The following is a 43,273-nucleotide window of genomic DNA, read 5'->3' as shown; positions in this document are numbered from 1 at the left end:
GGTAATGCTGCCAACTTACTGATTTAGTGTATGATGGTGATTTTAAGGTGCTTGCGTGGCTTCCATTTCCATCAGATGTCCTTCCTGCTCCGCTACTGAAGGCGTGGTGCGTAACGGCAAAAGCACTGCCGGACATCAGCGCTATCTCTGCTCTCATTGCCGTAAAACATGGCAACTACAGTTCACTTACACCGCCTCTCAGCCCGGTACGCACCAGAAAATCATTGATATGGCCATGAATGGCGTCGGATGTCGCGCCAGTGCACGCATTATGGGCGTTGGCCTCAACACGGTTTTACGTCACTTAAAAAACTCAGGCCGCAGTCGGTAACCTCGCGCATACAACCGGGCAGTGATGTGATTGTCTGCGCTGAAATGGACGAACAGTGGGGCTACGTCGGTGCTAAATCACGTCAGCGCTGGCTGTTTTACGCGTATGACAGGATACGGAGGACGGTTGTGGCGCACGTCTTCGGTGAACGCACTCTGGCCACACTGGAGCGTCTTCTGAGCCTGCTGTCGGCCTTTGAGGTCGTGGTATGGATGACGGATGGCTGGCCGCTGTATGAATCACGCCTGAAGGGAAAGCTGCACGTTATCAGCAAGCGATATACGCAGCGCATTGAGCGACATAACCTGAATCTGAGACAACATCTGGCAAGGCTGGGACGGAAGTCACTGTCGTTCTCAAAATCGGTGGAGCTGCATGACAAGGTCATCGGGCATTATCTGAACATAAAACACTATCAGTAAGTTGGAGTCATTACCCGTCAATTTAAAGAAATATCTGAACAATAAATTGTTATGCATAGCTCATTATTCATATACGAGAATGAAATTAATTCTTGCGGCTGTATTTTGAATACTAATTGATTTTATTTTTTAGCGGTCTGAGGTGATTGCAGGATTATTCATTCAGTATCGTGTTGATAATCCTGTATTGCATTTATTTCCTGTATGCCTTTAGAGTTGCTCATATTGTAACTGCTTGTTTTTGTGGTTCTTTTTATTTGATGCTGTTAATGCATTTTTAATGTTATTATTAATGTCCGATTCCGGACGGAAAACAAAGTTTAATTGAACCTTTCCGTAAAGGCATCGCATAATCCTCCTCGCAAAACAAAATTGTTTTCTATGCATTAATAATTGATGGATCAACACTATTACGTCCCTGAGGAGGGATGACAAATGCACTCCTGGAAAAAGAAACTTGTAGTCTCACAATTAGCATTGGCTTGCACTCTGGCAATCACTTCTCAGGCGAATGCTTCAACGGATATCTCCGGCACAACGTATAATACGTTTGTGCATTATGATAATTCCTCTTACGCTGACGGCGTCTATTTTGAAGGTTATGTCGGCTGGAATAACTACGCTACGGACAGCGTATACAACGGAGATATTTACCCGGTAATCAAGAATGCAACCGTTAATGGCGTCATTTCAACGTATTACCTGGATGATGGTCTGAGCACCAACACCAATGACAACAGCCTGACGATCAAAAACAGTACCGTTCACGGTATGATCACCTCGGAATGCATGACCACCGATTGTGTGGGCCGTGACACCACGGGGTATGTTTACGACCGCCTGACGCTTACCGTTGATAACTCGACCATCGACGATAACTACGAACACTATACCTACAACGGCACCTATACCGACGGCACAGCGGATACCCATGTTGTCGACGTGTATAATATGGGCACCGCGATTACCCTGGATCAGGAAGTTGATCTGACTATCGCCAATAATTCTCACGTGGCGGGTATTACGCTGACTCAGGGATACGAGTGGCAAGATGTTGACGACAATACGGTCAGCACTGGCGTTAACAGCGGCGAAATTTTCAACAACACAATTACCGTTACCGATTCTACTGTGACCTCAGGGTCTCTCTCCGACGAAGGCACGTCAGGTTGGTTTGGCAACAATAACAATGCCAGCGATTACAGTGGCGAATACAGTGCGGATGACGTCGCCTTAGCCGTGGTTGCCACGCCGGCAGCCGATAATGCAATGCAAACCACTGCGTATCTGAGCAATTCCTCGCTGATGGGGGATGTGGTCTTCTCCAGCAACTTTGACGAGAACTTCTTCCCGAACGGTGCGGACAGCTATCGCGATACTGACGACCACGTGGACACTAACGGCTGGGATGGCACCGATCGCCTGGACCTGACGCTGGACAACGGCACTAAGTGGGTTGGCGCGGCGATGTCTGTTCATCAGACGGATACCGATGGCGACGGTATTTACGACAGCGTTGCTGCAGGTACTGACGCAACCTCTACGCTGATTGATATCGCCGCTAACAGCCTGTGGCCGTGGTCAACCTATGGCGTGGATAACAGCGACACTGCCTACGGTGAAGATGGTCACGTCATTGGCAACAACGTATATCAAAGCGGTTTATTCAACGTCACGCTGAATAATGGTTCTCAGTGGGATACGACGAAGTCCTCTCTGATCGATACCCTGAACATCAACAGCGGTTCTGTCGTGAATGTTGCAGATTCTTCACTGGTTTCTGACACTATCGCACTGACCGGCGGCGCGGCGCTGAATATCAATGAAGATGGTCATGTTGCGACCGATGCGCTGACCATCGACAACAGTACCGTGACCATTGCTGATGATGTCTCTGCGGGCTGGGGCACTAATGATGCGGCACTGTATGCCAACTCGATCACGGTGACCAACGACGGCGTCCTGGACGTGGGCAATAGCACCGCGTATGCACTGCAAGCGGATACCCTGAACCTGACCAGTTATACCGACGCCAACGGCAACGTACACGCCGGTGTCTTTGATGTTCACAGCAACAGTTTCGTGCTGGACGCCGATCTGACTAACGATCGTACCTGGGACAACAGCCAGTCTAACTACGGCTACGGCGTTATCGCCATGAACTCTGATGGTCACCTGACCATTAACGGTAACGGCGATGCGTATAGCGCGGACCTGGCTGAAGTTGATAATGCGGGTGATGGCGTTGCGGCTGCAACCGGCAACTACAAAGTGCGTATCGACAACGCGACGGGCGAAGGCGCTGTTGCGGATTATCAGGGCAAAGAGCTGATCTACGTAAACGATAAGAACAGCACTGCCACCTTCTCCGCCGCTAACAAAGCCGATCTGGGTGCCTACACCTATCAGGCGCAGCAGGAAGGCAATACCGTTGTTCTGCAGCAGATGGAGCTGACAGACTATGCGAACATGGCGCTGAGCATCCCGTCTGCTAACAACAATATCTGGAATCTGGAGCAGGACACCGTAGGGACTCGTCTGACCAACGCGCGTCACGGTCTGGCCGACAACGGCGGCGCATGGGTGAGCTACTTCGGCGGCAGCTTCAGCGGCGACAACGGCACCATTAACTACGATCAGGATGTTAACGGCATCATGGTCGGTGTTGATACCAAAATTGATGGTAACAACGCGAAATGGATCGTCGGTGCCGCAGCAGGCTTCGGCAAAGGCGACATGAGCGACCATACCGGTCAGGTGGATCAGGACAGCCAGTCCGCGTACATCTACTCTTCCGCGCGTTTTGCAAACAACATCTTTGTTGATGGCAACATGAGCTACTCGCACTTCAACAACGATCTGTCCGCCAACATGAGCAATGGACAGTATGTTGATGGCAGCGCGTCTACGGATGCCTGGGGCTTCGGTCTGAAACTGGGTTATGACTGGAAACTGGGCGATGCGGGTTACCTGACGCCGTACGGCAGCGTGTCTGGCCTGTTCCAGTCTGGCGACGACTACCAGCTGAGCAACAATCTGCAGGTTGACGGTCAGTCTTACGACAGCATGCGTTATGAACTGGGTGTTGACGCAGGTTATACCTTCGCTTACAGCGAAGATCAGGCGCTGACGCCATACTTCAAACTGGCCTACGTCTATGACGATGCCAATAACGATGCTGACGTAAACGGTGACTCCATCGATAACGGCACTGAAGGTTCCGCCGTTCGCGTGGGTCTGGGTACACAGTTCAGCTTCACCAAAAACTTCAGCGCATACACCGATGCTAACTACCTCGGTGGCGGCGATGTCGACCAGGACTGGTCTGCTAACGTCGGCGTTAAATACACCTGGTAATCGTTCCCGAGTGGAACAGATGTAAGCGTATTTAAATTGGTAAACAATGCCCGTCAAGGATTTGACGGGCATTAATGCAAGGAACGCTAATATGTTGCCTGTCAGTAAACCATTAACCGAATTCGCTCGACTCGACGCATGTTTATCAAAATATGGAACGCGTTTTGAGTTTTCCCGTAATGAGAAACAGACTCTTTATTCCAGTGATGTGAATCGTGATAACACCGTAGTTATCCTTGATGGCATCATTTCATTAAGACGGCAGGAACACATTTTGGTCGGCATAGGGCAGGCGCCTTTTATCATGGGCCTTGCTAACGGCGTGATGGAAAACAACGTGCCGTATGAGCTGATCTCTGATGGAACTTGTTCCGGTTATTTTCTGCCTTCATCGCAAACCGTGACTCTTATCGAAGAGTGCCAGCTGTGGCGTGATGCATTTTGCTGGCTGGCGTGGCTGAACCGCATTCTTGAACTGCGCGATCTGCAACTGATCGGCAATAACTCCTATGAACAAATTCGTTCGACCCTGTTTTCAATGAATGAATGGGAGGAAGGATTACGCGCACGGGTTGGCGTCATGAATTATATACACCAGCGCACGCGTATATCCCGCTCGGTGGTAGCGGAAGTGTTGGCGGCATTACGTAAGGGCGGCTATATCGAAATGAATAAAGGCAAACTGGTGGGAATTAACCGTCTGCCTTCAGAATACTGATCAGGATGCCGGAACCACTAACGGTTTATTTTCGCTCAGTTCGACGACCAGATCGTTAATACCGTCACTCATATTTTTGAAACGCGTCAGCGGTGAGCGCGTCACGACCACAAACGCCCCGACGTTTTGCTGAGGAATCATCGCCATATAGGTAATGAATCCACCACCGCCGCCGGTTTTTTGAATAATGCCCGGACGGCCCTCTTTCGGCGCCATATATACCCAGCCTAAGCCAAGCGCATCTGCTTTACCCGGCACATCCATGCCCGTCACGCGGGTGAGTTGCGCACGCTGATAGATCAGCGTCTGCATCCTGTCGGCCTGACGACTGCGATGGTAAAAGTCAGAGGACAGATACTGCTGCATCCAGCGCATGATATCGCCCGGCGTTGAATAGACGCCGCCGCTGCCAATCGCTGCAAGGGTGTTATTGCACGGACTGGCGCCTTTTTCCGCCACCATCAGACGCTTGCACTGGTCGGGGGACGGCGTATAGGTCGTGTCTTTCATGCCCAAAGGCCGGGTGATCTTTTCTTCAAAGAGTTGGGTGTAAGGCTTACCGGCGGCGGTAGCCAACGCATCCGCCAGCAGGTCGTACGCCAGATTGGAATATGACGCCTGCGAACCCGGCGCGGCTTTAAGCGTGGCGTTAGAAAGATAGTGCCAGCGCTGCTCACGCGTCGGCCAGACAAAAACCGGGCGTTTCGCCGCGCCGCCAGGCTGTTCGCGAGGCAGGGCGCTGGTATGCGTCGCCAGGTTCACCAGGGTAATCGGTTTGCCCTGATACGACGGAACATATGCGCCTGGAGGAGCGTATTTACTCAGCGGATCGTCCAGCCTGACTGTGCCCTGGTCGAGCAGCTTCACCAGCATTTCACTGGTCATTAGCTTGGTTATCGAGGCAATACGGATAACCGAGTCCAGCTGTGGGCGCACATTATTACCTGGGCGGGTTTCGCCGAAGCTGCGAAAGACCCGCTGGTTGCCGTCGATCACAACCAGCGCCATCCCCGTTGCGCCGCTGCCATAAAAAATATGATTGGCGTAACGTTCAACGATATCAGATGCGAAAACCGGTTCAGCGATAGGCTGCGCCGCCTGGACTGAGGTCAATGACGCCGCACACAGCGCGGCAGAAAAAAGCAGACTACGTTTCAACGGTGGTGTCCATGCATGAATAAAAGGAAGAAGACAGTTCGTATTTATACTACGGCGCGTTCTTTTTCAAAGCGCTAATTAAAGCAAGGATAGTTATAAAAACGTAACGACGAGTAAATCCACGTTTTTTGCGGCGAAAGAAAGTTCGCTTTTGTGATCCTGAGCGTATAGTAGCCGTCGTTTTTGTGCGGGAGGCTGTAATCCGTCGAAACAATATTTCAGCAATGGCAGACGAACTAAGCGCCGCCATTCTGGTCACAATGGCGGTTTCGCTGGTGTGACGTTTTTACTTTCTTCAGCACAGCCGTTGTCATAACGATAAGAAGTTAGCAGGAGAGCATTATGTTCAAGTCATTTTTCCCGAAGCCGGGACCCTTTTTTCTCTCGGCGTTTATTTGGGCAGTCGCTGCCGTCATTTTCTGGCAGGCGGGTGGGGGAGACTGGGTTGCGCATTTCACCGGCGCAACGGACGACGTGCCCATTAGCGCCGCGCGTTTCTGGTCTTTGAACTACCTGATCTTTTATGCTTATTACGTGCTTTGCGTGGGGGTATTTGCCCTGTTCTGGTTTATCTACAGCCCGCACCGCTGGCAGTACTGGTCGATTCTCGGCACCTCGCTGATTGTCTTTGTGACCTGGTTTCTGGTTGAAGTTGGGGTGGCCGTCAATGCCTGGTATGCGCCCTTTTACGATCTGATTCAGAAAGCGCTTAGCGCTCCTCATACTGTCACAATGGCGCAATTCTACAATGAGTTAGGTATCTTTCTGGGGATCGCGCTGATTGCTGTGGTGATAAGCGTGTTGAACAATTTTTTCGTCAGCCACTATGTGTTCCGTTGGCGTACGGCGATGAACGAATACTACATGGCGCAGTGGCAGCATTTGCGTCATATCGAAGGCGCCGCCCAGCGTGTGCAGGAAGATACCATGCGTTTTGCCTCCACGCTGGAAAGCATGGGCGTGAGCTTTATTAAGGCGATTATGACCTTAATCGCTTTTCTGCCGGTGCTGATTGCGCTTTCTCCACACGTACCAGAACTGCCGATCGTCGGCCATGTGCCTTACGGTCTGGTGATTGCCGCGATTATCTGGTCGCTGATGGGCACCGGTTTGCTGGCGGTGGTTGGGATCAAGCTGCCGGGGCTGGAGTTCAAAAATCAGCGCGTCGAAGCGGCTTATCGTAAAGAGCTGGTGTATGGCGAAGACGACGCCAACCGCGCCACGCCGCCAACGGTTCGTGAATTGTTCAACGCGGTGCGCCAGAACTATTTCCGTCTCTATTTCCACTACATGTATTTTAATATCGCCCGCATTTTGTACCTGCAGGTGGATAACGTTTTCGGCTTGTTCCTGCTGTTTCCGTCGATCGTTGCCGGTACGATTACGCTCGGCCTGATGACGCAAATCACCAATGTGTTTAGCCAGGTACGTGGGGCTTTTCAGTATCTGATAAACTCATGGACCACGCTGGTGGAGCTGATGTCTATCTACAAACGTCTGCGTAGCTTTGAGCGCGAACTGGACGACAACGATATTCAGGCTGTCACCCACACTCTTGGTTAATATAAGGAAGCATTATGTCGGCGGCGTCTCGTTTTTCCCCTTTGTCATTACTGACCGGGCTGGTCCTTGTTGGATGCAGTACCCAGACGGCGCAGCCGCTAAAAAAAGGGGAGAAAGCCGTCGACGTCGCGAGCGTGGTGCGCCAGAAAATGCCAGCCAGCGTCAAAGACCGCGATAGCTGGGCCAAAGACCTGGCGAAAACCTTTGAGAGCCAGAAGATCGCCCCGACGGAGGAAAACGTCTGTTCGGTGCTGGCGGTCGCACAGCAGGAGTCTAACTATACAGCCGATCCCACCGTGCCGGGGCTGAGCAAAATCGCCTGGCAGGAGATTGACCGCCGCGCCGGGCGCATGCATATTCCGCTTTTTCTGGTGCATACCGCGCTTAAAATCAACTCCCCGAATGGCAAGAGCTACAGCGATCGCCTTGATACGGTAAAAACCGAAAAACAACTTAGCGCGATTTTTGATGATTTCATCAATATGGTGCCGATGGGGCAGACGCTGTTTGGCTCGCTGAATCCGGTTCATACGGGCGGTCCGATGCAGGTCAGCATCGCTTTCGCCGAGCAGCACGCCAACGGTTACCCGTGGACGATGGAGGGTACGGTGCGTCAGGAAGTCTTCACCCGTCGCGGCGGACTGTGGTTTGGGACCTACCATCTGCTCAATTATCCGGCGAACTACAGCGCGCCAATTTTCCGCTTTGCCGACTTTAATGCCGGATGGTATGCCAGCCGCAATGCCGCTTTCCAGAATGCCGTCAGCAAAGCCAGCGGCGTAAAACTGGCGCTGGACGGCGATTTGATCGCGTATGGCAGCAAGGCGGCGGGCAAAACCGAGCTGGCGGTGCGTAAGCTGGCGAACAAACTGGATCTCAGTGAAAGCGCTATCCGTCGGCAGCTGGAAAAAGGCGACAGCCTGGCGTTCGAAGAGACGGATCTGTACAAAGGGGTCTACGCTCTCGCCGAGAAGAAAACGGGTAAAGCATTACCGCGAGAGATGCTGCCGGGTATTCAACTGGAAAGTCCCAAGATTAGCCGTAATCTGACGACGGCGTGGTTCGCAAAACGGGTAGACGATCGACGGGCGAGATGTATGAAGCTGTAGCGGGTCGGGTGAGGGAATCCCACCCGACAGGAAAGATCAGTGATGGCGATGCCGCCAGTGCAGGAAGGCGGCAATCACGCCGAAAATCAGACTGCCGACCAGAAACGGCACCAGGCCAAATATTGTACCGACGCCCAGCCCGATTTCGACGCGCGGACGTCCCGTCTCCTGAACCTGCATCAGATGCTCATACACACCCGGCGCGTGAACCAACAGGTTCAGGATCTGCGCGCCAGCCCAGAAACAAAACAGCACAAACACCGCATACGCGATGTTGCCAGGGGTAGAGGAGGTTTCTCGATGTTTCCCATTAAACAGGGATTTTGAGAGAGTGAAATCAGCCATAAATGACCTCCGCGGGAATTTCTGCTTTCTGCCTGACATCTGCCAGGAACGTAGTGTGAGTCTGACAGGTCATCGCGTTTGTCAATATCAGAATGATGGTAAATTAAGCCTGGGATGAGTCCTGGAATGCAGATTTTTGCCGCTTGTCACAAATACATTACCTTAATTTAAATTTTGCAACATTTAAGAAATTCCGCATACGGCACAGACGGGTTTCCAGTACTATGCCACTATGCTTTTTTTCGTGCGGGAGACGCTATGAATTTGCCTGTAAAAATCCGCCGCGACTGGCATTACTATGCCTTCGCCATCGGGCTTATTTTTATTCTTAACGGTGTCGTCGGGTTGCTGGGATTTGAAGCTAAAGGCTGGCAAACCTATGCCGTGGGCGCAGTCACCTGGGTGATGAGCTTCTGGCTGGCGGGGCTGATTATTCGTCGTCGTGTGGAAGATGACGACGCTGCGTCAGTCAAATAATGCGCATTTGAGCGCCCGGTAAGCCTGACGCTACCGGGCAATCAAAAGCGCAGATTACATGGTCGTTTTCAGGGCGTTATCCGCCGCGTGACGCTCCAGCGCCAGCTCGATTAACCGGGTGATCAGGTCGGTGTAGCCTAACCCACTGGCCTGCCACAGTTTCGGATACATACTGATATTGGTGAATCCCGGCAGGGTGTTGATCTCATTGATCACCACCTCGTTATCCGCCGTTAAAAAGACATCCACCCGCGCCATACCGGCGCAGCCCAGCGTCTGGTAAGCCTGGATCGCGATATCACGGATCTTGTCGTTAACCTCAGGCGCGATCGCCGCAGGCACCACAACCTTCGCGCCGTTGTCGTCAATGTATTTGGTGTCGTAGGCATAGAAATCGCTGTTCAGCACGATCTCGCCGCAGGTGCTCGCTTGCGGATGATCGTTGCCGAGGACCGCGCATTCGATCTCGCGACCCTTGATCCCCTGTTCCACCACCACTTTGTGATCGAATCCGAACGCCAGTTCAATCGCCTGCGCATACTGCGCTTCACTGGTGACTTTACTGACGCCCACGGATGAGCCCTGGTTGGCAGGCTTCACGAAAAGCGGCAGACCAAGACGCGCTTCTACGTCGGCAAAGCTGATAGCGTGACGGTTGGCACGGGTGAGGGTGATAAAGGGCGCGATATTCAGCCCGGCATCACGCAGCAGACGCTTGGTGACGTCTTTATCCATACATGCCGCGGAGCCCAGCACGTCGGAACCGACAAACGGCAAATTCGCCACCCGCAGCATGCCCTGCAATGAGCCGTCTTCGCCCAGCGTGCCGTGAACGATCGGGAAAATTACGTCAACTGTCGGCAACGGCTGCGCGGTTTGCGCGTCAATCAGCTGCTGCTCATGTTTACCCGGCACCTGCGCGAGGCTGGTGGTGGAAGGGCGCAGCGCAATGCGCGCCGGATTGTCGGCGTTGAGCAGGTAATTTTCGGCATCGCTGACGTGCCACTGCCCTTGTTTATCAATGCCTAAAAGCACAACGTCAAAGCGGGTCTTGTCGATGGCATCGACAATATTTTTTGCCGATTGCAATGACACTTCATGTTCCGCTGATTTCCCACCAAATACGATTCCTACCCGCAATTTTGCCATCTTAAAACCCATTCCATCGAACGCAAAGCGTATACATTACCACGACAAAACGAGGGATTCGCGGGCTTCTGCCATAATGTTAAGCAGAAACGCAAAGGAGGGGGCGTGAAAGGTAAAGGCTGGCTGTTTATTATTCTCTTGGGCGTGGCGGGGGGCGTGGGGTACCGGTATCTGCCGTCATATTACAATCCCTTTACGCCGCTCGGGCTGACCGATCCGCCCAACTGGCTGACCAAATTCAAGCTTCAGCGGCTGACGAAAGATCAATGTCAGACATTGCTGCAACAGGCGAACCAGCGAAAGCTGATCTCCTCGCAGCCGGTGGCCGACAGTGCGGGCGACTGTCCGTTAACCGACGTGGTGCGCGTCAGGGATTTCGGCGCGGTCAAACTGAGCAGCAGCTTTCTCGCTTCCTGCCCGCTGGCGCTCAGCGCAGCGCTGTTTGTTGAACAGCAGGCGCGGCCGTTAACCGAGCAGTTTATGGCCAGCAGGCTGACGCGTATCGATCACCTGGGCAGCTTCGCCTGCCGCAATATCTACCATCGTCCCGACGCGCGCCGTAGCGAACACGCCAGCGCGCAGGCGCTGGATATCAGCGGCTTTCGCCTTGCCGACGGGCGAAACATAAGCGTGCTGCGCGGCTGGAAGCAGGATGAAAGCGCCCCCTGGCTGCGCGCGATGCTCAGCGCGAGCTGTCAGTACTTTGGTAACGGGTTAGGTCCGGAGTATAACGCCGCGCACGCTAACCATTTTCACCTCGGCATGCACGGATACGGCCTTTGTCGTTAAGCATAACGCGCTATATGTGGGGGGGCATTTATGTGATTTGTTTCACAAATCTGATGAACGGGAAGATAAAATAGCAAACTCAGACCCATCGCATCTCTTGAACCATTCCGCGGCTGCATTATTGCTAAACTGTGCTGCGTTTTCAGTACGTTATCACAACGAGTATTTATGGAATCCTGGAAAGTTAACCTCATTTCCGTCTGGTTCGGCTGCTTTTTCACCGGTCTGGCAATCAGTCAAATCCTGCCGTTCTTGCCGTTGTATATTTCACAGTTAGGGGTTTCCTCCCACGAAGCGCTCTCGATGTGGTCTGGTCTGACTTTCAGTATCACCTTTCTTATCTCCGCCATTGTCTCGCCCCTCTGGGGCAGTCTCGCCGATCGCAAGGGCCGTAAGCTGATGCTGCTGCGCGCCTCCTTAGGCATGGCGATAGCGATTCTGCTACAGGCATTTGCCACAAACGTCTGGCAGCTGTTTTTGCTGCGCGGCATTATGGGGCTCACCTCCGGCTATATTCCTAATGCGATGGCGCTGGTCGCGTCGCAGGTTCCGCGCGAACGAAGCGGATGGGCGCTCAGTACGCTGGCGACCGCGCAAATTAGCGGCGTGATTGGCGGCCCGCTGATGGGCGGCTTTATTGCCGACCATGTCGGGCTACGAGCCGTCTTTTTTATTACCGCAATGCTGTTGATGGTGAGCTTTCTGGTGACCTTCTTTTTAATCAAAGAAGGCGTGCGTCCGACACTGAAAAAGAGTGAACGTCTGAGCGGCAGGGCGGTTTTTGCTTCGCTCCCGTACCCGGCGTTAGTTATTAGCCTGTTTTTCACCACGCTGGTCATTCAACTGTGCAATGGCTCCATTAGTCCGATTCTGGCGTTGTTTATTAAGTCGATGGCGCCGGACAGCAATAACATCGCTTTTCTGAGCGGATTCATTGCCTCGGTGCCGGGTATTTCCGCACTCATCTCTGCGCCGCGACTGGGAAAGCTGGGCGATCGGATCGGCACGGAGCGCATTTTAATGGCGACGCTTATCTGTGCGGTGGTGTTGTTTTTCGCTATGTCATGGGTCACTACGCCTTTTCAGCTTGGCGTACTGCGTTTTCTGCTCGGGTTTGCCGATGGCGCGATGCTGCCTGCGGTGCAAACGCTGCTGGTGAAATACTCCAGTGAGCAAATTACCGGACGTATTTTTGGTTATAATCAGTCGTTTATGTATCTTGGCAACGTTGCGGGGCCGTTAATGGGCGCGACGGTCTCGGCAATGGCCGGTTTCCGCTGGGTATTTATTGCCACCGCGGTCATTGTGCTAATCAACATTGTTCAGTTATTGCTGACGTTACGCCAGCGGGAAAAAGGTCGTACAACGGGTTGAATTAATAAAAGAAAGTGACTTAAGTTAAATCCATGCATTTTTATCATAACTTTAGATTATGGCTGGAGGTGATTATTTATTTGCTTTCTTTAATTTCAGTCTTCCTCACTGCTGGCGAGAAACGTTTCGCTATCGTTAATTTGTGATTATTTACGCAAAGTCATTTCTTTCTTTTAAAAATAATACCCTTCACCTCTAGGCAGCATGAGTTCACAATGATAACGTCAGGCTTCTTTAGTTAAGGGAATACAGTCATGAAAAATCTCATTGCTGAGTTGTTGCTTAAGCTTGCCCAGAAAGAAGAAGAATCGAAGGAACTGGTTGCTCAGGTAGAGGCGTTAGAGATTATCGTCACGGCGATGCTGCGTAATATGGCGAAAAAAGAGCAGGATATCCTGATTCAACAGGTGGAAGGGGCTCTTGACGGGGTAAAGCCGGATGCCAGCATTTCTGATGACGATAAAGAACTGCTGCGCCAGTATGTCCAAAAACTCCTGAAACACCCTCGTTACTAACGTTATTCTTCGTGACAGACGCGTTGGCGGAAATTGACTAGGGCGCTTTTGTCCTGTCCGGCAACGCGAATGTGTTTTGGCTATAAGCCAGAACACGTTGTCATAAACCTGTCACGACATAACGTTATAGTCGCTTTGTTTTTATTATTTTACCCTGAAGACATCCGTTAAAAGTGTGTTGTAGCGTTGGCGCATATAACTCAATGTGTTTTCTACGCTCAGCGGGATTCATTCATTTGTCGCTTTCCTGCAAGGTCTGTTATTTAGGGTAAGTGAGTATTTTACATGGAGAATATAAAATGAAGCGAAGCGGTAAAACCCTTGCGTTGTTACCGCTGATGTTCATTCCAGCCGGACGCGTTGAAATTCCCGTCATGACGCTATGGCGTCATGACGAAATAACTGCTGTCGGGTGGCTTTTTTGAGGTTAGCGACCAGACTTAATGACATCAGTACGAAATCAGGTTCGCGGATCGTCGCCATCCGGCATGGCAAGGCATTTCGCGAAACGCTCGACTGTGTCCTGGTTCAAAAAAGGATGGTGCTATGAAAATAACATTACTGGTAACGCTATTATTTGGTCTGGTCTTTTTAACGACAGTCGGTGCTGCCGAGAAAACACTCACCCCACAACAACAGCGTATGACCACTTGTAATCAGCAGGCGACAGCGCAGGCGCTAAAAGGGGATGCCCGCAAGACGTACATGAGTAATTGCCTTAAAAACAGTCAATCCGATCCTAATGAGAAAAGCCTGACGCCGCAGCAGCAGAAAATGCGTGAGTGCAATTCTCAGGCGACACAGCAGTCGCTGAAAGGTGACGATCGCAGTAAGTTTATGAGCGCCTGCCTGAAGAAAGCGGCCTAAGCGCGTAGTGCTAACGGGTGAGCCGATGACATCGCTCACCCGAAATCTCATACTTTCCCCGCCACGCTCGTCTCTATAATTTGGGAAATTATTTCTAAATGTTCCCAAAAAATAATGAATGACGATAATTTTTACAAAAATCACATCGCGCCGGATGAGGGCGGTTACATCTCTTTGCAGCACGATCTTCAGCGCTCCGGACTGCGATTCGCCCGGCGCGTCAGGCTGCCGCGCGCGGTGGCGCTGGGCGGAATGTTCTTCCCCCTTGCGGCAACCCTGGTCAGCCAGCCGGTAGCAGGGGGCTGGTGGTTAGCGCTGGTTGGCTGGGCGTTCGTCTGGCCGCATCTGGCCTGGCAGATTGCCAGCAGGGCAAGCGATCCGCTGCATCGCGAGTTCAGCAATTTCAAAATAGATGCGATCTTCGCTGGCGTGTGGATTGGGCTGACTGGCGTTAACGCGCTGCCTTCCTGCGCGCTATTGATGATGATGGGGATGAATCTGATGGGCGCGGGCGGTTCGCGGTTGTTTTTCGCCGGAACGGTGCTGATGACATTAGCCACCTTGCTGACACTGCAACTGACCGGCGGTGTGGTGTCGTTTTCCAGCACGCCGCTTGAAGGGGGACTAACGCTGCCTATTATCATCCTCTATCCGCTTTTATTTGCCTGGGTAAGTTACCAGACCGCGACAACGCTGGCGGAGCATAAGCGACGACTAAAGATCATGAGCACCCATGACGGGATGACAGGGGTCTTTAACCGGCGCCACTGGGAGATGCTACTGCGCGCGGAGTTTGAACGCTGTCGCCGGCAGCATTGCGACTGCACGCTCCTGATCATTGATATCGACCATTTCAAGGGAATTAATGACACCTGGGGACACGACGTCGGCGATGAGGCCATTCAGGCGCTGACCCGACAGCTACGGATGACCCTGCGTAGCAGCGACCTGATAGGCCGCTTTGGCGGCGATGAGTTTGCGGTCATTATGCATGGGACGCCAGCCGGCAATGCCATTGCGGCGATGTCGCGGGTTCACGAAGGACTTCGCGCATTACGTCTGCCCTGCGCTCCGCAGGTGATGGTGCATATCAGCGTTGGCGTTGCTCCGCTGACACCGCAGTTTAGCCATTATCGCGAATGGCTGAAGTCCGCCGATCTGGCGCTCTATAAAGCAAAGCACGCCGGACGTAACCGCACCGAAGTGGCGGCGTAACGTCCGGTTGCCTGCTCAGGACTTGCTGAGCTTCTCTGATTTTTCCATACACTTCGCCATCGCTTCGATCACCGCAGCCCGGAACCCGCGCTCTTCGAGGACGCGTACCGCTTCGATGGTGGTACCGCCCGGCGAGCAGACCATATCTTTCAACGCCCCCGGATGCTCACCGGTTTCCAGTACCATCTTTGCGGAACCCATCACCGCCTGGGCGGCAAATTTATAGGCCTGGGCGCGCGGCATTCCACCCAGCACGGCGGCATCGGCCATCGCTTCGATAAACATAAAGACATAGGCAGGCGCGGAGCCGCTGACCCCGACAACCGGATGAATCATCGACTCAGCAATGACCTCCGCCTCGCCAAAGCAGCGGAAAATGTTCAGTACGTCAGCAGTATCTTCAGGCGTCACCAGCGCATTTGGCGTAATGGAGGTCATCCCGGCATTGACCAGCGACGGCGTGTTTGGCATCGCACGAACAATTTTACGGTCATGTCCCAGCGCGCGAGCCAACTGGTCCAGCGTAACGCCCGCGGCAATCGACACCACCAGCGATTCTTTATTCAGGCTGGAGGTGATATCGCTCAGCACTTTGATCATGATGCCGGGCTTCACGGCGCCAAAAACAATATCAGCGATCTGCGCCACTTCCTGGGCGGATTGCGCAGCGTTAATGCCGTACTGGTCGCGCAGCGCGGCGACTTTTTCAGGGGAAGGCGTGTAAACCCAAATCTGGCCGGGGAGCACCTGACCGCTGGCAATCAGGCCGCCGAGGATCGCTTTACCCATATTACCGCAGCCGATAAAACCGATTTTCTTATCCATCTCGTCACTCCCTATGCGTGATAATTGTTGTTTTGACTGATAAAGCCTAGCTTAACGCGTTATGAAAGAGCCATGAAGGGCAAACAGCACTTTGCCGCAGGGCAAAAGCACGCGACAATAGAAAATTGCCTCTTAACGGGAAACAGTATGACGATTTGGGTTGATGCGGATGCGTGTCCGAACGTAATTAAAGAGATCCTTTTTCGCGCCGCCGGGCGAATGCAACAGACGTTGATCCTGGTGGCGAACCAGACTCTGCGCGTTCCACCATCGCCGTTTATCCGCACGCTGCGCGTGCCCGCCGGTTTTGATGTGGCGGATAACGAAATCGTGCGCCAGTGCGCAGCAGGCGATCTGGTGATCACCGCGGATATTCCGCTGGCATCGGAAGTGCTGGCGAAAGGCGCCGCAGCGCTCAACCCGCGCGGGGAGCGTTACACCGAGTCGACGATCCGCGAGCGTCTGACCATGCGCGACTTTATGGATACCCTCCGCGCCAGCGGCATCCAGACCGGCGGGCCGGACAGCCTCTCGCCGCGTGACCGCCAGCACTTCGCGGCTGAGCTGGAGAAGTGGTGGCGGGAAGCTCAGCGCTGAAAAGGATGATGTAATTTATTTTTTACAGTTTTCTCAGCACTGTTTCTTGTTATAGTAGGGATATATTGTTATTTTTAGTTCGAGGTGGAAATTAATGTTTACACTTTGGGCTGTCTACGCATTGGGTGGTATGATTATTACTTTCACGACATTTTATTCCGCAACGTCGCGGCTTTTTGGGGAATTCCCGGTATGACGCAACCGCTTTATCTTGTGGGTCCGCGTGGATGTGGAAAGACAACGGTTGGCATGGCGCTGGCGTCGGCAATTAACTGCCGCTTTGTCGATACCGACCAATGGCTACAGTCGCAGATGCAAATGACAGTGGCGGAGATCGTTGAACGGGAAGGCTGGCCTGGGTTTCGCGCCCGGGAAACCGCCGCGCTGGAAGCGGTCACTGCCCCTGCGACGGTCGTGGCTACGGGCGGCGGCATTATTCTGACGGAATACAATCGTCACTTCATGCGCGAAAACGGCATTGTCGTTTATTTAAGCGCGCCGGTGTCCACGCTGGTGGGACGCCTGGAAGCGTCGCCTGAAGAAGAACTGCGCCCGGCGCTAACCGGCAAACCGCTCAGTGAAGAGGTGCGAGAGGTGCTTGCCCAGCGCGACATATTATATCGCCAGGCGGCCCATTTCATCATTGATGCGTCAAACGCGCCCGACCAGGTGATTTCTGAAATTCGGGGCGCGCTGGCGCAGGTTACGCAGCGTAAACAAGGCGGCGTCTATACTTAAGGTTCATTCTGACAAAAAGGAAGAGCCATGCCGACCAGACCTCCTTATCCACGGGAAGCGTATATTGTCACCATTGAGAAAGGCGCACCGGGTCAGACCGTGACCTGGTATCAGTTGCGTGCCGATCACCCGAAACCCGACTCGTTAATCAGCGAGCATCCGACGGCGCAAGAAGCGATGGATGCGAAAAAGCGTTACGAAGATCCTGAAAAAAGCTGACGCCACAAGCGACTCGGAATGGATTCTGAGTTATCCCTAAACCGAAGCTGCATCACATATTTCGCAGATGACATTTTGTTTCAAAAAACGAACATTAAACGATAACAATATTTTACTGGAATCATCTGGAATCTTTACATAATACTTTGCCCATCTCCTGCTACGCTTTTTTGCATTTGAATTTGCATCAGGCAAATGTCGGCAGTGGCGTAGAGCATTTGTTCGCAAATAAACGACGAAATATAAAAAGGTGGCAAAAATGAGCGCGTCGTTGGCAATTCTCACTATCGGCGTTGTACCCACGAGCGAAATCCTGCCGCTCCTGACGGAGTACATCGACGAACAGCACATTACCCATCACAGCCTGCTTGGAAAAATGAACCGTGAAGATGTGCTCACGGATTATAAAATTGACGCAGGAGAAGCACCGCTCTTAACCCTGCTTAGCGATAATCAACCGGCCCATGTCTCTAAACAAAAAGTCGAACGCGACCTGCAAAGCGTTATTGAGGTGCTGGATAACCAGGGTTACGACATTATTCTTTTGATGAGCACCGCGAGCATCAGAAGTATGACCGCCCGTAACAGTATTCTGCTGGAGCCGCGACGTATTATCCCGCCGCTGGTGGCCTCTATCGTTGACGGACATCAGGTGGGCGTTATCGTGCCGGTCGAGGAGCTTATGTCTGCCCAGGCGGAAAAGTGGCAGGTGCTGGCGTCGCCGCCGGTTTATTCACTGGCGAATCCGGTGCATGGCAGCGTCCAGCAGTTGATCGACGCCGGCAAAGCGCTGCTTGAGCAGGGCGCGGATGTGATTATGCTGGACTGCCTGGGATTTCATCAGCGTCACCGCGATGTGCTGCAAAAGTCGTTGGATGTGCCGGTCTTGCTCTCTAATGTATTGATTGCACGGCTGGCTTCTGAATTGCTGGTTTAATTTTGCGTGACAGGCGAAAGGTCAGGACCCTATATTGGGAGTGAATTTAATCACCAGACAGGGTCAGTTTATGCTTCAAAGTAACGAATACTTTTCCGGCAAAGTGAAATCGATCGGCTTTACCAGCAGCAGCACTGGCCGCGCCAGCGTTGGCGTGATGCTGGAAGGGGAATACACGTTTGGTACCGCAGAGCCGGAAGAAATGACGGTAGTGAGCGGCGCGTTGAATGTCCTGTTGCCGGGCGCAACCGAATGGAAAGTGTATGCCGCCGGCGAGGTATTTAACGTCCCTGGCCACAGTGAGTTCCATTTGCAGGTGGCGGAGCCGACCTCCTACCTTTGCCGCTATCTGTAAACGAGAAAGGCCGGATAGCGACACAAAAGCGTCTTGTCCGGCCTTTCCTTGCGCAGCAACCGCGCTTTAGCGCTGGGCTTCTCCACCCAGGCCTTCCACCAGATTCTGGATCAACGCCGCCAGCTCTCCGGTCATCAGGATAAAGTCAGCGTCGAAACGCTGGGCGAAATCTTCCCGATCGATATCTTCGTTTTGATCGCGCAGTTCGTCGCTGAATTTCAGACGCTTAATCGAACCGTCATCGCAAACCATAAACTGAATGCGCTGCTGCCAGTCGAGGGCCAGCTTAGTTACCACTTTACCGGCTTCAATGTGCACCGCGATTTCGTCGCTCACCAGATCCTGTTTTTTCGCCCGGATCACGCCGCCATTTTCCAGCATCGCTTTCAGTTCGGCTTCGTCCAGCAACTGGAAGCCCTGAGCCACGGTGCCGGAACGCACCCATTCAGTGAGCGTCAATTCGATCGGATTTTCCAGCGCCAGCGGAACCACCGGCAGCGAACCGAGGCATTTACGCAGCAGCGCCAGCGTATCTTCCGCTTTTTTGGCGCTGGCGCAGTCCACCATGATCAGCCCGTTAACCGTGTCGATCCACATCATTGTCTGGCTGAAGCGACTGAAGGCGCGCGGCAACAGAGAATGCAGCACTTCATCCTTCAGCGAATCTTTTTCCGTTTTTTTCAGCTTACGCGCTTGCTCGGCTTCCAGTTTGGCGATCTTCGCTTCCAGCGCCTGTTTGATGACCGGCGAAGGCAGGATCTTCTCTTCTTTACGCGCGCAAATCAGGATCTGGCCGTTGTGGGCATGCGTCAGTGCATCGCTGTGCGATCCCATTGGCGGCACCCAGCCCATTTTGGCCATATCCTGGCTACCGCAAGGGGTAAACGTCATTGAGGCTAGCTGTTTTTCCATCTCTTCAGCGCGCAACGAAATATCGCGGCTAAGACGGTAAACCATTAAATTTTTGAACCACAGCATGATAATTTCCACGGCCTTGTCGTTAAATCCAGCGCGTATAGTAGCGAATTGTCGGCGGCCTTGCATTGCTTAAGCGAAAGCCCGACTCTACGCTATTGATATTGCCGAAAAAAATAAGGAGTGGCCTGTGCGTATAGGTATTGACCTTGGCGGTACCAAAACGGAAGTGATTGCGCTCGGCGAGGCGGGGGAGCAATTGTTCCGCCATCGACTGCCGACGCCGCGTGAGGATTATCAGCAAACTATTGAGACTATTGCGACGTTGGTCGCCATGGCCGAACGCGCTACCGGGCAGACGGGAACGGTCGGAATAGGCATTCCCGGTTCCCTGTCGCCCTACACCGGGGTGGTGAAAAACGCCAATTCGACCTGGCTTAACGGACAGCCATTCGACCACGATCTGTGCGCGCGTTTGCAGCGTGAGGTGCGCCTGGCGAATGACGCAAACTGTCTGGCGGTTTCTGAAGCGGTCGACGGCGCGGCTGCCGGAGCGCAAACGGTGTTTGCGGTGATTATTGGTACCGGCTGCGGCGCAGGCGTTGCGCTGAACGGACGGGCGAACATCGGAGGGAACGGTACGGCGGGCGAGTGGGGGCATAATCCATTGCCGTGGATGGATGAAGATGAGCTTCGCTATCGCGAGGAGGTGCCCTGCTATTGTGGCAAACAGGGGTGTATTGAAACGTTTATCTCCGGCACCGGCTTCGCGACCGATTACCACCGCCTGAGCGGGCATCCGCTGCAGGGTAGCGACATCATGCAGCGTGTGGCGGCGCAGGATCCGGTGGCCGAGCTGGCGTTAAGCCGCTATGAGCTGCGGCTGGCGAAATCGCTTGCCCATGTAGTGAACATACTCGATCCGGATGCGATCGTGCTGGGCGGCGGGATGAGCAATGTCGATCGTTTGTATAAAACCGTTCCGACGCTTATCAAACAGTTTGTCTTTGGCGGTGAGTGTGAAACGCCAATCCGTAAAGCGCTACACGGCGACTCCAGCGGCGTGCGCGGCGCCGCGTGGCTGTGGCCGCAAGGGTAATATTCCTGCGGGCAGGACGTGTAGGCCGGACGCGCGTCAGCGCCCTCCGGCCACCGGTAACACCGGGTGCTGTCGGCGCTTAACGCGTCCATACGTCAACAATGACGCCATTGCTGTAAACGACAGCAGGGCGGCGGGCAGCGCCACATAGTGATAGGCAAAACCCAGCGTCAGCATCATTCCGCCGCAGTATGCGCCAATAGCGCTCCCGAGATTAAAGGCGATTTGCCCCCCTGCCGCGCCCAGCAGTTCGCCGCCTTTGGCATTTTCCAGCAGCAGGATCTGCAGCGGCGCGGAAAGGGCAAACAGTCCGGCGCAGCAGATAAACGCAAACGTCAGCGACGCGACTTTTATCCCGCCCACGTAAAAGAGCAGCAGCAGACACAGGACGATGACAAAGTCGGTTGTCGCCGCGATCCGAAGCGGAGAAAAGCGACCCGATAACCGTCCGCTAAGCAGGTTGCCCAGTACCATCCCCAGCCCGACCAGCATCATGATGAAAGTCATGACCGTCTCGCTGAAGCCGGAAACGTAAATCATGTACGGTTTGATATAGCTGAACCAGGCGAAAACCCCGGCATTGCCGAACAGGGTGGCGGAAAATATCAGCCATGGCGCGGGGCTTTTCAGGAAATGAAACTGTTCACGCAGCTTTCCTTTCGCTTCATCATGCAGATCAGGCACCCAGAAACCGATCGAGACCATCACCGCAACGTTAAACACGGCGATCAGCAAAAAGGTATAGCGCCAGCTGAATTCATGGCTGAGAAACGTCCCGAGCGGGATGCCAACCAGATTTGCGACGGTCATTCCGGCCACCATCCCCGCCACGGCGGCGGTGACTTTTCCCGGCCGGACGAGTTTAGACAGAATTATCGCGCCCACGCCAAAGAAAGCGCCGTGCGGAAAGCCGGAGACCAGCCTGCCGACCGCCAGCATGGCGTAAGAAGAGGAGAGGGTAAATATCGCGTTGCCGATGACGCACAGGGTCACCAGAAACAGCAGAATATGCTTGAGCGAAAAGCGACTGGAAAAAAGGGCGATAATGGGGGCGCCCAGCACCACGCCAAACGCGTAGTACGAGATCATATGTCCGGCGGCGGGAATCGAAATGCCAACGTCGCGGGCTAATTCCGTTAATACCCCCATGATGCCGAATTCGGCCATGCCCAGCCCAAACGTCCCGAGCGCTAAAGAAAAAATAACCTTGTTCATACCACCTGCCATTATTGTGCGCGGGTTAAGCGCAGCGGCTGCGCATTGCCGCAGCCAATCGCGTCATAGCTTGCGGTTAAGTCGGGCGGAATGCCATTCCTTATTCGTCTCTGAGTATTGACGATCGTGCTAACGCATCGGTCTTTGCCGGATGGCGGCGTGACTGTTGAGCAGGCCGGATAAGCGAAACGCCACCCGGCATGCCATTCACTTCCTCACCGCAAACAGGGGGTCAAGTTTGCTATAACCGAGCCCGTTGATTTTCTTCACCTTAATTTGCACCGGGATCCGCTCTTTCATCGCCTCCACATGGCTAATCACGCCGATGGTCTTGCCGCTGGCGTTCAGCGCATCCAGCGCATCCAGCGCGGTGTCCAGCGTTTCGCTATCAAGGGTGCCGAAACCTTCATCGAGAAACAGCGAATCAATACGCGTTTTGTGGCTCACTAGATCCGAAAGCGCCAGTGCCAGCGCGAGGCTGACGAGGAAACTCTCGCCGCCGGAAAGGGTGCGGGTATCCCGCACGGCGTCCGCCTGCCAGGTATCCACCACCTCCAGCTCCAGAGCGTCGCTGGCTTTTCGCGAAAGCAAATAGCGACCATGCAAACGCGTGAGCTGGTTATTCGCCAGCCAGACCAGATTATCCAGCGTCAGGCCCTGAGCGAATTTACGGAACTTATCACCCTCTTTTGAGCCAATAAGCGCGTTCAGATAGCCCCAGTCCTCAACCTGCTGGCTGGCGCTGGCGATCGCCTGCATCAGGCTTTGCTGTTGTTGTCGATTGTCGGCGTCCTGCTTCAGCTGCTGGCGAATCTCTCCCTGCCGGGTGGCGTTTTCGCGTAGCTGGCCGTTGAGCTGCGCGGCATCCGCCTGGATCTGCGCAATCGATAAGGTGGGATCCAGACCGGCAGGCGGCTGTTGCTGATGCGTCGCCAGTGCCTGCGTGGACTGTGCCGCTAACGTGCGGGCCTGCTGCAACTGGTTTTCCAGCGACTGCCTGAGTTGCTCAAGGCGCGCAAGGGTCTCCTCATCCAGCAACGCGGCGAGAAACGCCGCCTGGTCGGCAAACATGCTGCTTTCCAGCGCCGCCGTAAACTGCGTTTGGGCTTCGCTGGCGCGCTGATTCTCGTTCACCGCCTGTTGCTCTAATGTTTGCAACTGGCTTTGCAGCGACAGACAGTCGTCGTGCACCTGACGCCAGTGGTCCAGCGAAACCGGCGCAGGATCTTCTGAATCCGCCTCGGCTGGGGGCAGGGTCTCGAGTAGTGGGGTCAACTGCGCGATACGCGCCTGCAGTTCGTTAAGCTCGGTCTGCTTTTGTTGCCACGTCTGCGCCTCCGCGGCGCGTGCGTGTAGCCACGCCTCTTCGTGCCCCTCTTCCGGCAGGGAGAGTGCGTAGCGACTGAGTTGCGCGGTCAGCGTCGCCTGACGCTGGTTAATCTGCTGACTAAACTGCGTGATCTGCTGTTGATGCGCGACGAGTTGCGCGTCCAGATCATGGCGTTGGCTGAGCTGGTAAAGCTGTTTTTCATGATCGTCCTGCGCCGTTAGCCAGGGTTGAATATCATCCTGTGGCTGCAGCGTGATGTTGAGATCGCGAATTAATGCCTGCCATTCAACAGTGAGCGCTTGCTCATCTTTCGCCAGCGCCTGCGCTTCGTTCTCGTCGCGCTGCACCTGTTGCTTCAGGGCGTCGCACTGCCCGCGCAGCGTGGCGCCTTGTTCCGCCAGCGCGTTGACCTCTTTTTCCAGCGCGTCACGTCGCGCCTGATTGACGCTGAGTTCGAGTGCCTGATAGGCCGCTACCGCCGGATGCGTGGTCGAGCCGCAAAGCGGACAGGGCTGTCCGGACTGCAACAGCGCGCGCTGGCTTTCGAGATCTTTAATTCGCGCTTCCTGTTCACAGAGGGTTTTGACGTCGAGGTAATGCTGGTTTTTCTCTTTATACTGCTGGCGCCTGGCGTCCAGTTGCGCGGTTTGCTCCGCCAGCGTGCGCGTATTCTGCGCAATCAGCGTTTTAAGCTGCTCCAGACGCTTAATGTTGGGGGCGAGCTGACCATGCAGCGCCAGCAGGCGCTGGCGAGTCGGGCGCTGTCGCGCATGCTGGGCCAGCGCTGCGGTAACCTCATCTGGCGTGAGGGCGAGGGTCAGCGTCGGCAATGCTTCCCGCTTGCGGGTATCTGACGCCAGCTGTTGCCGCCATTTCTCCCGCTGGACGGCGTCGCTGGCCTGCTGGGCAAACAGCGCCCGCCAGCCGCCCAGTTCGTTGCTCCACATGCGGAAGCGATCGTGTTCGCTAAGCCAAGCCGTCAGCGTTTGCTGAGCGTTTACCAGCGTCGCGGACTGCTGTTGCGCATAGCGGCGAATACGGCTGCGCAGCGTAAGCGTACTTTGTAAGCGAGCATTTACTTCTTGAATCTGCTGGCGGGTGCGGGAAAGGATAGCGGATTGTTCCTGAATACGTTCCCAGTGTGGGCGTAACGCTCTGGCCGGCTGCGCCAGGTTCAGCGGCGCAAGCTGCGGCTGGGCCTGCTGTAATGCCGCTTGCGCTGTTTCCAGCGCCTGCTGCCGACGCTGTGTTTCCGCGTGCAGTTCGTGCTGCCGCGTCAGCCAGTTCAGGTGCTGTTGCAGGGTTGACTGCCGCGCGGCAAGCTGTTGTTCTTCGTCAGTGAGCGCCTGCAAACGTTCATTCAGCGCCTGTCGCGCCTCAGGCGCTAACAGCGCGACGCCGCTGGCCTGCGCCTGAAGTTTCTCCAGATCGGCCCGCGCGGTTTTGTGTTGATCAAACACCTTCGCCGAAATTTGCCCGTAGATTTCCGTCCCGGTCAGCTCCTCCAGCAGTTCTGCGCGCTCCTTCGGTTTAGCATTGAGGAAGGCGGCGAATTGTCCCTGAGAGAGCAGCATTGAGCGGGTAAAGCGTCCGTAGTCCAGACCGGTCAGGTCGGCGGTCATCTCAAGCTTATCTTTCACCTTATCGGCAAGAATTTTCCCGTCGGCGCAGCGCGCCAGCTCCACGCGCGGCGCTTGTAAATTGCCGTCAGGCTGGTTGCGGGCGCGGTTCTGGCTCCAGAATGCGCGGTAGGCTTCGCCTTTTACCTCAAATTCCACTTCCGCCAGACATTCAGCGGTGTCGCGGGTCATCAGATCGTTTTGCGACTGTGAAACAGTATTCAGCCGCGGCGTCTCGTGGTAGAGCGCCAGACAGACGGCGTCCAGCAGCGTCGTTTTTCCGGCGCCCGTGGGGCCGGTGATGGCGAACAGACCGTTACTGGCGAAGGGTTCAGCAGTAAAATCTACCTTCCATTCCCCTTTCAGCGAGTTGAGATTTTTCAGGCGCAGACTGAGAATCTTCATGCGTCATCCTCCCCGGACAGCGTCTGTAAGGTGGTGTGAAACAGCGAGATCAGACGCTGGCGCTGAGGATCGTCGAGTGCCTCCAGGGCCAGACGGCGGGTAAACACCTCGTCAACGCTCAGCTCGCTCAGCGTCTCCCGTCGTTCGTTGCTTAGCATACGTTCGCGCTGTTCGCGACTGCGACGCACCAGCAGCACTTCCACGGGCAACGTTTCGGTCAGCGCCTGAATCTTGCGCTGCATATCATGCAGGTATTCGTCGGTGGTGATCTCAATATCCAGCCAGACCGGCGGCGTTTGCGGCGCGTCACGCCACTGTTCAAGCTGCTCAGTGATAGCGGCGAAATCGCCTTTCAGTACCGCCAGCGGCTGTGTGACCGGCACAGTGAGGTTGTCGACGCTCGCCAGTTTGCCGTTTTCAAAGCTCACCAGATGGACGCATTTATGTTTACCGCACTCGTCAAAGCTCAGGGCGATGGGGGAGCCGCAGTAACGGATGTGCCCGGTGCCGCCAATCTGCTGCGCACGGTGGATATGACCCAGCGCGATATAATCGGCGGGAGGGAAATTTTGCGCGGGAAACGCATCAAGGGTGCCAATATAAATGTCACGCACCGCGTCACTTTTACTCGCGCCGACGGTAGTCAGGTGACCGGTGGCGATAATCGGCAGCGTGTGTTCGCCGCGCAGGGCGCAGGCGGCCTGATACTGTTGCTGATAGTAGTCGGTGATGGCGCTCAGCAGGTGCTGCTGTTTTTCCAGACCACTCAATCCGGCCTGACTGGTAACGATGTCGCGCGGGCGTAAAAAGGGAATTGGGCACAGTACCGCGCCGGGCGTTCCGTCGCGGCGATGCAGAAGCTGTGGACCGTGTCCGGCGCTGGCGACAACGGTGGTATTCAGAAAGGCGAGAATTTCGCGGGACTCGTTGAGCGTGGCGACGGAGTCATGGTTGCCCGCCAGCACCACCAGATGACAGCCAGTTTGCTGTAAATTGACGACAAAACGGTTGTACAGTTCGCGGGCGTAGCTCGGCGGCGAGCCGGTATCAAAAATGTCACCTGCGACAATAATGGCATCCACCTGCTGCTCGGCCGCCGTTGCCAGCAGCCAGTCGAGAAAGGCCTGGTGCTCAGCGGCGCGGCTTTTGCTGTAAAAGTTCTGTCCCAGATGCCAGTCAGAGGTGTGTAAGATGCGCATAACGGTTCCATGGCAAAAAAGCGTGGCGGGGATTATACCTTTTCACGGACGGTAATATCTCCTGTATGGCTTGTAATAAATCAACAACCTGTCATCAGCCTGCGCTATCTTTTTCATAAATCTGTCATAAAAGTGACGCATAATGACGCCGCATTGATGACTAGCAATTTATCTAAAACAGGGCAAATCATGGCGAGACGTATTCTGGTCGTAGAAGATGAAGCTCCAATTCGCGAAATGGTCTGCTTCGTGCTCGAGCAAAATGGCTTTCAGCCTGTCGAAGCCGAAGATTATGACAGTGCGGTGAACCAACTTAACGAACCCTGGCCGGATCTGATCCTCCTTGACTGGATGTTGCCTGGCGGTTCTGGTCTCCAGTTTATTAAACACCTCAAACGCGAAGCGATGACCCGGGATATTCCGGTGATGATGCTCACCGCCAGAGGCGAAGAAGAAGACCGCGTGCGCGGCCTGGAAACCGGCGCAGACGACTACATAACCAAGCCGTTTTCCCCGAAAGAACTGGTGGCGCGTATCAAAGCCGTTATGCGCCGCATTTCGCCTATGGCAGTGGAAGAGGTGATCGAGATGCAGGGGCTGAGCCTGGACCCGACCTCCCACCGCGTCATGACCGGCGAAAACCCTCTCGATATGGGGCCGACGGAATTCAAGTTACTGCACTTCTTTATGACTCACCCGGAACGCGTTTACAGCCGTGAACAGTTGTTGAACCACGTCTGGGGCACTAACGTTTACGTTGAGGATCGCACGGTCGATGTGCATATTCGACGTCTGCGCAAGGCGCTGGAAACCAGCGGTCATGACCGGATGGTTCAGACGGTACGTGGGACAGGGTATCGTTTTTCAACCCGCTTCTGAAGGGTAAAACAAGCGCCAGGCGCAGGCCTGGCTCAGAACGGAGTATGACGCGTGCTGGAAAGACTGTCATGGAAAAGGCTGGTGCTGGAACTGATACTTTGCTGTATCCCGGCCTTTATCCTCAGCGCTATTTTTGGTTACCTGCCGTGGTTTTTGTTGGCGTCGGTAACGGGACTGCTCATCTGGCATTTCTGGAATTTGTTACGCCTGTCATGGTGGCTGTGGGTTGACCGCAGCATGACGCCGCCGCCGGGCAGCGGAAGCTGGGAGCCGCTGCTGTACGGGCTGCATCAGATGCAGCTGCGTAACAAAAAACGTCGGCGTGAACTGGGAAACCTGATCAAACGCTTTCGCAGCGGGGCGGAGTCGCTACCGGATGCGGTGGTATTAACCACCGAAGAGGGCGGGATTTTTTGGTGTAATGGCCTGGCGCAACAGGTGCTGGGGCTACGCTGGCCCGACGATAACGGGCAGAATATCCTTAACTTGCTGCGTTATCCTGAGTTCACTCACTATCTTAAAACGCGTGATTTCACCCGGCCGCTGAATCTGGTGCTCAATACCGGACGGCATCTGGAGATTCGCGTGATGCCTTATACCGACAAGCAGTTGCTGATGGTCGCCCGGGACGTGACCCAGATGCATCAGCTTGAAGGGGCGCGACGCAACTTCTTTGCCAACGTCAGCCACGAGCTACGCACGCCGCTCACTGTGCTGCAGGGGTATCTGGAAATGATGCACGAACAGCCGCTGGAAGGGGCCACGCGCGAGAAAGCGTTGCTGACGATGCGCGAACAGACTTTCCGGATGGAAGGACTGGTGAAACAATTGCTGACGCTGTCGAAGATTGAAGCCTCGCCGACGCTGTTGCTCAATGAGCAGGTCGATGTGCCGATGATGCTGCGCATGGTGGAACGCGAAGCGCAAACGCTGAGCCAGAATAAGCACACCTTCAGCTTTGAGGTCGATAATCAGCTTAAGGTGCTGGGGAATGAAGAACAGTTGCGTAGCGCGATTTCTAACCTGGTGTATAACGCGGTAAACCATACGCCGGAAGGAACCCACATCACTGTGCGTTGGCACGCTGTGCCGCACGGTGCGGCGTTCAGCGTGGAGGATAATGGTCCGGGGATCGCGCCGGAACACTTGCCGCGTCTGACCGAGCGTTTTTACCGCGTCGACAAGGCCCGTTCGCGGCAAACCGGCGGCAGTGGGCTCGGGCTGGCCATCGTTAAACATGCGGTGAATCATCATGAAAGTCGCTTATCGATTGACAGTGAACTGGGCAAAGGCACGCGCTTTAGTTTTGTGCTGCCGGAACGTTTAATTGCCAAAAAATCGGCTTAATGCCCGATCGTAAGGCTATCTTTCCATAAGCCAGCGAATGCTGGCTTATTTTGTTTGCGGTTAAGAACAGTCCACTAAATTTCGCAACGTCTGGTCGTTTTTTGTTCGCATGATAAGCCATGACTTTTTCTTAAGAATGGTGTTTTATGCTAACTCTGAATTCGATATCGCGATAATGTTCCGGTTTTTAGATCCCTCCTTGCTTTAAAACGTTATAAGCGTTTAAATTGCGCCCCAGATGCTGGCGGTCTGACTGCATTCAGGCGGTAATTCGAAAAACTATTCTTCGCCGCGCCAGCCCAGGAGCATATCCCGCTGGAATTGCTTAAAAAATCCGCTGTATCTTCCCGTAGGGAAAGGTAAAAAATTTTAATTTAATCAACACCACATCCACAGGCCGTAAGCTTTATGACCCATCAGTTAAAATCGCGCGATATTATCGCCCTTGGCTTTATGACTTTTGCGCTGTTCGTCGGCGCAGGAAACATTATCTTTCCACCAATGGTTGGTCTGCAGGCGGGCGAGCACGTCTGGACTGCGGCTTTCGGCTTTCTGATTACTGCCGTGGGTCTGCCGGTGTTGACCGTGATCGCGCTGGCGAAAGTGGGTGGCGGCGTGGACAGCCTGAGCACCCCAATCGGTAAAGTGGCGGGCGTCCTGCTGGCAACCGTCTGTTACCTGGCGGTTGGACCACTGTTTGCGACCCCGCGCACCGCGACCGTGTCGTTTGAAGTGGGCATCGCGCCGCTGACCGGCGATTCGGCGATGCCGCTGTTTATCTATAGCGTGGTCTATTTCGCCCTCGTTATTCTGGTGTCGCTCTATCCTGGCAAACTGCTGGATACGGTAGGGAATTTCCTGGCGCCGCTGAAAATTATCGCGCTGATCGTCCTGTCCGTTGCGGCAATCATCTGGCCGGCTGGCCCTATCAGCACTGCCATGGACGCTTATGAAAACGCGGCGTTCTCTAACGGTTTTGTGAACGGCTATCTGACCATGGATACGCTGGGCGCGATGGTATTTGGTATCGTGATTGTGAACGCGGCGCGCTCGCGCGGCGTGACCGAAGCGCGTCTGCTGACCCGCTATACCGTTTGGGCTGGCCTGATGGCGGGCATTGGTCTGACGCTGTTGTATCTGGCGCTGTTCCGTCTGGGGTCAGACAGCGCGACGCTGGTCGATCAGTCCGTTAACGGCGCGGCGATCCTGCATGCATACGTTCAGCATACCTTCGGCGGCGCGGGGAGCTTGCTGCTGGCGGCCCTCATCTTCATCGCCTGTCTGGTCACCGCGGTTGGCCTGACCTGCGCCTGCGCGGAGTTCTTCGCGCAGTACGTCCCGCTTTCGTATCGCACGCTGGTGTTTATCCTCGGCGGCTTCTCGATGGTGGTCTCCAACCTGGGGCTGAGCCACCTGATTCAGATCTCCATTCCGGTGCTGACGGCGATCTATCCACCGTGTATCGCACTGGTTGTATTAAGTTTTACCCGCTCATGGTGGCATAATTCGTCCCGCGTTATCGCACCGGCGATGTTTATCAGCCTGCTTTTTGGTATCCTTGACGGGATTAAAGCATCGGCAATCGGCGACGTGTTACCGGCCTGGTCCCAGCGTTTACCGCTGGCGGAACAGGGACTGGCGTGGTTAATGCCCACCGTCGTGATAGTGGTCCTGGCAATTATCTGGGATCGCGCAGCGGGTCGGCAGGTGACCTCCAGCGCCCACTAAGATTGCTGACAGTATGTTTTGACCACGGGGTTATCTTGCTTAACCCCGTGGTTTTTTATTGTGTAGATGGGTCAGGAATTGATGGAAAGTAATAACAAGCTAAAGCGTGGGCTAAGCACCCGGCACATTCGCTTTATGGCACTGGGTTCAGCAATTGGCACCGGGCTATTCTACGGCTCGGCGGACGCCATCAAAATGGCGGGGCCAAGCGTACTGTTGGCGTACATTATTGGCGGGGTTGCCGCGTATATCATTATGCGCGCATTGGGCGAAATGTCCGTTCACAACCCCGCAGCCAGTTCTTTTTCGCGCTATGCGCAAGAAAACCTCGGCCCGCTGGCGGGCTACATCACCGGCTGGACCTACTGTTTTGAAATACTGATCGTCGCCATCGCCGACGTGACCGCGTTCGGTATCTATATGGGCGTCTGGTTCCCGGCGGTGCCGCATTGGATCTGGGTGCTTAGCGTGGTGCTGCTGATTTGCGCCATCAACCTGATGAGCGTGAAGGTTTTCGGCGAACTGGAGTTCTGGTTCTCCTTCTTTAAAGTCGCCACCATTATCATCATGATTGCCGCCGGTTTCGGCATTATCATCTGGGGGATTGGCAACGGCGGTCAGCCGACCGGTATTCATAACCTGTGGAGCAATGGCGGCTTTTTCAGCAACGGCTGGCTGGGCATGGTGATGTCTCTCCAGATGGTGATGTTCGCCTACGGCGGGATTGAGATCATCGGTATCACCGCCGGGGAGGCGAAAGACCCGGAGAAATCGATCCCGCGCGCGATTAACTCAGTGCCGATGCGTATTCTGGTGTTCTACGTGGGAACGCTGTTTGTCATTATGTCGATTTACCCGTGGAACCAGGTGGGAACCAATGGTAGCCCGTTTGTACTGACCTTCCAGCATTTGGGAATAACGTTTGCCGCCAGCATTCTGAACTTCGTGGTGCTTACCGCTTCGCTGTCGGCGATTAACTCTGACGTCTTTGGCGTGGGTCGTATGCTGCACGGCATGGCGGAGCAGGGCAGCGCGCCGAAGGTGTTTGCCAGGACTTCGCGCCGCGGTATTCCGTGGGTGACCGTGATGGTGATGACCGTTGCGCTGCTGTTTGCGGTTTATCTGAACTATATCATGCCGGAAAACGTCTTCCTGGTTATCGCTTCGCTGGCGACCTTCGCCACGGTGTGGGTGTGGATTATGATCCTGCTGTCGCAGATTGCCTTCCGTCACCGTCTGCCGCCCGACGAGGTCAACGCGCTGAAATTTAAAGTGCCAGGCGGTGTGGCGACCACTACCGCCGGGCTGATCTTTCTCGTCTTTATCATTGGGCTGATTGGCTATCACCCGGATACCCGCATCTCGCTGTACGTTGGTTTTGCGTGGATTGTCCTGCTGCTGATTGGCTGGATGTTCAAACGCCGCCGCGATCGTCTGATGGCGCAGTAACGGTGTGTGTCCGGTCTGCGAATGCTCGCAGGCCGGATAAGACGCGTCAGCGTCGCCACCCGGCAATGCCGCCAAAATATCCTCCCCCACACTCCTCCCCCAATAAACCTGCAGATGATGAGTTATCCTGTAAATTGCTGTGGCAAGGTGAGCGCATTTTCATCAAAGGGGATACGTGATGTTGAACGCCTGGCACCTTCCGGTTGCCCCATTTGTTAAGCAAAACAAAGCGCAACTGAGCATTACGCTTTGGCTGGCGGGGGAAAACCTGCCTCAACGCGTGACGCTGCGCGCGGAAAATGACAACGAAGAAACGTCGCTGGCAATGCACAAACTGCGCAGCCAGCCACATCCCGGCGTCACCGCATGGCGCGCGGTCATCGACCTGAGTCGCGGCCAGCCGCGTCGCCGCTACAGCTTTAAGCTGCTCTGGCACGATCGCCAGCGCTGGTTTACGCCACAGGGATTCAGCCGCTTCCCGCCGGCCCGCCTTGAGCAGTTTGCCATTGACGTGCCGGATAACGGCCCGCAGTGGGTGGCCGATCAAATTTTTTATCAGATCTTCCCCGATCGTTTTGCGCGTAGCCAGCCGCGCGAGGCGCAGCAGGATAACGTCTATTTCCATCATGCGGCGGGTCAGGACATTGTTTTGCGCGACTGGGACGATCCCCTGACCGCGCAGGCCGGGGGATCGACCTTTTATGGCGGCGATCTGGATGGGATCAGCGAGAAGCTGCCGTATCTGAAAAAGCTCGGCGTGACCGCGCTGTATCTGAATCCGGTCTTCACCGCGCCAAGCGTGCATAAATATGACACGGAAGATTATCGTCACGTGGATCCGCAGTTTGGCGGCGATCCGGCGCTGATGCGTTTGCGGCAGAAGACGCAGCAGCAGGGGATACGGCTGGTGCTGGACGGCGTGTTTAACCACAGCGGTGATTCCCATGCATGGTTTGACCGGCATAACCGGGGGACGGGCGGCGCGTGCCATAATCCGGCGTCTCCCTGGCGCGACTGGTACAGCTTTTCAGAGGATGGCGTCGCGCTGGACTGGCTGGGCTACCCCAGTTTGCCAAAACTGGACTACCGATCGGAAAGTCTGGTTAATGAAATTTACCGCGGTGAAGACAGCATTGTGCGCCACTGGCTGAAAGCGCCCTGGAATATGGACGGCTGGCGGCTCGATGTGGTGCATATGCTTGGCGAAGACGGCGGAGCGCGGCATAACCTCCGGCACGTCGCGGGCATTACGCAGGCGGCGAAAGAGACGCAGCCGGAAGCCTATATTGTCGGCGAGCACTTTGGCGACGCGCGGCAGTGGCTGCAGGCGGACGTCGAAGACGCGGCGATGAACTACCGCGGTTTTACTTTCCCGCTGTGGGGGTTTCTCGCGAACACGGATATTTCTTACGATCCGCAACAGATTGACGCGCAGACCTGTATGGCGTGGATGGAGAATTACCGCGCGGGGCTCTCGCACCAGCAGCAGTTGCGGATGTTCAACCAGCTCGACAGCCACGATACGGCGCGGTTTAAATCGCTGCTTGGAAAAGACGTCGCGCGTTTGCCGCTGGCGGTTGTCTGGCTGTTTAGCTGGCCGGGCGTCCCCTGCATTTACTACGGCGATGAGGTGGGACTGGATGGCAACAACGACCCGTTCTGCCGCAAACCCTTCCCCTGGCAGGCGGAGAAGCAGGATGCCGCGCTGCTGGCGCTGTACCAGCGTCTGGCGAAGCTGCGCCAGCGCAGCCAGGCGCTGCGCTATGGCGGCTGTCAGGTGATATATGCGCAAGACAATGTGGTGGTGTTTTTACGCGTTTATAACCAACAGCGCGTGCTGGTCGCGATCAATCGCGGTGAAGCCTGCGAGGTGGTTTTACCGGCGTCGCCGCTGCTAAATGTTAACGCCTGGCAGATCAAAGAAGGTAAGGCCGATTTGCAGGACTGCGTACTGTCATTACCGGCGATATCCGCTGCCATTTGGTTAGGTCATTAATCCTTATTAAAGGCAGGTATTAAAACCTGCCTTTTTATCTTGTTCGGTTAAATTAAACAGAGCGGACAAATTTCTTTAATATCCTCACAATCAATTCTCGCTATACTCAATTTGCTTTATCAATCCGGGCCCGAACGTATATAGCACACACAGAAGTTTACCCATAACTTATTGATTGTAAGGTGTATTTATGTCTATCCGTGAATTGATTGATCCGTCTAATTCCGCCCTGATTTTTATTGATCATCAGCCGCAGATGTCATTCGGTGTAGCTAATATAGACAGACAGCTTTTAAAGAATAATACGGTTGCGTTGGCGAAAGCAGGCAAAATATTTAATGTGCCGGTTATCTATACTTCAGTAGAAACGAAAAGTTTCAGCGGCTATATCTGGCCGGAATTGCTCGCTGTTCATCCGGATGTCAAACCCATCGAACGCACGTCCATGAATTCCTGGGAAGATGCGGCGTTTGTCAAAGCCGTTGAGGCTACCGGGCGTAAAAAACTGATTATTTCGGCGCTGTGGACTGAAGTGTGCCTGACCTTCCCGGCGCTGATGGCGCTGGAAGCCGGTTACGAAGTTTATGTGGTTACCGACACTTCCGGCGGGACGTCGGTTGATGCGCACGAACGCGCTATCGATCGTATGGTGCAGGCCGGGGCGGTGCCGGTGACATGGCAGCAGGTTCTGCTTGAGTACCAGCGCGACTGGTCGCGCAAAGAGACCTATGACGCGGTTATGGATCTGGTGCGTGAACACAGCGGCGCCTACGGTATGGGGGTGGATTACGCTTACACCCTGGTACATGGCGTGCCTGAACGTAAAGCCTGATTCCCATGGCGGGGCAACCCGCCATTGACCTTCGGTAAGGAATTTGTCATGGCGCAGAATAAATCTGTGACGTTGGTGATTACCCACACTCTCCGGCCTGAACAGGCGGCGCGGTATGAATTATGGCTTGGAAAAATTATGCCGGTCGCGGCGGAGTTCCCCGGTCATTTGGGGGCAAACGTCATTCGCCCCACCGATGGGCAAAATCACTGGAATATCATCATCCGCTTCGACACGCTCGAGCATCTCTACAACTGGACGCAGTCGGACACCCGACGGATTCTGGTCGACGAAATCGCTCCGCTGCTGGCGGATGGCGATAAAACGGAAATTCATACGGAAGCCGCGTTCTGGTTCACCCCACCCGCGCCGCATGTCCGGCAGCCACGCCGCTGGAAGCAATTTCTTATCACCCTGCTGGTCATTTTTCCCAGCACCAATCTGGTGCCCTGGCTGACCGGGATGATCCTGCCCACCCTGAAGGGATCGTTAGCGTTGCATCTGATCAACGATGCGTGCGTGGTTGCGCTGGTTGTCTGGTTCTGGATGCCCATCGTCACCCGTCTGTTTGCCGGCTGGCTGAAAAAAGCCTGACCGACTCATCAGGAGAATATTATGTCTCACACTGCCTCATTAATTTTGACTCACGGAAAAATACACACCCTCGATAGCCAATGCCCGCATGCGGAAGCGGTTGCCATTAAAGACGGTAAAATCCTCGCCACGGGAAGCCACGACCAGATGATGGGTCTGGCCGCTGACGGTACGCAGGTTGTCGACCTGAAAGGCCATACCGTAATCCCCGGTCTTAACGACTCGCACCTGCACCTGATTCGCGGAGGGCTGAACTACAATCTTGAGCTACGCTGGGAAGGCGTGCCGTCACTGGCGGACGCGCTGCGTATGCTGAAGGCGCAGGCAGACCGAACGCCGTCGCCGCAGTGGGTTCGCGTGGTGGGCGGCTGGAGTGAATTCCAGTTTGCCGAACGCCGAATGCCGACGCTGGAGGAGCTTAACGAGGCTGCGCCGGATACGCCGGTGTTTGTGCTTCATTTGTACGACCGCGCGCTGCTCAACCGTGCGGCGCTGAACGCGGTCGGTTACACCAAAGCAACGCCAGACCCGGTAGGCGGCGAAATTGTTCGCGACGGTAACGGTAATCCAACCGGAATGCTGATCGCCAAACCAAACGCCATGATCCTCTATTCGACGCTGGCGAAGGGACCGAAGCTGCCGCTGGACATGCAGGTCAACTCGACCCGCCAGTTTATGCGCGAGCTGAATCGCCTTGGGCTGACCAGCGCCATCGACGCGGGCGGCGGCTTCCAGAATTACCCGGAAGATTATCAGATTATTGAGCAGTTACATGCAAACGATCAGATGACCGTGCGCATTGCCTACAACCTGTTTACTCAGCGTCCGCAGCAGGAGCTTGAAGATTTTGAGCGCTGGACCGATATGCTCAAACCGGGGCAGGGGACCGACTTTTATCGCGCGAACGGGGCGGGAGAAATGCTGGTCTTTTCGGCGGCGGATTTTGAGGATTTCCTTCAGCCGCGCCCGGACCTGCCGGAAGGCATGGAGGATGAACTGGAGCGCGTGGTGCGCCATCTGGTCGAACACCGCTGGCCGTTCCGCCTGCACGCCACTTACGACGAATCGATAGGCCGGATGCTGGATGTGTTTGAGAAGGTGAATCGCGATATCCCGTTTAACGGTCTGCACTGGTTCTTCGACCATGCCGAGACCATCAGCGAACGCAACATCGACCGCGTGAAGGCGCTCGGCGGCGGGATAGCGGTACAGCACCGCATGGCGTTTCAGGGCGAATATTTTATTGACCGCTACGGCAAAGAGGCGGTGAAGCATACGCCGCCGGTCGCGAAAATGTTGGCGGCCGACGTTCCGGTCGGGCTGGGGACGGATGCGACCCGCGTTGCCAGTTATAACCCGTGGACAGCGCTTTACTGGCTGGTGTCCGGGCGTACGGTGGGCGGGACGGCGATGTATGACGAGAACAACCGTTTGCCGCGCGACGTGGCGCTTGAGCTGTGGACGGCGGGTAGCGCGTGGTTCTCCAGCGAACAGGGCAAAAAAGGCCGCATTGTGAAAGATCAACTGGCGGATTTGGTGGTGCTGTCGAAAGACTACTTCAGCGTTGCGGAGGAGGAGATCAAAGGCATTGAGTCAGTGATGACGGTTGTGGATGGTAAAGTGGTCTATGCCGCCGGGCCTTTCACGCCGCTGGCGCCGCCTGCTATCCCGGTAGTGCCGGACTGGTCGCCGGTGGTGAATGTGCCTGGACATTACCGCGCCGCGCCGCCAGCGTCGGCGAAGGTGGGAGCGGTAGTGCAAATGCATCAGTGCTGCGGCAGTTGCGGCGTTCACGGTCATCAGCACGACATTGCCCGAAAATCCGGAATTGCGGTTTCCGACGATCGCGCATTCTGGGGAGCGCTGGGCTGTTCCTGCTTCGCTTTTTAACCTGACGGGCGGGGGCGCTGGCGCCTGCCCGATACGGTAAAGTCCCGTTGTTGCCGGATGAGATGCTGACGCGCCATCCGGCATTTTCATCTTCAGAGATAGCGCAAATGCAACAATTTGTGTCAATCTTAGACGATCCCGTACAGTGAAGGTGACAACATGGACGACCTTTTAATCCTTGGCTGCATCATCGTGTTTTTCGCGCTGGTGGTGGTGCCGATCCTGGCGATTGTCGCGTTTAACCGAAGCGCGACCACCCGCGATGAGCTTGCCAGACTGCGCCGCCGGGTGGAAGAACTCGAGCAGCGCGCTGTCGCAGCGCCGACGGTTGCGCAGACAACGCCGACGCCAGCGCAGCCGGTTGAAACGGTCATCCCGACCGAATCTGTGCCCGACGTTGCGTCTGAACCGGCGAGCCCGTGGCGAGCGCAGCGTCCTCAGCGCGCGGCAAACAACGATGTTGTCCCGCCGCGCGACCCGGCCCCTGCAGTGGCAAAGCCGCCTTCCGCCTTTGGCGGCATGATAACTTCGCTGGCGCGCTGGTTTATGCAGGGCAACCCGCTGGCGAAACTCGGTATTCTGCTGCTGTTTCTTGGGCTGTCTTTTCTGCTGCGCTATACGGTTGAGCACGCCCTGTTCCCGCTTGAACTGCGCCTGGTGGCGGCTGCGCTGTTTGCCATTGTCCTGCTCGCCGTCGGCTGGCGGCTGCGGCATAGACAGCCCGTCTATGCGTTGATTTTGCAGGGGGGCGCAACGGGCGCACTCTATCTCACGGTCTTTGGCGCCTTTCGTCTCTGGCAGATGCTGCCGATGACGCTGGCCTTTGCGCTGCTGGTGGTGATCTGTGCGGCGAGCGTCGGGCTGGCGATATTACAAAAGGCGCTCAGCCTGGCGATGCTGGCGAGTCTCGGCGGCTATCTCGCTCCGCTGCTGCTGTCTACCGGCAGCGGCAACTATGTCGCGCTGTTCTCCTTCTATTTACTGCTTTCAGTTGGCATTCTCGCGATCAGCATCTGGCAGCACTGGCGCGAACTTAACCTGCTCGGCCTGCTCTTTACCTTTGGCGTCGGCGGACTGTGGGGGCTGAGCGACTATCAGCCAGCGTATTACCTTCACTGCCAACTTTTCCTGGCGGCGAATATCCTGATTTTTGGCGTGCTGAGCGTGGCGCTGTCGCTGCGGGCGCAGGAGAAAGGCCGACAGATTGTCGACGGCGTGCTGCTGTTTGCGCCGCCGTTAATAGGTTTTGGGATGCAGTACGCGATGACCCGTCACTGGGAGTACGGTCCGGCGTTCAGCGCGCTGGGCTATGGCGGAGTCTACTTATGTCTCGCCTGGCTGGCGCTGCGTCGCTATCCGTCGCTGGGACGTCCTCTGGTGCTGGCGGCGCTGGCGTTGGGCGGCGCATTTGCGACGCTGGCTATCCCGTTGGCGCTGTCGGCGCGCTGGACGGCGATGGCCTGGGCGCTGGAAGGCCTGGGTATTTTATGGCTGGGTGTTCAACAGCAGCAACGTCGTATGAGCTACAGCGGCACAGCGCTGCTGGTGCTGGCGCTCGGCAGCGCGTTGTGGGCGTTGACGGATGCAAGCGATGCGCTGAGCCTGATGCTGATTTTCGCGGTGCTCAGCCTGTGCTGGCTGGCAGCAGCGTGGTTATGGCGGCAGATCGCGATACGGGGAAGCTGGGGACTGCTGGCGGGCGGGGTGCTGTTCTGGCTTATCGCGCTGGCCGGCGCTTCGCAATTGATCTTCAACAAAGATGCCTGGGTGGTGTCCGGCGTGCTGGCGCTGATGGCGGTGTCGGTCTGGGGCTGGCGGAGCGTCGGAAAACGCCTGGCGTGGCACGCGCTGGAGGCCAGTAAGTGGCTGTTGTGGCCGGTGATGTTGATGGCGCTTTTGCTGCAAATTTCCCGCCAGTCACTGTTTGCCGCGGGCTGGCAGAATCTGGCATGGTGTCTGGCGCTGCCTGCCGCGCTGATGTTGCTGCGCCGCGACGAGCGCGCGTTACCGCCGCGAATCTCCCGGGGGCTGCATCTTTCACTCCTGTGGATGTTTTTACTGGCGCTGGCCGCCGAATTGTTCTGGTTTGCCCGCGATTTGCCGTGGGGCATGGCGGCCTGGGGAAGCGGCGTGATGATGGCGACAGGCGGGCTGCTGATTATTTTCATCGGCGCGGCGGCGCGCCGTCAGTTCTGGCCGTTTAAGGTCTGGCCGGCGCTATATGCTGTGCAGGCGATGGTGCCGGTAGCGGTTGCGCTGGCAGGCTTGCTGGCGCTGGCAAACTTACAGGATGGCGTAGTGTACCGCCAGGCATACCTGCCGCTGGTTAACCCGCTGGAGGAAGGCGCCGCCTTCGCGTTGCTGGGGCTGGTCGCGTTGTACCGCGCTGCGCGGCGCTATTTTCCTGCGACACTCTCTTTATGCCAGCCCTGGCCCGTGGTCGCGCTGATGGCGCTTGCATTCTGGTGGCTGAACGGTGTCCTGCTTCGTGCGCTCGCCTGGTATGGCGAAGTGGCCTGGGAGCTTGAATCACTATGGCATTCGCGGCTTATTCAGACCTGTTTCGCCCTGTTCTGGATGCTCAGCGCGTTGGTGATGATGCTGCATGCGACCCGTCAGGCCTCGCGGCGGGAATGGCTCTGCGGCGCGGTGCTGCTGGGGCTGGTGATTGTTAAACTGATGCTGGTGGACAGCGCTGGCGGGGGCGGTCTGGCGCGCGCGGTAGCCTTTATCGGCGTGGCGATTCTGGTGCTGATCGTTGGCTATTTCTCACCGTTACCGCCCAAAGCAGGAGAAGAAAAATGAAATGGATTAACGCCGTGGTCTGTACCATGCTGCTAACGCTGGCTGGCCCGGTATTGGGTAACGAGACGCCAGTGGCATCGCCGCAGGACTACGCTTTTGGCGTGACGCTTGGCACATCCACCCCTTCGCAGTGGTACCGAATCGCGCTGCCTCAGGACGTCTATCAGCAAAGCGCCTCACCGGAACTGCAGGATGTGCGCGTATTTAACCAAAGGGGAGAAGCGGTGCCGTTTAGCCTGGTAAAGGCGGCGCGCCAGCAGGCGGCGACTGAGCCGACGGCGCTGCGGCTGTTCCCGCTGGACTCTTCGCCGGTAACGTCACGCCAGACAACGGAAGACGACACCGATAAAATCCTGCTGCGTTCCAAAAGCGGCGTAGAGATCGTGCTGGAAGGGGAGAAAGCGAAACCCGTCGGTCAGCACTATTTGCTGACGTTGCCGGAAAAGGCGAGCGAAGCGGTTTCGCTGTCCCAACTTCAGCTCGCCTGGGATACACCGCAGACGCCGTGGCAGGGGAAAGCATCGGTCTATTACAGCGTCAATCTCAAGCGTTGGCATTCGCTGCGCGAGGAGATGCCATTGATGGATATCGCCAGCGGCAACGATCGTCTGAAACTCGACAGGATTGACGTCGATATCACGTTATCCCCGCATGCCATTCGTTATCTGCTGCTTGTGCTGGAAGCGCCCCGCGCCACCGTCGCGCTAACGGGGGTTAAGGCTGTCAGCGCCCCCGCGCACGTCGTGGCGGAGCAAATGGCGATGCAGGGCGAGGGACGGCGGTTGTCGGCAACGGAGGCGCAATGGCAGTGGACGCGTCCTCAGCCGCTCAGTTCGCTGGATATCACTCTGAACAGCGATGGCGTTCTTCCCGTCGAGATTGCCTGGCGCAGTACGGCGAAGAGTGACTGGCAGGTGCTGAAAAAAGAGGTGCTCTATCAGCTGGAGGGGAGGGCATCGGCGCCCGTCCCGCTGCCCGGAACCTTGGTGGAGGCGATAAAAATCACCACGCTTAACGCGCGCTTACCGGAAACGCTGCCGCAGGTGACAGGCTACCGCGATCGTTATGATCTGGTGTTCAACGCGCAAGGGAAAGCCCCCTATCTGCTGGCCTGGGGGAATGGCGCAGCGGAACCGGCAAGCGTTGGCGTGGATATGCTTATTCCGGCCGATTTGCGAACAACCTATGATGTGGCGACGCTACCCTCGGCCTCCGTCAACGAAGCGGTCAAACTGGGCGGGGAATCACGGTTAACTGCGACCCCAGCGACGGAACGTGAAAGCCAGGCAAAACAGTTGCTGGTCTGGGGCGTGCTGATTGTCGGCGTCGCGCTGTTGGCGCTGCTGGCCTTTCGTCTCTGGCGTGAAGTAAAAAAAGACGGCGCGACGTAACGCAATAAAAAAGGCTCGCTATGCGAGCCTTTTTACGTGATTCGTGCCGGTTACAGGCTGGAAACGTTTTCGGTCAGGTATTTCGCCACGCCGTCCGGAGACGCGTTCATACCTTCTTTACCTTTTTCCCACTGTGCCGGGCAGACTTCGCCGTGTTCTTCGTGGAACTGCAGCGCGTCAACCATACGCAGCATTTCGTCGATGTTACGGCCCAGCGGCAGGTCGTTAACCACCTGGTGGCGAACAATGCCGTTTGCGTCGATCAGGAAGGAACCCCGCAGCGCAACGCCCGCTTCCGGGTGCTCGATGCCGTAGGCTTTCTGAATTTCACGCTTAACGTCAGCAACCATTGCGTATTTCACCGCACCGATGCCGCCTTTGTCGACAGGGGTGTTACGCCATGCGTTGTGGACGAATTCGGAGTCAAAGGAAACGCCAACCACTTCAACGCCGCGCTTCTGGAATTCTTCATAACGTTTGTCGAACGCGATCAGTTCGGACGGGCAAACGAAGGTGAAATCCATTGGCCAGAAGAACAGAACGGTCGCTTTACCGTTGGTGTGCTGTTTGAAATTGAAGTTTTCAACGATTTCACCGCTACCGAGTACCGCAGCTGCTGTAAAATCCGGAGCCGGACGAGTCACCAGTACCATATTATTCTCCTGCAAAGTTAAGGGTTTTTGGAACGCAACGCGGGCCAGTATAGAGAGTGTTCGCGAATAAGACAAAGAGGTGGCGACAATCGTTCAGCAAGCTTTTGCCTATCATTGATCATGCTGTCAGAGCTGCTTATTTCTCGCCTGCGCCATCATGCGCGGGTAGAACTGCCAGAAACGTGTTTCCAGTGCGTCGTAATGTTCGTCCAGGTCGTACCAGGAGTCGCGCAGCGCATCCAGACGCGGGCGACGGCTGGCCATGCCGTTGAGTACGTTCTGAATGAAATTCATCTCGCGATAACGCTCCAGCCAGCGTTCCGACCACAGGTAATTATTGAGATTAACGAAACGCGGCGGCGAGTCTGGCAGAATGATCGACACCTGCTGATGGGCATAGCGCACAAACTCCGGCAACGGCATCTCCGGCGAAAGCCGTTCCCAGTGGCGCGACAAAAAGTGATCCCACATCACGTCAAGGGTAATCGGCGCAACACGGCGCGTTTCGGGACGGAACCAGGCTTTGGCTTCCGTTACTTCCGGCAGGTTATCGGTAAGCACGTCGATACGGCGGTGCATAAAAATCCCGTCGACAACCTCTGACGAGTAGATATCGGCAGGGTTGCCGCGCACGAAATCGGCCAGCAAATTGCCGGAAAGGGAGCTGTCCGCGAGGTGCGCGAGATGCAGGTGAGCGAGAAAATTCATGCGTTTTATTTGTCCGGTGGCGGCTAGTTGTTGCAGCAAAAGGGTGTGAGCACTAGACTATGCCGCCTGTTTTTAAGTCACGAGTATACGTCATGCGCGTCGCCGATTTCTCCTTTGAACTACCTGAATCCCTGATTGCTCACTATCCCATGCCTGAGC

At 55.5% G+C, this 43,273-nt stretch carries 38 protein-coding genes (1 of these 38 running past the window's edge); 28 read left to right on the top strand and 10 right to left on the bottom strand.

What is annotated here, in order from left to right; genetic code table 11:
* Positions 1–55 precede the first annotated feature (55 nt).
* The 3 genes from OGY07_RS20105 to iprA all read left to right on the top strand — a co-directional run bounded on the left by OGY07_RS20105 (position 56) and on the right by iprA (position 4,828).
* A protein-coding gene (locus tag OGY07_RS20105) for an IS1 family transposase (RefSeq protein WP_094106546.1) occupies positions 56–753 on the top strand; the annotation gives its coding sequence in 2 pieces (ribosomal slippage) (positions 56–305 and positions 305–753; 699 coding nt in all).
* Between the two features lie 435 nt (positions 754–1,188).
* Positions 1,189–4,110 carry an autotransporter adhesin EhaB gene (gene ehaB, locus OGY07_RS20100; protein WP_042286069.1) on the top strand — a complete coding sequence of 974 codons (2,922 nt, stop codon included), beginning with the start codon at positions 1,189–1,191 and terminating at the stop codon, positions 4,108–4,110.
* Between the two features lie 91 nt (positions 4,111–4,201).
* A complete protein-coding gene (iprA, locus tag OGY07_RS20095) occupies positions 4,202–4,828 on the top strand; it encodes a hydrogen peroxide resistance inhibitor IprA (RefSeq protein WP_060569088.1) in 627 nt (208 codons plus the stop codon).
* On the opposite strand, the gene ampH is transcribed toward iprA, so the two are convergent.
* The gene (gene ampH / locus OGY07_RS20090; RefSeq protein WP_042286067.1) at positions 4,829–5,986 is read right to left on the bottom strand and encodes a D-alanyl-D-alanine-carboxypeptidase/endopeptidase AmpH; all 1,158 of its coding nucleotides are present in this window, start codon (positions 5,984–5,986) and stop codon (positions 4,829–4,831) included.
* Positions 5,987–6,328: 342 nt separating this feature from the next.
* On the opposite strand from ampH, the gene sbmA reads away from it, so the two are divergent.
* Together sbmA and OGY07_RS20080 are read left to right on the top strand one after the other, a co-directional pair.
* A complete protein-coding gene (sbmA, locus tag OGY07_RS20085; RefSeq protein WP_042286065.1) occupies positions 6,329–7,549 on the top strand; it encodes a peptide antibiotic transporter SbmA in 1,221 nt (406 codons plus the stop codon).
* 14 nt (positions 7,550–7,563) lie between these two features.
* Positions 7,564–8,658 (top strand): DUF1615 domain-containing protein, encoded by a 1,095-nt coding sequence (locus tag OGY07_RS20080; RefSeq protein ID WP_286602716.1) that lies wholly within the window; start codon positions 7,564–7,566, stop codon positions 8,656–8,658.
* Positions 8,659–8,694: 36 nt separating this feature from the next.
* On the opposite strand, the gene OGY07_RS20075 is transcribed toward OGY07_RS20080, so the two are convergent.
* Positions 8,695–9,003: a YaiY family protein gene (locus tag OGY07_RS20075; RefSeq protein ID WP_012904778.1), complete on the bottom strand. Its 309-nt coding sequence runs from the start codon at positions 9,001–9,003 to the stop codon at positions 8,695–8,697.
* Between the two features lie 258 nt (positions 9,004–9,261).
* Between OGY07_RS20075 and OGY07_RS20070 the strand changes: the two genes are divergently transcribed.
* Complete coding sequence (locus OGY07_RS20070; RefSeq protein ID WP_042286062.1) at positions 9,262–9,480, top strand: DUF2754 family protein; 219 nt, start codon at positions 9,262–9,264, stop codon at positions 9,478–9,480.
* Positions 9,481–9,534: 54 nt separating this feature from the next.
* Here the strand turns inward: OGY07_RS20070 and ddlA are convergent, their stop codons facing one another.
* Positions 9,535–10,629, bottom strand: a complete 1,095-nt coding sequence (gene ddlA / locus OGY07_RS20065) for a D-alanine--D-alanine ligase (protein ID WP_181821888.1) — start codon at positions 10,627–10,629, stop codon at positions 9,535–9,537.
* A gap of 105 nt (positions 10,630–10,734) precedes the next feature.
* Here ddlA and OGY07_RS20060 point away from each other — a divergent pair, with 105 nt between their 5' ends.
* The 5 genes from OGY07_RS20060 (at position 10,735) to adrA (ending at position 15,389) form a co-directional block, all read left to right on the top strand.
* On the top strand, positions 10,735–11,418 hold the full coding sequence (locus OGY07_RS20060; protein ID WP_286602712.1) for an extensin-like domain-containing protein: 684 nt from the start codon (positions 10,735–10,737) through the stop codon (positions 11,416–11,418).
* Positions 11,419–11,586: 168 nt separating this feature from the next.
* A complete protein-coding gene (locus OGY07_RS20055; protein WP_286602710.1) occupies positions 11,587–12,792 on the top strand; it encodes a multidrug efflux MFS transporter in 1,206 nt (401 codons plus the stop codon).
* Between the two features lie 254 nt (positions 12,793–13,046).
* Positions 13,047–13,307: an anti-adapter protein IraP gene (iraP, locus tag OGY07_RS20050; protein WP_042286052.1), complete on the top strand. Its 261-nt coding sequence runs from the start codon at positions 13,047–13,049 to the stop codon at positions 13,305–13,307.
* Positions 13,308–13,853: 546 nt separating this feature from the next.
* Positions 13,854–14,174 carry a phosphate starvation-inducible protein PsiF gene (psiF, locus tag OGY07_RS20045; protein ID WP_060569081.1) on the top strand — a complete coding sequence of 107 codons (321 nt, stop codon included), beginning with the start codon at positions 13,854–13,856 and terminating at the stop codon, positions 14,172–14,174.
* A gap of 114 nt (positions 14,175–14,288) precedes the next feature.
* Positions 14,289–15,389: a diguanylate cyclase AdrA gene (gene adrA / locus OGY07_RS20040; RefSeq protein WP_248316104.1), complete on the top strand. Its 1,101-nt coding sequence runs from the start codon at positions 14,289–14,291 to the stop codon at positions 15,387–15,389.
* Between the two features lie 15 nt (positions 15,390–15,404).
* Here the strand turns inward: adrA and proC are convergent, their stop codons facing one another.
* The gene (gene proC, locus OGY07_RS20035) at positions 15,405–16,214 is read right to left on the bottom strand and encodes a pyrroline-5-carboxylate reductase (RefSeq protein WP_042286044.1); all 810 of its coding nucleotides are present in this window, start codon (positions 16,212–16,214) and stop codon (positions 15,405–15,407) included.
* 147 nt (positions 16,215–16,361) lie between these two features.
* Here proC and OGY07_RS20030 point away from each other — a divergent pair, with 147 nt between their 5' ends.
* The 5 genes from OGY07_RS20030 to ppnP all read left to right on the top strand — a co-directional run bounded on the left by OGY07_RS20030 (position 16,362) and on the right by ppnP (position 19,060).
* A complete protein-coding gene (locus OGY07_RS20030) occupies positions 16,362–16,811 on the top strand; it encodes a YaiI/YqxD family protein (protein WP_042286041.1) in 450 nt (149 codons plus the stop codon).
* Positions 16,812–17,003: 192 nt separating this feature from the next.
* Entirely contained in the window at positions 17,004–17,549 is a 546-nt protein-coding gene (gene aroL, locus OGY07_RS20025; RefSeq protein WP_181821885.1) for a shikimate kinase AroL, read from the top strand.
* Between the two features lie 27 nt (positions 17,550–17,576).
* The gene (gene yaiA / locus OGY07_RS20020) at positions 17,577–17,768 is read left to right on the top strand and encodes a protein YaiA (protein ID WP_042286035.1); all 192 of its coding nucleotides are present in this window, start codon (positions 17,577–17,579) and stop codon (positions 17,766–17,768) included.
* Positions 17,769–18,027: 259 nt separating this feature from the next.
* Positions 18,028–18,705, top strand: coding sequence for an AroM family protein (locus tag OGY07_RS20015; RefSeq protein WP_042286031.1), 678 nt, complete (start codon positions 18,028–18,030; stop codon positions 18,703–18,705).
* A 70-nt stretch (positions 18,706–18,775) separates the two neighbouring features.
* Entirely contained in the window at positions 18,776–19,060 is a 285-nt protein-coding gene (gene ppnP / locus OGY07_RS20010) for a pyrimidine/purine nucleoside phosphorylase (protein WP_042286027.1), read from the top strand.
* A gap of 66 nt (positions 19,061–19,126) precedes the next feature.
* On the opposite strand, the gene rdgC is transcribed toward ppnP, so the two are convergent.
* Entirely contained in the window at positions 19,127–20,038 is a 912-nt protein-coding gene (gene rdgC / locus OGY07_RS20005; RefSeq protein ID WP_286602702.1) for a recombination-associated protein RdgC, read from the bottom strand.
* 127 nt (positions 20,039–20,165) lie between these two features.
* On the opposite strand from rdgC, the gene mak reads away from it, so the two are divergent.
* Positions 20,166–21,074 (top strand): fructokinase, encoded by a 909-nt coding sequence (gene mak / locus OGY07_RS20000; protein WP_286602700.1) that lies wholly within the window; start codon positions 20,166–20,168, stop codon positions 21,072–21,074.
* A 36-nt stretch (positions 21,075–21,110) separates the two neighbouring features.
* Here the strand turns inward: mak and araJ are convergent, their stop codons facing one another.
* From araJ to sbcD, 3 genes are all read right to left on the bottom strand, one after another.
* On the bottom strand, positions 21,111–22,289 hold the full coding sequence (gene araJ, locus OGY07_RS19995) for an MFS transporter AraJ (RefSeq protein ID WP_060569076.1): 1,179 nt from the start codon (positions 22,287–22,289) through the stop codon (positions 21,111–21,113).
* 207 nt (positions 22,290–22,496) lie between these two features.
* Positions 22,497–25,643 carry an exonuclease subunit SbcC gene (gene sbcC, locus OGY07_RS19990; RefSeq protein WP_286602698.1) on the bottom strand — a complete coding sequence of 1,049 codons (3,147 nt, stop codon included), beginning with the start codon at positions 25,641–25,643 and terminating at the stop codon, positions 22,497–22,499.
* The gene (sbcD, locus tag OGY07_RS19985) at positions 25,640–26,842 is read right to left on the bottom strand and encodes an exonuclease subunit SbcD (RefSeq protein ID WP_199956519.1); all 1,203 of its coding nucleotides are present in this window, start codon (positions 26,840–26,842) and stop codon (positions 25,640–25,642) included. The genes sbcC and sbcD overlap by 4 nt, the downstream gene beginning before the upstream one ends.
* 189 nt (positions 26,843–27,031) lie before the next feature.
* Here sbcD and phoB point away from each other — a divergent pair, with 189 nt between their 5' ends.
* The 10 genes from phoB to OGY07_RS19935 all read left to right on the top strand — a co-directional run bounded on the left by phoB (position 27,032) and on the right by OGY07_RS19935 (position 41,753).
* Positions 27,032–27,721, top strand: coding sequence for a phosphate response regulator transcription factor PhoB (gene phoB / locus OGY07_RS19980; protein ID WP_042286011.1), 690 nt, complete (start codon positions 27,032–27,034; stop codon positions 27,719–27,721).
* Between the two features lie 51 nt (positions 27,722–27,772).
* The gene (gene phoR / locus OGY07_RS19975; protein WP_060569073.1) at positions 27,773–29,068 is read left to right on the top strand and encodes a phosphate regulon sensor histidine kinase PhoR; all 1,296 of its coding nucleotides are present in this window, start codon (positions 27,773–27,775) and stop codon (positions 29,066–29,068) included.
* A 408-nt stretch (positions 29,069–29,476) separates the two neighbouring features.
* Positions 29,477–30,796 (top strand): branched-chain amino acid transporter carrier protein BrnQ, encoded by a 1,320-nt coding sequence (gene brnQ / locus OGY07_RS19970; RefSeq protein ID WP_286602695.1) that lies wholly within the window; start codon positions 29,477–29,479, stop codon positions 30,794–30,796.
* 81 nt (positions 30,797–30,877) lie between these two features.
* Complete coding sequence (proY, locus tag OGY07_RS19965; protein WP_286602693.1) at positions 30,878–32,245, top strand: proline-specific permease ProY; 1,368 nt, start codon at positions 30,878–30,880, stop codon at positions 32,243–32,245.
* A 178-nt stretch (positions 32,246–32,423) separates the two neighbouring features.
* A complete protein-coding gene (malZ, locus tag OGY07_RS19960) occupies positions 32,424–34,241 on the top strand; it encodes a maltodextrin glucosidase (RefSeq protein WP_286602691.1) in 1,818 nt (605 codons plus the stop codon).
* A gap of 190 nt (positions 34,242–34,431) precedes the next feature.
* Positions 34,432–35,073, top strand: a complete 642-nt coding sequence (locus OGY07_RS19955; RefSeq protein ID WP_286602689.1) for a hydrolase — start codon at positions 34,432–34,434, stop codon at positions 35,071–35,073.
* A 48-nt stretch (positions 35,074–35,121) separates the two neighbouring features.
* Positions 35,122–35,667 carry an antibiotic biosynthesis monooxygenase gene (locus tag OGY07_RS19950; protein WP_205612870.1) on the top strand — a complete coding sequence of 182 codons (546 nt, stop codon included), beginning with the start codon at positions 35,122–35,124 and terminating at the stop codon, positions 35,665–35,667.
* A 21-nt stretch (positions 35,668–35,688) separates the two neighbouring features.
* The gene (locus tag OGY07_RS19945) at positions 35,689–37,557 is read left to right on the top strand and encodes an amidohydrolase (RefSeq protein WP_181821880.1); all 1,869 of its coding nucleotides are present in this window, start codon (positions 35,689–35,691) and stop codon (positions 37,555–37,557) included.
* A 159-nt stretch (positions 37,558–37,716) separates the two neighbouring features.
* Complete coding sequence (locus OGY07_RS19940) at positions 37,717–40,362, top strand: DUF2339 domain-containing protein (protein ID WP_286602687.1); 2,646 nt, start codon at positions 37,717–37,719, stop codon at positions 40,360–40,362.
* Positions 40,359–41,753: a DUF3999 family protein gene (locus OGY07_RS19935; RefSeq protein ID WP_286602685.1), complete on the top strand. Its 1,395-nt coding sequence runs from the start codon at positions 40,359–40,361 to the stop codon at positions 41,751–41,753. Before OGY07_RS19940 ends, OGY07_RS19935 begins: the two co-directional genes overlap by 4 nt.
* Before the next feature lie 50 nt (positions 41,754–41,803).
* Here the strand turns inward: OGY07_RS19935 and OGY07_RS19930 are convergent, their stop codons facing one another.
* Together OGY07_RS19930 and acpH are read right to left on the bottom strand one after the other, a co-directional pair.
* On the bottom strand, positions 41,804–42,406 hold the full coding sequence (locus OGY07_RS19930; RefSeq protein WP_042285985.1) for a peroxiredoxin: 603 nt from the start codon (positions 42,404–42,406) through the stop codon (positions 41,804–41,806).
* 126 nt (positions 42,407–42,532) lie between these two features.
* Positions 42,533–43,114, bottom strand: a complete 582-nt coding sequence (gene acpH, locus OGY07_RS19925; RefSeq protein WP_042285982.1) for an ACP phosphodiesterase — start codon at positions 43,112–43,114, stop codon at positions 42,533–42,535.
* A gap of 92 nt (positions 43,115–43,206) precedes the next feature.
* Between acpH and queA the strand changes: the two genes are divergently transcribed.
* Positions 43,207–43,273, top strand: the beginning of a protein-coding gene (gene queA, locus OGY07_RS19920) for a tRNA preQ1(34) S-adenosylmethionine ribosyltransferase-isomerase QueA (RefSeq protein WP_042285980.1). The gene runs 1,004 nt beyond the window's last position; only the first 67 of its 1,071 coding nucleotides appear in the window; the start codon lies at positions 43,207–43,209; the stop codon falls past the right edge of the window.

Source organism: Citrobacter sp. Cs237, assembly GCF_030332325.1.
In the GTDB taxonomy this organism is placed as follows: domain Bacteria; phylum Pseudomonadota; class Gammaproteobacteria; order Enterobacterales; family Enterobacteriaceae; genus Citrobacter_A; species Citrobacter_A sedlakii.
This window is presented reverse-complemented; position numbering and strand designations above follow the sequence as displayed.

What these genes read in the sequence shown, in the direction of transcription:
- OGY07_RS19935 (WP_286602685.1), top strand. Translation starts at nt 40,359, where the DNA reads ATGAAATGGATTAACGCCGTGGTCTGTACCATGCTGCTAACGCTGGCT.
- OGY07_RS19940 (WP_286602687.1), top strand. Translation starts at nt 37,717, where the DNA reads ATGGACGACCTTTTAATCCTTGGCTGCATCATCGTGTTTTTCGCGCTG.
- sbcC (WP_286602698.1), bottom strand. Translation starts at nt 25,643, where the DNA reads ATGAAGATTCTCAGTCTGCGCCTGAAAAATCTCAACTCGCTGAAAGGG.
- iraP (WP_042286052.1), top strand. Translation starts at nt 13,047, where the DNA reads ATGAAAAATCTCATTGCTGAGTTGTTGCTTAAGCTTGCCCAGAAAGAA.
- aroL (WP_181821885.1), top strand. Translation starts at nt 17,004, where the DNA reads ATGACGCAACCGCTTTATCTTGTGGGTCCGCGTGGATGTGGAAAGACA.
- iprA (WP_060569088.1), top strand. Translation starts at nt 4,202, where the DNA reads ATGTTGCCTGTCAGTAAACCATTAACCGAATTCGCTCGACTCGACGCA.
- OGY07_RS19930 (WP_042285985.1), bottom strand. Translation starts at nt 42,406, where the DNA reads ATGGTACTGGTGACTCGTCCGGCTCCGGATTTTACAGCAGCTGCGGTA.
- OGY07_RS19945 (WP_181821880.1), top strand. Translation starts at nt 35,689, where the DNA reads ATGTCTCACACTGCCTCATTAATTTTGACTCACGGAAAAATACACACC.
- proY (WP_286602693.1), top strand. Translation starts at nt 30,878, where the DNA reads ATGGAAAGTAATAACAAGCTAAAGCGTGGGCTAAGCACCCGGCACATT.
- phoB (WP_042286011.1), top strand. Translation starts at nt 27,032, where the DNA reads ATGGCGAGACGTATTCTGGTCGTAGAAGATGAAGCTCCAATTCGCGAA.
- OGY07_RS20030 (WP_042286041.1), top strand. Translation starts at nt 16,362, where the DNA reads ATGACGATTTGGGTTGATGCGGATGCGTGTCCGAACGTAATTAAAGAG.
- OGY07_RS19955 (WP_286602689.1), top strand. Translation starts at nt 34,432, where the DNA reads ATGTCTATCCGTGAATTGATTGATCCGTCTAATTCCGCCCTGATTTTT.
- acpH (WP_042285982.1), bottom strand. Translation starts at nt 43,114, where the DNA reads ATGAATTTTCTCGCTCACCTGCATCTCGCGCACCTCGCGGACAGCTCC.
- ddlA (WP_181821888.1), bottom strand. Translation starts at nt 10,629, where the DNA reads ATGGCAAAATTGCGGGTAGGAATCGTATTTGGTGGGAAATCAGCGGAA.
- rdgC (WP_286602702.1), bottom strand. Translation starts at nt 20,038, where the DNA reads ATGCTGTGGTTCAAAAATTTAATGGTTTACCGTCTTAGCCGCGATATT.
- sbmA (WP_042286065.1), top strand. Translation starts at nt 6,329, where the DNA reads ATGTTCAAGTCATTTTTCCCGAAGCCGGGACCCTTTTTTCTCTCGGCG.
- malZ (WP_286602691.1), top strand. Translation starts at nt 32,424, where the DNA reads ATGTTGAACGCCTGGCACCTTCCGGTTGCCCCATTTGTTAAGCAAAAC.
- OGY07_RS20075 (WP_012904778.1), bottom strand. Translation starts at nt 9,003, where the DNA reads ATGGCTGATTTCACTCTCTCAAAATCCCTGTTTAATGGGAAACATCGA.
- ppnP (WP_042286027.1), top strand. Translation starts at nt 18,776, where the DNA reads ATGCTTCAAAGTAACGAATACTTTTCCGGCAAAGTGAAATCGATCGGC.
- OGY07_RS20070 (WP_042286062.1), top strand. Translation starts at nt 9,262, where the DNA reads ATGAATTTGCCTGTAAAAATCCGCCGCGACTGGCATTACTATGCCTTC.
- proC (WP_042286044.1), bottom strand. Translation starts at nt 16,214, where the DNA reads ATGGATAAGAAAATCGGTTTTATCGGCTGCGGTAATATGGGTAAAGCG.
- brnQ (WP_286602695.1), top strand. Translation starts at nt 29,477, where the DNA reads ATGACCCATCAGTTAAAATCGCGCGATATTATCGCCCTTGGCTTTATG.
- OGY07_RS20015 (WP_042286031.1), top strand. Translation starts at nt 18,028, where the DNA reads ATGAGCGCGTCGTTGGCAATTCTCACTATCGGCGTTGTACCCACGAGC.
- OGY07_RS19950 (WP_205612870.1), top strand. Translation starts at nt 35,122, where the DNA reads ATGGCGCAGAATAAATCTGTGACGTTGGTGATTACCCACACTCTCCGG.
- adrA (WP_248316104.1), top strand. Translation starts at nt 14,289, where the DNA reads ATGAATGACGATAATTTTTACAAAAATCACATCGCGCCGGATGAGGGC.
- OGY07_RS20055 (WP_286602710.1), top strand. Translation starts at nt 11,587, where the DNA reads ATGGAATCCTGGAAAGTTAACCTCATTTCCGTCTGGTTCGGCTGCTTT.
- araJ (WP_060569076.1), bottom strand. Translation starts at nt 22,289, where the DNA reads ATGAACAAGGTTATTTTTTCTTTAGCGCTCGGGACGTTTGGGCTGGGC.
- ehaB (WP_042286069.1), top strand. Translation starts at nt 1,189, where the DNA reads ATGCACTCCTGGAAAAAGAAACTTGTAGTCTCACAATTAGCATTGGCT.
- yaiA (WP_042286035.1), top strand. Translation starts at nt 17,577, where the DNA reads ATGCCGACCAGACCTCCTTATCCACGGGAAGCGTATATTGTCACCATT.
- psiF (WP_060569081.1), top strand. Translation starts at nt 13,854, where the DNA reads ATGAAAATAACATTACTGGTAACGCTATTATTTGGTCTGGTCTTTTTA.
- OGY07_RS20080 (WP_286602716.1), top strand. Translation starts at nt 7,564, where the DNA reads ATGTCGGCGGCGTCTCGTTTTTCCCCTTTGTCATTACTGACCGGGCTG.
- sbcD (WP_199956519.1), bottom strand. Translation starts at nt 26,842, where the DNA reads ATGCGCATCTTACACACCTCTGACTGGCATCTGGGACAGAACTTTTAC.